Here is a 54,746-nt window from a genome sequence, read left to right as displayed (position 1 = left end):
CCTGGACTGGAGGGCATGCCGATGGCGAAGTAGATCTGCTTCAGGTGGCAATCCGGGAAGCCAAAGAAGAAACCGGATTAAGCACGGTGACAGCGATGTCTGACAATATTATTTCATTGGATATTTTGCCGGTTTTTGGTCATCTTAAAAATAATCAGCCTGTTTCAGCCCATTTGCATTTATCGGTGGCCTATTTACTTTCGGCTTCTGAGGATGAATCACTGGCCATCAAACCGGATGAAAACAGTGGGGTCCGGTGGATTGCCATCCCCGAACTGGCCAACTATGTCAGTGAACCCCATATGCAGGTAGTTTATGATAAAATTTTAAATAAGCGCTGATCATTACTATTTAGTTTGGAATAACTTTGATGAGCGTTAAAAATCAAGGAGGGTCTATGTCAATATCGAAAGCCATTGAATTTTCGGCCAAAGCCCATGAAGGTCATTTTCGCAAGGGCTCTCAGGTTCCCTATATTACGCACCCTTTTGAGGTCGCCAAAATACTTAGCGAAGCCGTCGATCCGGAAGAAAATGAAGGCCTGATTATGGCCGGTCTGCTCCACGATACGGTGGAAGACACCGACACCAGTCTGGTAACCATTCGTCGGGAATTTGGCGATGCTGTCGCCGATCTGGTCGCCTCCGACTCGGAAAATAAAAGCTTGCCCTGGGAAGCCCGCAAGCAGCATACCATCGATTTTTTAAAAAATGAAGCAACCCGGGAGATGCAGATGCTGGCCTGTGCTGATAAGCTGGCTAACTTAAGAAGTGTTAAAGCCGATTACGAAAGAATCGGCGAAGAGGTCTGGGATATTTTTGTCAGAGGCAAGGAAAAGCAGGCCTGGTATTACCAAGGCGTGCTGGATGCATTGGCACCGCTGGAAGGCTTAGCAATGTATGCTGAATTGAAAGCACTGATACAGGAGATCTTTGACTAAAAGAAGAAATCCTGTTAGAAACAAACAACGTGAAGAGGCAGAAGTACGGAGTGTTAATTCCTTGGATTGTGTAAGGAATTATCTGGCTTGACAAAACCACTATATACAAGTATAATTCTAAACAGTTTATTAATACGTACAAGGTTACCCAATTAAACAATTAAAAGTATAACTGTGATATGAAATCACTGGAAGTCATGAATGTTGTGTGAGCACATTTATGGCTTTTTTTGCGCAATGCAACTAATGTTTATGATCGGTAATCGGGTATAATTATTTTTTTCAGTCAATCGATAAGAAAATAACTATAACCAGCAGGTATTGCAGACCCTCAAATCAAGAAAATACGCAAAATTTATCAGACTCTAAAAATTCACAGATGACGTGACAATACCAACAAAAACGCAGCCATGAAGGTTTTAAATTCCCCAGCGGGATGAAATTTTCATGGTTTTTTTATATACAAATCAGTGATAAAAATATGAGAAACACAGGAGAAAAGATGAAGAAAAAAATTATATGTTTAGGATTGGTCTGTCTGATGTTTGCCATGATGCTAACTGGTTGTGCCAGCAATGGTGGAACCGATAAAAAAACAGCACGGGCCGCTGACGAGTTGGTATTGGCCATTGGTGGGGAACCGGATGACGGTTTTGACCCCACCACCGGTTGGGGTCGCTATGGCTCGCCATTGTTTCAGAGTACCCTGCTGACCCGGGACAACGATCTGAATATCGTGAACGATTTGGCCACCGGTTACATCATCAGCGACGATGGGTTGACATGGTCCTATCAGATCCGCAAGGATGTGAAGTTTTCTGATGGCACCCCATTAACTGCCGCCGATGTTGTATTCACCTACGAAACGACCGCCAAAAGCGGATCAGTGGTGGATTTAAGCGTGATGGTCAGTGCCAAAGCGATTGATGATTATACCGTGGAATTCAAGCTGAATAAACCCCAGTCAACCTTTCTTTATACAACCGCTGCCCTGGGGATTGTGCCAAAAGCCAGCTATAGCAGTGATTATGCCCAGAAACCAGTGGGTTCCGGTCCCTATAAATTTGTACAATGGGACAAGGGTCAACAGCTGATCGTTGAAGCCAACGCCAATTATTATGGGACTAAACCTGAATTTAAGAAGGTGACCTTCCTCTATCTCAGTGAAGAAGCGACTTTTGCCGCTGCTAAAGCTGGTGAAGTGGATATGGCGTCCATTGTTCCCTCACTGACCAGCCAGAAAGTGGATGGGATGACCCTAAAGACCGTCGATAGTGTTGACAATCGGGGGATTTCCCTGCCTTATGTCAAATCGGGTACTGCCACAGCCGAAGGTTATCCCATCGGCAATGATGTCACCTCAGACCTGGCCATTCGTAAAGCGATTAACTATGCCATTGATCGACAAAATCTGGTCGACGGGGTTTTGCTTGGCTATGGTTCTGAAGCCTACTCAGTCTGTGATGGATTACCCTGGGGCAATACTGAGACAGCAATTACCGATGGTGATAGTGAAGGGGCTAAAAAGATGCTGGCCGACGGCGGCTGGATTGACAGCGATGGCGATGGCATCGTTGAAAAAGATGGGGTTAAAGCCGAGTTTACCCTGATCTATCCATCATCCGATAAGGTCAGACAATCATTGGCTATCTCTGTTATTGATATGATTACCCCAATTGGGATCAAAGTTAATGTGGAAGGAAAAAGCTGGGACGAAATTTACAAGCTGATGTTTTCAAATGCAGTTCTATTTGGCTGGGGAAGCCACGACCCGATCGAGATGTACAATATTTACTATAGCGGCAACGCCGGTATTGAGACCAATGATCCCACCTTCTACAAAAATGATAAGGTCGATGCCTATATGAATCAGGCCCTGGCTACGACCGATGAAGCCGCTGCCAACGAACTCTGGAAAAAAGCCCAGTGGGATGGCCAAACGGGCTTCAGTACCTTGGGGGATGCTCCTTGGGCCTGGCTGGTAAATATCGATCATCTTTACCTAGTGGATGACAGTCTGGACATCGGCCAAAATCGCACCGAGCCTCACGGTCACGGTTGGCCAATTACGGCGAATATCACCGAATGGCATCGAAAATAAATATGAACTCAGCAAAATATGTAGCGGGCAAAGCCCTGCGAATGCTTTCTTTGCTGATTGCGCTGTGCATTGTGTCGTTTATCTTGGTCAAAAACTCGCCCATTGATCCGGTTCAGGCCTATATTGGTGCCGATATGATGCGGGTTTCGGAAGAACAGCGGGAACAGATTGCTGAAAACTGGGGGCTTGATAAGCCTCCAGTTGAACAATTTTTAAGCTGGGCTGAGGCCATTGTACAGGGTGATTTTGGTACCTCAATGATCTATCGGGCGCCGGTTCTTACGGTGATTGGCAATCGCTTTACGGCCTCACTGGCCCTGATGGGGGTAGCCTGGCTGTTATCGGGAATTTTTGGATTTTTGATGGGGATCATTGCCGGAATGAACAAGGGCAAACTGATTGATCGGGCGATCAAATGGTATTGCTTAACCCTGGCGGCAACCCCAACCTTCTGGTTGGGGTTAATTCTACTGATGATTTTTTCGGTCTGGCTGGGTTGGTTTCCCATCGGACTGGGGGTACCGGTAGGGGTTCTATCTGAAAACGTGACCCTTTCTGAAAAAATCTATCATCTGATTTTGCCAGCCCTGACCTTAAGCATTGTCGGTGTTGCCAACATTGCCCTGCACACCCGGCAAAAATTACTGGATGTATTGGAAAGTGATTATATTTTGTTTGCCAGAGCCAATGGCGAGTCGGGTCTGGGTCTGGTGTGGAAGCACGGTGTAAGGAATATTATGCTACCAGCGGTAACGTTGCAATTCGCTTCTTTCAGTGAATTGTTTGGGGGATCTGTGCTGGCGGAACAAGTTTTTTCCTACCCGGGTTTAGGTCAGGCAACGGTTCAGGCCGGACTTCGGGGGGACGTTCCACTATTACTGGGGATTGTCTTAATCAGTGCGATATTTGTATTCACCGGGAATCTGATTGGCGATATTATCTGCTCGGTAGTGGATCCCCGGATTAAGGAAGGAAGAGCATCCGTATGAATGTGTTAACTGAACCAGAAAATACCATACTCGAGGGTGCGCAAAGAAATGGGATTCGCAGTTATAAACTGAACCGACGACAAAAAACCCTGATTATCACCGGATTTTGTACGGCTTTGCTCATTGGGATCATGATTGCGGCTCAGTTAATGAGCAATGCGGGGATTGCGACCAATTTTACCCAACAAAACCTGGCGCCGTCCTGGGAGCATCCATTTGGAACCGACTGGCTGGGACGGGATATGTTTACCAGAACCATTAAGGGGCTTTCCATCAGTATTCAAATTGGTCTGCTGGCATCGAGTGTTAGTGTGGTCATTGCCCTGGTGCTGGGGATGGCCGCTGCCACCATGGGTGAAAAGGTTGACGCCGCCATTTCCTGGCTGGTCGATTTGTTTATGGGGGTTCCCCATCTGGTGGCCCTGATTCTGATTGCGGTGGTTCTCGGTGGTGGCGCCAAAGGCGTCATTATCGGGGTGGCGCTAACCCATTGGCCCAGTCTGACCCGGGTGATCCGGGCGGAGGTCATGCAGGTGCGTACTTCGCAATATGTGCTGGTTTCACGGCATATGGGGAAAGGTCGCTGGTGGATCGCCACCAAACATATTCTGCCGCATTTGCTGCCCCAGTTTTTTGTCGGTCTGATTCTGATTTTTCCCCATGCCATTTTGCATGAGGCATCGATTACCTTTCTGGGCTTTGGATTATCACCCCATCTGCCAGCCATCGGCGTGATTCTGTCTGAATCGATGGGGTATCTGGCGGCCGGGATGTGGTGGCTGGCGTTTTTTCCGGGTCTTTCGCTGTTAGTTATTGTCCGGGCCTTTGATGTCATCGGCGATAATCTGCATCTGTTGATGGATCCTCACAGTGCCCACGAATAGAAGGAGGGATGCGGTTAAATGAATACAAAGCAAACGAGTAAGTTTAGTCACTCAAATGCGAGTATAATGAATAGAAGCACAGAAAGTCTGGCTAATCCGGAGGAATTGCTGGTGGTAAAAAATCTGTCGGTTTCCTTTATTCAGTATGCAAAGGGCTTGAAACAGCTAAATCTGGAAGTTATTTGTGACCTTAATGTCAGTGTTAACAGCGGAGAAATTGTCGCTATTGTTGGTTCCAGTGGATCAGGAAAAAGTTTGTTGGCACATGCCATTTTAGGCATTCTCCCTACCAATGCCAAGGTTACCGGGACAATCCGCTATCAGGGTCAAGCTCTGACAACAGAACGCCAGAAAGTCTTTCGGGGCCAGGAAATCAGCCTGATTCCCCAGTCAGTCAATTACCTGGATCCACTGATGAAGGTTGGTGAACAGGTGCAAAATACCATCAGGACAAAAGATGCAAAACAGCTGCAGCAGCAGGTCTTTGAGCGCTATCATCTGTCAAAAGAAGCTGGTCTGCTCTATCCCTTTCAATTATCCGGGGGGATGGCCCGGCGGGTTTTGGTGGCGACGGCGGTCAGTGGCGGAGCCAAATTGATTATTGCCGATGAACCGACCCCGGGACTACATCCGGAAGTGGTGGCAGAAACCCTTGCGCACCTTAAAGAATTGGCCAATCAGGGTTGTGGGGTGATGATGATTACCCATGATATTGAGGCAGCCATGAAAATTGCGGACCGGATTGCAGTGTTTTATGCCGGTACAACCGTCGAAGTAGCCCCCATCGAAGATTTTAAAGAACGGGGCGAAGCCCTGCGGCATCCCTATACCAGAGCGTTGTGGATGGCCTTGCCGGAAAATGACTTCAAACCGATTCCCGGTTTTCAACCGACACCGACAGACTTGCCTCCGGGTTGCCTGTTTGAACCCCGCTGTCACTTAAGAACAGCGGAATGTCAATGTGGAAAACCGGAGATGCAGGATCTTCGGGGTGGACAAGTGAGGTGTATCCATGCGACTTGAAGCAAAAAATATCGGTTTTGGTTATCATCAAAACAGCTGGATTTTTAAACACATCAGTTTAGCTGTTGAATCCGGAGAAATTGTGGCCTTGACTGGTAATAGCGGCTGCGGCAAAACGACGCTGGCCAAGGTTTTAGCTGGTTACGAGAAGCCCAGAGAAGGACGGGTCGAATTAAACGGCAAGGCGAATACTTTTGCCGGTTATAATCCGGTTCAGATGATTTTTCAGCATCCTGAAAAATCAGTCAATCCACGCTGGCGCATCCGTGACACCGTCAACGAAGGCTGGCCAGTTGATCAGGAATTGTTGTACCGGTTGGGAATTGAAGAAGTCTGGATGAACCGCTGGCCCAATGAATTATCCGGCGGCGAGTTACAGCGGTTTTGTGTCGCCAGAGCACTGTCCCCGAATACACAGTTTATCATTGCCGATGAAATGACAACCATGCTTGATGCCATCACCCAGGCCCAAATCTGGGAAGTGGTGCTGGATCTGGTCAAGCAGCGGAACATGGGGATGATCATTGTCAGCCATGAAGAGAAACTGATTAAACGGATTTGTGATCGGGTCATTGATCTGGAAGCGGTACTAAATAATTGTGAGGGCGAGATAAAGAACCTTGATCTAAAGCCGGATGGTCTATTGGTTTCTCAGCTGGAATAAGCACTTAAATCGAAGTAATAAAAAAGACAAAAGCAGGCTGAATCACCAGTCTGTTTTTGTCTTTTTTTGCTTTGTAATCCTGTAATCGAAAACAAAAATTTAAACGCCATCTATTTAACAGACTGTTAACAATCTCTTTACCTCCTCAAAACCTTTTATGGTTTTTTATTTGATAAGATAGCTATGCAAACAACGATAATCAAGGAAATTTGAAGGAGAAAAAAATGTCAAAAAAATTAAAAAGAGTTTTAGTATCACTGTTAGTTGGTGCGACCGTACTGACCCTGGCAGGATGCGGTTCATCTGGATCAACAACGACCTCAACAACGAAAGAGGCGGTTTCCGGTGAAATCAACGGTGGCGGTTCCACTTCAGTACAGAAAATTATCGATGCAGCTGGTTCAGAATTTACAGCCTTAAACCCTGATGCTAAGTTCACCTATAGCGGAACGGGTTCGTCTGATGGGATTAAAGGCGCAACCGCTGGTACCTATTCCTTTGGCTGTGCTTCCCGGGAATTGAAAACCGAAGAAAAGGGTAATTTAACGGAACTAATCTTTGCTTATGATGGAATTGCCATCGTCTTAAACCCGGCTAATACGGTTACCAACCTGACCAAAGATCAGGTAGCTAAAATCTATATGGGCGAAATTACCAACTGGAGCGAAGTTGGCGGAGCCGATGGAACTATTGTTGTCGTATCCCGGGAAGATGGATCGGGAACCCGAGATGCAGTCGAAGAACTGGTTGGCTTTAAAGAAAAATTGAAAGCCGATGCCACCATCAAAGAAGGTAACGGAAATGTTCAGACTACGGTAGCTGGAAATACCAATGCCATTGGCTATGTTTCGTTAACCTTTGTTGATAAAACCGTTAAAGCCATTGATGTTGACGGCGTAAAAGCAACCGTTGATAATGTTAAAAACAAAACCTACCCCATTTCACGACCATTTTTGGCCATGTATGACGAGTCAAAAGTTGACGATGCAACCCTGGCATTCCTTGACTTCCTGATGAGTACCGAAGGACAGGCGATCGTAGAAGAACACGGTGGTATCGCAGTTTAATACCAAAAAACTGAGACTCCTGAGAAGGAGTCTCTCTTCATTAAAATAATCCCATGACATCAGGTGACCAGCATGGGTATGAAAAGGAGCGTTTATTTTGCAGGCAATTAAACGTAAGAAACGAAAAGAAACAATCATCGAAGGCTTTTTTTTAATCTGTGCTTTCGTAGCTGTAATCAGTGTACTGGCGATTACAGTTTTCGTGTTTTTTAACGGACTTAAACCATTTATTTCGAATAGTTATCCACTATGGGATTTTTTAACCGGCGTTGAATGGCGCCCGGGTTCAAATATGTACGGGATCTTTTACATGATTGTGGGATCCATTTATGCAACCTTCGGAGCGATACTAATTGGTGTACCCGTAGCAATTCTTACCGCCGTTTATATTTCGGAACTGGCTGGTTCCCGGCTGGGCAAGATGATCCGTTTTGCGGTAGAACTACTGGCAGGGATCCCATCGGTTTTATATGGGGTTTTTGGCTTGGGGATTATCGTTCCCTATGTGCTTAAAATTTCCCCCATGGCTCAGGGGGAATCGCTGCTGGCGACGATCCTGGTGCTGGCAATTATGATTTTACCGACCGTGGTCAGCATCTCAGAAACGTCCATCAGCGCTGTCCCGAAAGAATATCGGGAAGGCTCTTATGCCCTGGGGGCATCAAAAATCCAGACGATTTTTAAGGTCGTGTTGCCAGCTGCCCGATCGGGAATCATGACCGGGGTGATTCTGGGGATTGGCCGGGCCATCGGCGAAACCATGGCGGTGATGCTGGTTTGTGGAAATCCCATTGCGGGGATTCCCACCAGTCTGTTTGATCAGATCCGGCCGCTAACGACCAATATTGCCCTGGAAATGGGCTACGCCTCCGGGGTTCACCAGGAGCTGCTGTATTCAACTGGGGTGGTCTTATTTATTTTTATTATGATCATCAATCTGGCTGTCAATAAACTGGTTAAGGCAAAGGTAGGTAGTTAAATGGGAAGAACAGCAAAAGATAGTTTAGTCAAAGGGATTATTTATCTGGCCACTGGCATCACCTTAAGTGTCTTGCTCTCGATTGTCGGGTTTATTTTTGTAAAGGGAATTGGTCTGGTAAACTGGGATTTCTTGACCCGGGATTATAACGAAAAGGTCGTCTACGCTTTTGTGGAGTCTGGTGAGGTGCCATTGAGCATTGACGAAGAAAGCCTGAAAAGCAAGCAGCCTTATGATCAACGCTATGAAACACTGCAAGAAGGCCCCATCTATGTGGAAAACATCGGCGCTGCCATTGCCAGTGTTTCTTATAAAAATCACAGTACCGAGCGGGAACAGATTGTGATTAGTTACATTGAAAAAGACTCGCCGCTTAACGGGGCCATTGATTCAACCGGAAAGGCAATCACCATTGGCACCGATTATATTCTCCAGAGCATTAACGGCACTGATTTTGGCGACATGACGCTGGAAGAAGTGGCAGAAACGATCACTGCAGAATCGGGCGAATTGAAAATAAAAGTTGTTCAACCCGGCGGTGGGATCAAGTCGAATATCATCACCACGTTGTATATGGTCTTGCTGTCACTGATTGTGGCCTTACCATTGGGGATATTCGGGGCGATTTATCTGACCGAATATGCCAAGCCCGGACGACTGGTCAATGCCATCCGTTTCGCCGCTGAATGTCTGGCGGGGATTCCCTCGATTATTTTTGGTCTGTTTGGGATGGCCTTCTTTGTAGTCGCAATGAATTTTCAAATCTCACTGATCTCTGGTAGTCTGACCGTGGCCATTATCCTGCTGCCGGTTATCATCCGGAGTACCGAAGAAGCCTTAAAAACCGTGCCGATGGCCTTTCGGGAAGGTTCACTGGCCCTTGGTGCCACCAAGCTGCAAACCATCTTTAAGGTGGTGTTGCCCTGTGCGGTTCCTGGAATTGCTACTGCAGTACTGCTTAGTATCGGTCGGGTAGTTGGTGAGTCGGCGGCCTTATTATTAACTGCTGGAACCGTAGCACAAATACCCGGAACCCTCTTTTCACCGGGTAGTACCCTGACGGTACAGGCCTATTATGTGGCCAAAGAAGAAGGGAACATCGAACTCGCCTGTGCGATAGGGATTGTCATAATTGTCATTGTTATTGTACTGAACAGCTTGTCCCGGATCACTTCTGACAAGTTGGACGTCTTTAATAAAAAATGAGGAGTAATATGGACACAAATATAAAGTTTAATACTAAAAACCTGGATTTGTTTTATGGCGATTTTCAAGCCCTTAAATCAATCAATATGGAAATCCGCGAAAAGGAAGTGACGGCTTTCATCGGCCCTTCCGGCTGTGGTAAGTCGACTTTTTTGCGCTGTCTCAATCGGATGAATGATCTGATCGACTGCGTTAAAATAAAGGGCGAAATTCTCTTTGACGGCAAAGATATTAACGGGCCCATTGATGTCATCAATCTGCGAACCCGGGTGGGAATGGTGTTTCAAAAACCCAATCCCTTTCCGATGAGTATTTATGAAAATATCGCCTATGGTCCCAAATGCCAGGGAATGAAGGATAAAAACCAACTGGATGCCCTGGTAAAAGAAAGTCTGACAAAGGCAGCCCTTTGGGATGAAGTCAAGGATCGACTCAACAAATCGGCTCTGGGTTTATCCGGTGGTCAACAGCAACGGCTTTGTATTGCCCGGACCATTGCCATGAACCCGGAGGTGATTTTAATGGATGAGCCGACCTCGGCGCTCGACCCCATTGCCACGGCCAAGATTGAAGATCTGATGTCCAGTTTAAAGAAAGATTATACCATTATTATCGTCACCCATTCGATGCAGCAGGCCGGGCGAATCTCAGATAAAACTGCTTTCTTTCTGATGGGCGAGGTGATCGAATTCAATGAAACACCGATCATCTTCACAAACCCCCATGATAAACGGACTGAGGATTATATCACCGGACGTTTCGGTTGATAAGGAGAATGAAATGCGAATTGAATATAATGAAGAACTGCGAATGATCAAAGATGAAATCTTACGGATGTCTGCGATGACTGAAAAAATGCTGTCTGATTCGGTAGCTGCGCTAAAATCGCAGGATTGCGAACTGGCCCGATCGGTCATCGACCGGGATGATCTGGTGGATGCCAAAGAAATTGAACTGCAGCTGGTAGTCAGTCAGGTGATTGCGACCCAGGGGCCAGTAGCCACGGATCTGCGGCGGCTGGCATCGACCTATAAGATTATCACCAATCTGGAGCGAATTGCTGATTTAGCGGTGAATATTTCCAAGCGGGTGCTGGAACTGTCGGAAGTTGTGTATATGAAACGACTGGTTGATATTCCCCGGGCCTGTGAATTGGCCGAAAAGTTGTTAAAGCTGGCTATTGCGGCCTTTGTTCATGAAGACATTAGTCGCTTAAGAGAAGTGGTGGATATGGAAGACGAGATTGATGCTCTGAATATTCAGATTCATCATGAATGTTTGGCCTATATGATGGACAATTCAAAAAATATCCATCAGGGCTCGGTATTTATTTTCGTCGGTTCCTATCTGGAGCGGATTGGTGACCACGCTACCAATATTTTTGAAACAGTCTTTTATATCGTTACCGGTGACTACATTGATTTTAACGACCTGGATGAAGAGACGATTGAACAGACACTGGCTCTCCAAAAAAAGATCAAGGCCATGGAACTTGAAAAATCAGCGAAATAGCTATTAAAAACAAGCACAAAAAGTCGGATGAATAGAAAATCCGACTTTTTTTGCAATTTAATTTGTATACCGTTAAATTTTAAATAGTTGATAAGCAGGCATCGATTTGGGTAAGTAACTATTCAAACAAAAACAAAATATGTCTTAAACAAATGGGCAAGTCGAATAATTATGATGGCAATTTCTGCCAGTCCTGATTATAATGATCGTAGGCAGAGAATGATTATTAATTATTTTACGAAAGTCATTACCAGGTTGAATTTTTGCAAAAGGACTGGAAGCTACTATGAATACGAAAGAAACACAAAGCGCCACAACTGTTATCGGCGAAGATAAAGACAGCGAAGAGCGGTTAAGACGACTGGTCGATATTCTTAAGCATCCTTCAGAGTCCATTCAGGAATTTCTGGACTATGCACTCACCCAGGCCATCGAACTCACTGGTAGCCAGATCGGGTACATCTACCATTACCATGAAGACCGAGAAGAATTTATTTTAAATACCTGGTCTGAAGAGGTCATGGAAGCGTGTCATGTAGAAAAACTGGAAACCGTCTATCAATTGGATAAAACCGGGATTTGGGGGGAAGCCGTGCGCCAGAGACGGCCAATTGTCATAAACAATTATCAACAAAAAAATCCGCTCAAAAGAGGTTATCCCAAAGGACATGTCCCGCTTTACAATTTTTTGACCATTCCTGTTTTTAAGAATCAGGAAATTGTTGGGGTGGTGGGGTTAGCCAATAAAGCGACGGATTATGTCGAAAGAGACATATTGAACATCACCCTGTTAATGGAAAGTGTCTGGACGGTTACCGAGACGAAAAAAGCGGAACAGGCCTTAGCCCAAAGCAACGCCCGCTATGATAAGCTGGTACAGCGGATTCCTGTGGGGATCTATACCATGCGCAGAAAAAGTACCGGCGAAACCCGGTTTGAATACTGCAGTGAAAAGTTCTGCCAGATGCTGGGCTTAACGGTTGCTGAGGTATTGGCCGATACCGAGGCGGTTGATCGGGCCATTTTTCCGGATGATCGGAAATCGCTGAGAGCGGCAAAAAAAGGGGCGGCCAGCCGTGGACAGAGCTTTCGCTGGGAAGGGCGTAGCCAGATTGGGGGAGCGATCCGTTGGATTCGGTTTGAATCCGAGCCAACCCCGTTGAAAAATGGTGATTGTCTTTGGAATGGTGTCCTTCTTAATATTTCAGAGCAAAAACAGGCTGAAGAAGAATTAAAACGAACATCTACCCGGCTTACCCTGGCTACTCGGGCTGGGCGGGTCGGAATTTGGGATTGGGACATTTTATCCAATCAAATGCTTTTTGATGACTTAATGCTGGAGCTTTATGATCTACCAGAAAAAAACTATTGGGTTCCGGAACAAATCTGGAAACAGGTCATTCACCCCGACGATTTAGAACAGCTAATCGCAGCGTTAGAACAGGCTATCCGGGAAAAACAAGAATACAATTTTGAGTTCCGGGTGGTCTGGCAGGATGGTTCCATTCACACCATTCGTGCTTTAGCAACGGTACAGTACGACGAAGGTGGAAACGCTGTGCGGATGATTGGTACGAATTGGGACATCTCAGAAGAAAAAGAAGCCCACGCCCGAATAATCGAAACAAATCGACGGCTCCAGGATGAAATCATTGAACGACGATATATCGAAGAAGCCCTCAGAGCCAGCGAAGAAAAATTCAAGGCTATCATTGAGACATCTCCGGATGGGATTGCAATTTCATCCATGGATGGGGTGGTAGAGTTTGCAACCGAAAAATCGTATTCAATGTGGGGCCTTGACTCCATGGCAGAATGTGTTGGGAAAAATATTTTGGAATTTATTCACGAAAGCCATCAACAGAAAGCAATTTACTATATCACCGAAATGATCAAGGGAAATCTAACTGGAGCTGCTGAATATTTGATGGTACGAAAAGACGGCAGTCATTTTTATTGCGAGGTTAATGCTAATATTCTCCGGGACAATAACAACAATCCCATTGGTGTACTTTACATGGAACGGGACGTAACGGAGCGTAAACGGTTGGAAGAAGAGTTAAAAGAGTTGGCCATTAAAGATCAACTTACCGGTCTTTATAATCGTCGTAAGATTGATGAGGTGCTAAAGCAGCAAAAGTCTGCGGCAGATGATATGGTGCGGGATTTATCGGTGATTATGGTGGATATTGATTTCTTCAAAAAAGTGAACGATCAATTTGGTCATCAGGTTGGTGATCAGGTGTTAACAGAGATCACCGAGATTCTGGCCAAAGGAATCCGGAGAAATGATGTTTTAGGTCGATGGGGCGGCGAAGAGTTTATCATTATCTCTACTGACACGGATCTGTCTGGGGCCATGGTTCTGGCCGAAAAACTTCGGGTAATGATTGAATCGCATGTGTTTAGGCAGGTGGGAAAAAAGACCTGCTCTTTTGGAGTATCCCAATTGCGTAAAAACGAAACGATTGATGCCCTCTTAATCCGCTCGGATCAGGCCCTCTACCGGGCTAAGAGTCAGGGGCGAAATCGTGTGGCCGCTGAAAGTTAAGGATAGAAGGAGGAACTAAATGGAAACCATTCATGAAGCGAAAAATAAGTTCTATATGGGCGTCAATGAAGATGAACCTGTCGGTTTATTGAGTTATCACCTTGAAGGCCAACACTTGATTATTGAGCATGTCTATGTCACCAGAGAACTCCGAGGTCAGGAACTGGGGGTTAGGCTGGTGGCTAAGGCAGTGGCGTTCGCCCGGGAAAATAAACTTAAAATTAGCTCCTATTGTTCCTATGCCGAAAAGGTGCTCAGTGAAAACCCGGACAATGGTGATGTTTTTTCAGATGACACCGATTCATGTGATAATTAATATTCGATAACCGTTTCAAGTGAAAAACAGCAAGAATATCGAAACGATCAAAAAAGGCGGATTTATTATCTGTCTTTTTATTTTTATGCCCTTGTTTTTTGCAGGTTAAAACCGTATAATAAGCGAATCGTTGTAAAAAACGATAATAATTATGGCAAAATTATGAAAAGAAACGTTTGCAAATGATAAAATGTGGTATATTATTACAGCCAGTCTGTAAAGATGCCATCAACATTGGTTGGTAAATCTCAGCGCAGCTGAGTAGTATAAAAGGGAAAAGAAAGGGGAAACGATGAAATCGATCCGATTACGTCTTATCACGTTGTTTACCGCACTGATTCTGGTGGTTACCGGTATTCTGGGGGTTATTGTGGTTAATCAGTTCACCAGCGTTTTAGAGGAAGATGCGCATGAATAATTACAGAGTACGGCGGAGGTTCAGGCCCGCTATATCGAAGCGAGAATAAACAATCAGCTGAACTATATGGAAGGTTTGGCACAAAATTCACTGATTCTGGATCCGGCGGTGTCAAAAGAACAACGGGTAGCTTTTTTTGAAGGTGAAGCGGCTCGAGTCGGTTATGATGCCTTTGTTCTAGCAGATTTAAGCGGCAATGGGGTTACCCAGAGTGCTGCTGGCGATGCCGTTAATGTGGCTGATCGAAGTTATTTTAAAGGTGCTGCCGCCGGGGTGCCGACCGTCTCGGACATCACCATCAGTCGGGTTACCGGTGAACCGGTATTACTTTTTGCGACACCAGTTTATCAAAACGGAGCGATCGCCGCTGTCCTTTATGGAAGAAAAGAAGGGAAGACGCTCAGCAATATTGTTGGCGAAGTTACCTATGGTGAAACGGGTTTTGGTTCATTGATCAACAATGACGGGATTGCAGTCGGAAATGCCGATCTGGAGCTGGTTAAGCAGCAGTTTAATTTTGCCAAAGCAGACGAAGAAAATCCGGATTATGCGCAATTAGCTGAATTGGTGCGTAGTAAGATGACAACCCGGGAACCGGGATTTGGAGATTACAGTCTGGAAGGAAAGGACTTTTTAGTTGGCTATGCACCGGTTGAAGGGACGCCCTGGGTTTTGTCGGTAGCGATGGATCAGATTGAACTGGATGCCCAGGTGGCAGAGGTTCGCAATACGATCATCACAGTAATTGTGCTGGCAATTATCGTCGCTGCATTTGCGGTATTTCTCATCAGTGGAACCATTTCAAAACCGATTGTGGCGACAACAGAAGAGCTTAATCGGCTGGCAGGTTTTGATTTTCGCTATGACGAACATTCCAATGCTGGCAAATATATTAATCGCCAGGATGAAATTGGAACCATGCTAAAGGCCGTTGCAACTATGCAACAGAATGTTCAGGACAATCTGATTGATAAACTTGAACATATCGCACAGGGAAATCTGGATGATGAAATTATTATGGTTGGAGATCATGATCAGGTTGGCCCGGCATTGCAGGACACGCAGGAAGCCATCAAAACCCTGATTACCGATACCAATATGTTAGTTAGCGCTGCCGTAGAAGGTCGATTGGATGAGCGGGCGGATGAAACCAAATACGATGGGGATTACCAAAAGGTGATCGCTGGGGTCAATGCGACTCTCGATGCTGTTGTTGAACCAATCAAAGAAGCTTCGGTGGTACTTGAAGCCATGGCCCAGGGTAATCTTGACCAGGATATGCAGGGGAATTATCGGGGTGAGCATGCAGTCATTAAAATTTCAGTGAATAAAACCTTTGAGAGCATTAAAATGCTGGTAAGTGACACGAATTATTTAGTAGCCGCTGCCGTCGCTGGAGAACTGGACACCCGGGCTGATACAACCAAACATCGTGGCGAATATGCCAGAATTATTTCTGGGGTCAATGCGACGTTGGATGCAATGGCAGAGCCGATTCACGAGGCATCGGTGGTACTTGAAGCGATGGCTCAGGGTAATCTTGATCAGGGAATGGAAGGCAACTATAAAGGTGAATATGCCCGGATTAAAGAGTCTGTAAACCGTACCTTTGAAAGTATTAAAAAGCTGGTGGGAGACACCAATCGTCTGGTGGATTCGGCAGTGGCGGGCGATCTGAATGCCCGGGCTGACACCAATAAACACAGCGGTGAATATGCCCGGATTGTTGCCGGCATCAATGCTACCCTGGAAGCCACCGTGGCACCAATACAGGAAGCCAATCTGGTACTGGAAGAAGTAGCCAACGGCAGCTTGAAGTTACGGATGGTCGGAGACTATAAGGGTGAGCATTCAGCAATTAAAGATTCGTTAAACAGTACCCTGGACTTTTTACAGGGAATTGTTGATGAGGTGTCTGAGATTCTTGATCAGATGGCCAATTCAAATATGGTTGTTAGCATCATCGGCGATTATAAAGGCGATTTTGAACCGATTAAAACCGCCCTTAACCATATTATTGAAGCCTTTAATGGGATTTTAAAAGATATGAATGAAGCCGCCGATCAGGTATCTGCCGGTGCTTCACAGGTATCAGATGGCAGTCAGATGCTGGCCCAGGGTTCAACTGAACAGGCTGCTGCCATCCAGCAATTGAGCTCCTCCATTGATGAAATTGCTGATAAAACCAAAGATAACGCCAAACGGGCCAGCGAAGCCAACATGCTTTCAACGACAGCCCAGGAAAAAGCCCAAAAAGGGAATGATAGCATGCGTCAACTTCAGGCGTCTATGGATGAAATCAACCAGGCCTCGGGAAATATTTCAAAAATTATCAAGGTTATTGACGATATCGCTTTCCAGACCAATATCCTGTCACTGAATGCGGCCGTGGAAGCAGCCCGGGCTGGCCAACATGGCAAGGGCTTTGCGGTGGTGGCAGAAGAGGTTAGAAGCCTGGCCGCCCGAAGTGCTGAAGCAGCCAAGGAAACCACGGTTTTAATTGAAGGTTCGGTGAAAAAAACGGAGGGTGGTACTGCAATTGCCGATGAAACAGCCATCGCATTGGAAGAAATTGTCGAAGAAATTACCAAGGCTGCGCAATTGGTTCAGGAAATTGCGGAAGCCTCCAATGATCAAGCCACCAACATCACCCAGATAAATCTGGGGGTTGATCAAGTCTCCCAGGTTGTCCAGGGAAATACTGCAACAGCCGAGCAGTCAGCCGCTGCCAGTGAAGAATTATCGGGTCAATCCCAGTTACTAAAAGAAATGATATCACGGTTTAAACTTAAAAGATAAGACTAAAAAAAGACAAGGAAGCATTTTTCCTTGTCTTTTTATTGATAGAGGAGCATCGCTCCAGGATAAAAAGTGTTTTTGGGGCAGATAGGATATTATTCTTCTTTGGCCCAATCATCAAAACCCTGCATGACCTTATCATAGGTTTGTTGGGAGATCTCAGGGAGTTCGCCGCCAAAGGCTTCTTTGGCACTTTCAAAACCTTCTTTAAAAGCGTTTCTCAGGGTTTCGATCTTGCTTTTATCACCGCCGGAGAGGGCTTTAGCAAAATCAATAATTCGTTCGGATGTTTTGTTGACGCCAAAATAGCCGTCTTCAGAAATCGCTTCCTGAGCTGCTGCCTGGGTTTCAGAATCGACCGTGATTTGAACATCTTTTCCTTCTGCCAGATCTTTAAGAACCTGACTGACTTTTTTGCCCTGTTTTTCAATCATGGTCTCAACCATTTTTTTGAACGACTCCGTGTTACGGGCAAAATCCTGTTTGATTTCGTTGATCTTTTTACGGTCGACCGTGTAGGTTCCGATGTCTTGTGAAGTTGCTGTGCCAAGTTCAATGGAGTCGAGTTTCTGCACGACTGGCTGAACCTTATCTGCAGCTTCGGGTTCAACTTTAACGTCAGCATTTTGAGTAACGCCTTTGGTTTGAATCGCTTGATTCAAGGACTTGTTGGCATCAATTGCATTTGTATTCATAACAGCCTCCTTATTTAATATAATAGTAACGAGCTTCTCTAAACTATATCGACATAATTCGGTCAAAAATAACATTTATTTTAAATATCACAGGTAAAAAACGTCCTTTCAGATTACAAGGCTGAAAGGACATTTTTTATCCGATCTGTTTTATTGACGACAAAGTGCGTAATGATTTTTCGGGGTGTTGTGATGGCACTTCATTGGTTTCATGTTTTAGTTGTTCTGTTTCACAGGAAACCAGTTTAATTTGATCCGCTGCAATGTTTTGCAGGTAGGTCACAAAGTAATCATTAATAATTGCTGTTTCATCGGGTTCATCAGGAGTGATGGTCACAAAGCCCGATAAAAATGTCAACCATGGCCGGGTGCTTGCTTTAATGTCTTGAATCCACTTCATTTGATGAACCTCCTGTTTTCCGGTAATAGTTTTTTGTAAGGGAGACGTGTTGGTCGATGTGGTTTTCATCTGAGATTATTTGAATCGTATTGATTCGTGCTTACTATTAATATCGCCATAGTTTATAATAACTTTAGGATTTATGGTTAAAGATAAGCAGACTTTTGCCAGAGAATAAAAATTATCATTTGCGGCTATCATACGTTTAATCTGAGCGATTGATAGAACCTGCATTATCATTGTTTAAACAGTTTGACGGACAATAATCAATAAAAGCGCTTGATAAAATTAAAACACAGTGATATACTGAAAAACAATAAGTTAGAAAATACTAACTTATTGTTTTGGGCTTTGAGTTAGTCTTATCTAATAAAGAAAAATGCGGGAGTTAACAATGGTGAATACAAAAAAGGATCAGATCTTTACTGAAATATACATGGGGATCCACTGCATACTGGTGTTAGTGGTATTGGTTTATTATTTTTTTTCTCAGATGATGACAGAGATGATGACAATCATGCTGATTGCTTATGGAATCTATATTGGTTTTGAGCTTTACCTCCTTGCCATCGGGAAAATCCTGAAACTGGAAAATTTGTTAGGTGGTTATTTTCAAAGTATCATGGATGTGCTTTTTATTTCCATCTGCTGTATCTATCTGAATAGCTTTTTTTTCCTGGTTCTGCCGATTCTTTGCCTGTTTATCCTGACGGCCAGTCTGGCCAATGATCGCACCAAAAGTATCGTTCATGGGCTGTTTGCGACGCTTGGCTATCTGTTGGTGGGAATTTTGATGAATTATCTTTCTGGAGGCGTCATTTTCGTTCAGGGCGTGTTGCTGATGGGATTTAGTTTTTTTGTTGGTGAATTGAACCAGCTAATCAGTGATGTTTACAAGCGAAACCACTATGCAATGGAAGAAATCGAATATAAAAACCAATTATTGGAGTACCGGGCGACGACCGATTTTTTAACCGACTTGTCCAATCATCAAGCTTTCTATCAGTCATTGGAAGTGATTGCCGAAAAACATGCGCCAATAACGCTGATTCTTTTGGATATTGATGATTTTAAGACCGTCAATGATGTCTATGGCCATCTATCAGGGGACTATGTGATCCGGGAGGTTTCTCAGATAATAAAAAAACAGCTTCGCAGCTCAGATATTGGGGCACGATATGGCGGGGAAGAGTTTGCAATATTGTTACCGGGAACGGGGCAACCCTTTGGCCAGCGAATCGCCGAACGCATTTGTGAAACGGTTGCGAAATACCCTTTCGAATTTGACCATCAGACGATGCAAATAACCCTTTCTGCCGGGGTTTGTCATTCTACGGTGGCATTAAACCGGGGAGAACAGACGATGCTGGTGGATCAGGCCGACGAAGCTTTATATTGTTCAAAAAGAAACGGCAAGAATCGGGTTACCAGCGCCCAATTTAAATGAGAGCCAAACCAAGGAGAGGAGAGTTAGATGACTGAAAAAAAAGCATCCCAAGACATTTATGTTTTTTCCAGGTATTTAACTGAAGTGGATCAGCGCTATCGTTTAGCTGGTAATCAGGAGATATTTACTGGAAATTTTAGAAGTTATATCAAGCGACTGATTGCCAAACTAAAGGTGACATCTTTCAGAGATCTGGAAAAATACCGAAATCCCCGATGTGCCAGTAATTGTCTGCCGGGTCACTCAATCCGAACCGCCTTACTGGCCATGAGTCTGGGGCAGGAGCTGGGATTGAGGGAAGTGGAAATCACCGAAATTGGGGTGGGCGCTTTGCTTCATGACATTGGCAAACTTTTTCTACCACGGGAAATACTGGATAAGCCATGCAAACTCAGCGATCAGGAATTTGCAGTAATTAAAACCCATTCGGAAATTGGCTATCAGGTACTCAGTGGACAGAAATGGCTGCCCCAGGAGAGCATCGATATTGTTCATAATCATCATGAGCGATTGGATGGGAGCGGCTATCCCAGGCATCTGATTGGGGATGAGATCCATCTCTATCAGCGGATTGTCGGCGTGGCTGATGTATTTGATGCCATGACCAGTAAGCGCAATTACCGGGAGGCGTTGAGCTATGAATTGGCATTTCAGGAAATCATTAACGAATCACCCCAGCTACTGGATGGACGAATTGTGTTTTTGTTAGATGATCTCATTAAACGAAATAAGCCGACAGAAAGAGAATCATCCGAGCGATTAAAAAAGAGGAGAGAGATATGCCATTATCCATGTGTCGAATAGGTAGTACGGTTATTGTGAAAGCGTTAAGTCTGGATGAAGAACTGTCTAAAAGGCTTTACAGCATGGGGCTGATTCGGGGCGCTGTGCTTAAAGTCATTTCCACCGAGCATCAGGGCCCCATGACCATCGAGCTATTGGGGAGTCAGCTGGCGCTGGGTTATGAGATTGTTGCTAAAATTCAGGTTGAAACTGCAAAATATCGTTAAAGGGTTATTTTTAAGTAGACGACCATAAAGGCAAAAAATAAGGTGATCGAAAGACAGATTTCATTAAAACCGAGTTCAAAAGAACGGATAAAGGCTAAAGGATTTCTTTTTTTGAATAAGCTGCGGTAAATCAATAGTCCCAGCAAAATTGAGCCCACAAAAAGCAGCATTTTTTCACCATAGGATAACGGGTTTATCGTCAAACTAATATTAAAAAGGATGGCGATCAAGTCACTGCCAAAAATTCCGCCGAGAAAACACAGCATGCTTAAGGTTAATACGACGGCCTTCTCCAAAATATCGGAGTTGGCTGCTTCTTTTTTGTCGGAGTGGCCGAACAGAAGCTGACCGTATTTCATAAAAACGATGATGGTTCCCAGATTAATCAGAATCAGACCCGATTCGATCCAACTACCACTGGCGCCAGTAGCGATCAAAAATTTGGAGATACTGCCATTAAACAGCGGTGCCCCAATGATCCCTAAAATTGATAAGATCGTTGCTACGCCGACGGCGGGCATGTGTGAATAAACACCATGGATCTCGCTGATCTTTCGGGTTTTATACTCGGAGATGATCATCCCGGCGGTGAGAAATAGTGTTGATTTAAAAATAGCGTGATTCATCAGATGATAAAGGCCACCCCAGTAAGCCGCAGGATTATTCAGACTGATGCCGATCATAATAACCCCAATCTGTGATACCGTTGAATATGCCAACAGCAGTTTAATATCCGTTTGAGCCAGAGCCAGCATAAAACCGACGACAGCGGTGATAAAACCGAGGATCACAAACAGTTCTGAGGTATCAATCAGGGGAGCAAAGGTGGTCTGCAACCGGAGGAAAACGTAAATGCCGGTTTTAACATACAGGCCGGACAGGATAGCCGAAACAACTGACGGGGCGCTGGGGGTCCCGTGAGCTTTGGGCAGCCAACTAAAAAGCGGCATCAAGGCAGCTTTTAAACTAACGGCGGTGATCATAAAGGCATACGGCAGAATCAGGCTGGCGGGATTGTCAATCTGACTGAGTGCCGCTTCCAGAGCATAAAAATCAAGAACGCCGATTTTTTTATAAAGCATCCCCAGACCCATTAAGAAAAATGACATGGCGACCACATTGATCAAAAAATACATCATCCCATCGTATACAGAAACACTTGCCTGTTTATACATAATCAATATGGTAATAATCAGGGTGGCGGCTTCAATCAGAACAAATATGTTAAATACGTCATTGGAAAGAAAAATTCCAATAATCAGGCTTTCCAGACCAAGAAAAAGAAAGAAGAAAAGGTGGTCGGCATAATTTTTGTTGTGAACAAAAATGACCATTGCCAGGAATAAAAAACAGCTTAAAAAAACCATGGCAGTGGCCAGTAAATCTGCCCTTAAAGTGATGCCGATGGTATCCGGCCAGCTTCCGATGTTTTCCAGTAGCGGACCATTTTGACGTACCTCAACAAAGATCATGGTAACGGCAGCCAATAAGGCGGTTTGAAAGAGAACCATGATTTTTTTTGCGGCTTTAATGGGCATCAGTTTTACAGTGGTGCCAATAATGAGCGGGGATAAAATAAGCCAGTGCAGACTAATCATGGCGATTCCTTTTTTTCATGACTTTTTGCCAGTTGGTTGATCCAAAGCGATGATAGAGATGAATAAACAGCGTTAAACCCGCCGCTGTCACTCCGATGCCGATGACAATATCGGTAATCATCAAGGCCTGGGGAAGCGGGTCGGCGGCCAGTAACATCTGGTTTACATCGCCAATCGGTGGGACGCTCCCAGGAGCTGCATTGGTACTAACAAAGTATAATATGATCGCCACTTGCATGATGCTGATAGACATGATTGATTTGATGATATTTCTGCGGGCGATTAGTCCATAAACGCCCACAAAAAAAAGTACAATGCTGATGGTTTCGCCATTAAGTGCAATCATAAAATTCCTCCTTCATAAAAGGCAAATCTGAAAAAGATGATGGTAAAACCACTGCAAACTTTTAAACCAATTAAAAAATTCATTGCGATCAGATAGATCAGGTTCATTATTTCGGTATGGTTGGCGGTGGCTGAAAATAAAAAAAAGGTCGGATAAAGGATAATACAGACAAACAGAATTTTTTCAGCGGTTTTTAGTGTTCTTAACCGGATACACCGATTCGGATCGACCAGATACCGGGTGATAAATACAGCAGCCAGCACAGCCCCGCCCTGGAATCCCCCACCGGGGCTGGCATGACCGTTTAAAATAATGTAAAAACCAAACAATAAAATAAAGGGATACAAGAGTCCGGTCATCCGGGTGATAATTTCAGAATTGTCAGTCATCACTGCGCCTCCAGGATAAATTGACAACTGCGGATACACTGACAAGCAGAATTAGGGTTTCAAAGATACTGTCAAATACCCGGTAGTTTAAATAAATTGCGGCGACGGCATTTTGGGTATGGGTATCGGCGTTGAAATGGTCAAGATAAAAACGGGCAATTTCTGGAGCGGCAACCAGTGGGGCATCAAAATTGATAAAAAGAACCAGAGCGGCAAGGGTAGCGGCAAAAATCAGGGTTATAATTCTACGCTTCATTATCGTCTCCTTCGGTATAGCGAATCAAATGAATGTTCAGGTCGCCATGGTTTGTCAACAAATGATCTTCAAGGGCATCCAGCTGATAGTCATCGACACTGCCATAAATCCAGAATTTTTGGTCAGTTTGACAGATGGCCAGATCAAATTTATCCTGAGTCAGAATGGTCTTTATGGGTTTTTCAGAATAAATGATCTGAGGTTCCATTTCCCGTTTGACCAGAAACGATTCAAGACTGTTTAAGAACGGGGAATTATTCGTGAGATTGCGACGATTCGGATCGTTTGGATCACTACAAAAATAAATAGTGAAGATCTGATATTTTTTGAGTGCCACCAGATATAAAACGGTCGTGATGGTCGTACCGATAACCGCTTCAGCAATGGCCACATCCGGGGCACCGTAAAGCAGATAAAGAAAGGAACTGATCAGCGAGAAAACTCCCAGATAGACAACCGCCCGCCGTAATTTTTTGGTGTTCAGAGCGATGATGGCCAGAACAACCAGGGTGATCAGAAGGATGTTTGTCGTCATAGTCGGGTATCCTGATTGATGGTATAGCCACTTAAAAAAGCTGATCGGGCGATGGCATGGGTGGAAAGAGGATTGGTGATCATCACCAGTAGAGTAATCAGCATGATTTTCATAGCAGCATAGCTAAACCCCGACAAAATAATGAGACCGATCATGATGGTTAAAAAACCGACCGTTTCAATTTTGGCAGAAATAAGAATCCGGGAGTAAAAATCTTTAAAGCGAAACAGGCCAATTACCCCCAGTGCCATAAAAATAAGGGCAATGGTGACAAGCAGATAGGCCAGCAAGTCGATCATGACAGGTCTCCTTTCTTTTCAATGAATCGGGCAATCAGCACCGTACCGATAAACCCCAGCAGTGCATAAACCAGGGCCACATCCATTAAATAGGACTGATCCGTAATCAGTGCCAGGAGAACGATTGACATGATAATTTTTGCTGAAATAGTATTTAGTCCCAGCAGGCGGTCCCAAATCGTTGGCCCCAGAATAACCCGAAATAGTACCAGAACAATATAGATAGCAATAATCAATAAGGTTATTTCTAAAAATGTCATCGATCCAAACTCCTTAATATCATTTCATAGGGAGAACAGCTTTTTCCTTCGGCGATATCAGTAAAGCTCTTTTCATCGGCGAAAGCCAGAATTTTAAGCTGTCGCCCATTCTTGCCAAGAGTCACAGTGCCGGGTGTCAGAGTAATGGCATTGGCCAAAAGACAGATGCCCAGATCACTATGGATACAGGTTTCGTACTCGATGATCTTGACAGTATCCTCACTCTTAAGAATTTTTAAAATTGCGAAAAAGCCGGAGCGGTAAATCTGAAAAAATAAATAGATAGCGTAACGAAAAAGCACTTCGGGCTTAATTCCATAAGCCCTCTGATAGTCATTTTCCAGCAAGTAACGGTTGGTGAAAAATAAGGCGACTGACGAAAAAAACAGACCCACCAGAATCTGGGATAAAGCCAGACTTTCATTTAAAATAAGCCAAAAACCAGTAAAAATAAAAAGCAGAACAAGGTTATCAATCAGTTTTTTCATACAAACTCCTTAAACGTGGCGTTATGATCAGGGGAGTCATTTTTATTATAATCAAGCTAAGCACGCACTGTCAACCACATGCTTTTATCGGACATTCTAAAAATTAGAGTCGCCGGTATCGAATTAAGAACAGTTTTGAAGGATGAAAATGAGGCCTAGTTTGGATAAAACCAGGCCTCGAAATGGTGAGGACAAAACTATTAATACTTATCCATATCCAGATCATCAAGAATGATGCTTGGTTCTGGTGCCGGGGTGATAACCGGTTTTACCGGGGAAGCGGAAGTTGATCGTGCAGTTTTGCTGGAAGCACTCGTGGTTTTTAGCTTAAACGCTTCAACCATATGTTTTAGCATCTCAGCTTGACCAGAGAGCTCTTCACTGGCAGCGGCACTTTCTTCGGCAGTGGCGGAATTGGTCTGAACAACCTGTGAAACCTGCTCAATACCCTGGGTAATCTGGGCGATTTCAGAAGCCTGATCATTGGAGGCCCGGGCAATGGTGCCAACCAAGCCAGCAACTTTGTCAATCTGATTGAGAATTTCTTTCAGGCTTTCGGCGGTGTCATCAGCAATTTTTGTTCCGACACTAACCTTATCAATCGAGCCTTCAATTAAGCCCGTGGTCTCTTTGGCAGCTTCAGCACTTCGGGCAGCCAGGGTTCTAACTTCTTCAGCGACAACAGCAAACCCTTTACCATGCTGACCAGCCCGGGCTGCTTCCACGGCCGCATTCAAAGCCAGGATATTGGTCTGGAAAGCAATGTCATCAATTACCTTGATAATCTTCGAAATATTATTCGAGGAATCATTGATGTCACCCATCGCCCCGATCATCGTAGCCATCTGACTATTGCCTTTTTCGGCATTGGCGCGAACATTGACAGCCAGTTCGTTGGCTTCATTGGCATTCATGGCATTTCGCTTGGTTTCGCTGGCAACCTCTTCAATGGAGGCCGTCAGTTGTTGAATGGCGCTGGCCTGTTCGGTGGTACCTTGCGATAGGGCCTGTCCACCATCAGATATCTGTTTGGCCCCCATGTCAACCTGTCCGGCAGCCACGTTGATTTCGGTCATGGTGTTGCTTAGCGTACTGGTGATCTCATTCAGGGCTGTTTTAATGGCCTGGAAATCACCCAGATACTCGGTGGTAATCTGGTGATCCAGATTACCGCGACCAATTTCTTCCAGCGTAACCGTAATTTCATCCACATACCGTTTCAGGAAGGCAATAGTTTGATTCATGTTGTCTTTGATTAAGGTATAGTCGCCATTATAGTGGCCAACCATTCCGGTATTCAGGTTGCCCTGGGCCAGTTCTTTCAAGGTCGCCGATGCTTCCTGAACCGGTTCCACAACGGCATCCAGGGTAGCGTTGACACCGTCGACGATCCGGGCAAAATCGCCCTGGTGACGGCTGGCATCAGCCCGGGTATTCAAGCGGCCAGCAATACCGGCCTCAGCCAGCATGGTGGCATCACTGATCAGGTTATCCACTGAATTTTTTACTTCACCGAGAGTATTGCCAATTTCATGGAACTGCGCACTGACTTCAGTGGTGTATTCATCGGGCTCGCCAACATTCATATCGAAGTCCAGATCGCCTGCTGATAAACGGATCAGATTGTTGCCAAGTCGTGATACTTCAGTTTTGGTATAGTCGCTAACCCGGATAATCGGGGTTAGATCGGTGACGATTTCGACGAAGCCAATATTTTCACCTTTTTTGTTTTTGAGATAGGCGGTATCCTGTTTATTGCTTCGTCCGACCCATTCGAAATAGCTGTCATTTAAGCCCTGGTCGACCAGTCGCCGGATTCCACAGCCTTCGGTACGGCAAATATCGGCATTGGTATTGTAGCAGTCCATGCCACAGGCAGATGTACGATCCGTGATGACATTATTGGCGATCATCAGTTCTTCAAATGGCTTATTCATGAAGGTCCATTTCATATCATTATCGGTGACATGTAGCGGGAATGGAATGGCATCAACAATTGCTTCATACCAGACCATTTTATCGACAACGGTATCAAGAGTGGCGTTAACACCTTCCACTATTTCTTTAAAACCGCCCTTAAATGCATCGGCATCGCCACGGGTTTCCCATTGTCCGGCGATAGCTGCATTTGATAACATAGTAGCTTCACTGATTAGTCTCCGGATGGTTTCAATGGTCAGTTTAAGTGCTGGTGAAAGTTCATCCTGGGCATCCTTTGGTTCCACATCCGTACTGACATCACCATTGGAAATCTGGTTCATAGTGCCAATGACAACGGTTTGAATGTCATCGGAGAAGGTATCCATGGATTCGGCCATTTCGCCGATTTCATCTTTTCGTTTCATGTTCAGGCGCATCGTGAAATGTCCCAGACTCATTTCTTTGATCATCTGATTAGCCTGTTGCAGGGGTTTGCTGATCATTGAGCGAAGCACTAAACCCAAAGCAATCGCCACTGCGAAAGCGACAAGGGTGACAATAATCATGGTGGTCATGGCGGCATCGGCTGTGGCACTGTCCATTTCTGCAGTTCGCTGGGCTTCTTCCAGTTTCATCGGCACCAGTTCATTAATTAAATCCATTTGAGCTGATGCCGCAATTTCATAAGGACCAGTATCGGCAAGTAGGGCAAAGGCTTCAGCGTCCCGATTCTGGATAGCCAATTCTTTGACCTTTTCAAATTCCTGGGCTAAAACTTTTCGGGCTTCCACAAATTCGTCAAAGACAGCCTGCATTTCGGGGTCGACGATGGTTTCTGCAAAAGCCGCAGCGGCCTCGTCAATTTCGCCATTACGGATAATAACCTTGTCTGCATTGGACTGAATCAGCTCGGGACTGTTTTCGATGATCATGTCCCGGACGATCACCCGCATCCGTTGGTAGGAGGTGGAAATTTGACCAACCTCGGCAATTGGCAAGGTCATTTTTTCGTAGAGAAGTTTGTTGGAATTTTGCAGCGTCTGCATATTCATAATACCGACGAGACCAACAACCCCAGTGATAAGGGCCACAATCATAAAGCTCACAATCAGCTTGGTACCAATTTTTAGATTAAGAATCCATCGCATTTTTTATTCCCCCTTTATTTCGGATAAAATAATTCCTCTTTCGGGGTTTATTTACCCGAATCAGACAAACAGTAACAGCATAAGCGCATAAAATAATGAATTAAATTAAAAAGGCCATGGGAGAATAAAAAAAGCGTTTAAAAAAGGCTTATCGCACAAAAACCTCAGATTGTCAAGATCGGACAACCTGAGGCCTGGCCAGAGTCAGTGCTAAATTAAAGTTGGATTGTGTTTTAGCATGAGCAAAAAGTTTTTGGGATAATCAGATAAGGGGTATCAGTATTTATCCATTTCCATATCATCCAGCAGGATTTGCACTGGTGGCTCGGGAACCGGGGGCTCTGATTTTAAAGGAGCAGCAGCTTTAAAGGTGGTTTGGGTGGCAGTTTTAAGTTTAAAGGCACCCACCATTTCTTTGAGCATTTCGGCTTGTCCAGTCAGCTCTTCACTGGCGGCGGCACTTTCTTCGGCAGTAGCTGAGTTGGTCTGGACCACCTGGGAAACCTGCTCAATACCCTGGGTAATCTGGGCGATTTCTGAAGCCTGTTCGTTGGAGGCCTGGGCGATATCACCGACCAGACCGGTTACTTTTTCGATCTCATCTAGAATTTCCTTGAGACTGACGGCTGTGTCATCGGCAATTTTTGTTCCCATATTGACCTTTTCGATGGAGCCTTCGATCAGGCCGGTGGTTTCCTTGGCGGCTTCAGCGCTTCGGGCGGCCAGACTTCGGACTTCTTCAGCAACAACGGCAAAACCTTTACCGTGCTGACCGGCTCGGGCCGCTTCAACGGCGGCATTGAGCGCCAGAATATTGGTCTGGAAGGCGATGTCGTCGATCACCTTGATGATCTTGGAAATATCATTGGATGACATATTGATGTCACTCATGGCAGCAATCATTTTCGTCATTTGGGTGTTGCCGACTTCGGCACTGGTGCGAACCTCAATGGCCCGCTCGTTGGCTTCGTTAGCCCGAATGGCGTTTTTCTTGGTTTCTCCAGCGACTTCTTCGATGGAGGCGGTCAATTCCTGGATTGAACTGGCTTGTTCAGTGGTACCCTGGGCCAGCGCCTGACCACCGTCAGAAATCTGACGGGCGCCCACTTCAACCTGACCAGCTGCCACATCGATGTCGGTCATGGTGGTGCTGAGGTTGGTATTAATATCATTAAGCGACGTTTTAATCGCCTGGAAGTCGCCCAGATAATCGCTGGTGATTTCCTGGCTCAGGTTACCTCGGCCCATTTCTTCCAAGGTGCTGGTTATTTCGCCAACGTATTGGTTTAGGAAGTTGATGGTACGGTTTAATGCTTCTTTGATCTGAGCATGGTCACCCCGGTAGTCACCGCTCATTTGGGTATGGAGATTGCCCTGGGACAATTGGGTAAGCGTCGCCGAAGCTTCTTCAATGGGGGCAATCACTGCATCCAAAGTCTGATTAAATCCGGTAACGATTTTTCCAAAGTCGCCCGGGAAGCCGGAGACATCACCGCGATTGCTTAAATTACCTTCAATGGCAATGCTGGCCATTTTTTCAGTTTCATTGACCAGGTTAAGAATATTCTGAATCATCGCCACAAGGGCGGGAATCAGCGTATCGTTGTCACTACGTTTACCGATTTTTGATAATACTTCCAGATCACACATGTTCCCATTGGCGATATTGGTAGAGATTTCAACAATTCGGGTCAGTCGGGTGTGGACATCATTAATGGAATGGCCGATTTCAGCATAAATACCCAGATAATTCGTCGGCATGGTTTCAGAATAATCATTGAGACTCATTTTACCAAGAATCCGATTGCTTTCTTTAAGGGCTCCCAGGCCGTCAATACAGGCATTGATGCTATTTTTCAGGGTATTAAAATCGCCGTTATAGGTGGCGGTGATCTTTTCGGGGATCTGTCCCTTGCCGATGCGTTCCACATAATCAGCCGCCACATGAAGAGGTCCGACAACGGCGTCAAGGGTGTTATTGACACCAACAACAATATCTTTAAAACCGCCTTTGAAGGCTTCGGTATCGCCCCGGGTCGACAGTTCTCCAGCCACCCCGGCCTGAGATAGCATCGTCGCTTCATTAATCAGACCCCGAATCGATTCAATGGTCTTTTTAAGAGCTGGTTTGATTTCATCCTGAGCATCGAGCACTTCGATCTCAGCTGAAACGTTGCCATCAGAGATCTGGTTCATCACCTCAATGACATCGGTTTGAAGATTATCGGCAAAATTATCCATGGCCAGTGCCATCTCACCAATTTCATCTTTGGATTCCATGTTAAGGCGGGTGCTCAAGTGACCGAGGCCCATCTCTTTAATCATGTGGTTGACTTTTTTAATGGGGTCAGTAATCCGTTTAGAAATTAAATAACAGAAGATCAGACTGACGGCCAAAACCATTACAGAAATCAGGACACTGTTTAAAATAGCGCCTGGCAAAGCTGACAGGACTTCATCAGACTCGATGGTTTGGATCACGGTCCAATCCATACCATCAACTTTTGACGAGGCCATATAATATTCCTGATTACCCAGGGTATAGGTTGATGCAGTTGATTCCTGTTCCAGGGCCGCCCCAATGGCGGTGCTTAATTCCTGATAATTGGCATCGGTTTCCGCTAGGGTAATGGGATTCATCTGGTTGACCACATTATCCCGATCGGGATGAGAGATGGCAGTACCGGTGGAATCGACAATGTAGGTATAACCGGTCTCGCCAAACTTCATCGAATCGGTGATATCGTTGAGAAACCAGGCGTTGGCTACCGCAACCAGGACGCCGGTGATGGCGCCGTTTTCATAAATCGGTACCGAGTAGGCCATGATCAAAGCGCCATTGTCATCAGGATTGACGCTGATCACCGGGTTCATGGTGCCCCGTTCACCGGCGGCGGAAGCATGAAAATAATCCCGTTTGGTAATATCGACAATTTGCCCGCGATCACCGTAACTGTCAGACAGGTAGAGGTTGCCATTGAGATCGGAAACACCAATCCGCAGGAAGCGATCGGAGCTGCTGACATCATTTTTCAGGATCGCCATTTTTTCATTGATTGGCACGCTTGGGGAAAAAATTTTATCCCGGGAAGCAATCCCTTCAAGATAAATATAATTCTGTTCGTTTCGACTGCTGATGATATCCGCTGAATTTTGCGCCTGGGTTTCCAGCGATTGCTCAGCTTCGGACACCACTGCGTTCGTTAGGGCGTTTATCGAAACAAAGGTAAAGACGGCACAGACAAGCAGAATCAGTCCAGAAAAATAAACCATCAGTTTTGTTCGAATGCTTTTCATATATACCACTCCTTTTAAAATAATAATCTTAGGTAATTGCGATAGGCTTTGCCGTTTGTTTGCTGTTTTGTAGTATCGCAATTAGCTGCAGTAATCTTCCATGAATTCAATGATTTAAAAAAATCGATAGGAAATTAATTAATAGTGTAACCGTTTTTATCAGATTGATCAATGGTGAATTCGGCCAGATGCTATAATTTTTAAACAACCGGATTATAGTTAGTATACCCAGAAATGACGAGGACAATCGCAAATGGATAGTCGAATGAACAGGCCAAAAGCGGGTGGACAGATCATGAATGAGCTTTCGCAAATTAAGTGGTATTTATTTGCGCTTAATACAAAAAAGCAATAGACTTATTTTCCCTGATTTGTTAAGATAAACATACCTAAAAATGGTGGCGCAGTTGGAGCCAGGCGAAGGTCGGAAACAATTGAATCACCTCGGCATTTAATGCCACAAACAAAAAAACAGATAGCAGGAGGAAAAAATGGCAATTTTTGAACGTCTAAGTGACTTGTTAAAGGCGAATGTAAACGACATGCTGGATAAGGCTGAAGATCCAGAAAAAATGGTAAAGCAGATTATCATTGATATGGAAGCCCAGGTAAACAGTGCCACCCAGGCTTTGGGCGCAGCGATGGGCAGTGAAAAACAGGCTTTAAAACAACTGGAATCGGCTAAAGCAGCTTCAGCAGACTGGAGCGACAAAGCAAAAACCGCATTAAAGGCTGGTAATGAAGAACTGGCCAAAAAAGCGCTGGCTCAAAAAACCAGTGTCGATGCGGATCTGGTTCAATTTCAGGCAGCTTATGACTCGATGAGTATGCAAGTTGGTCAGTTAAAAGATCAGGTGCGTCAGTTAAAAGCCAAGCTCGAAGAAGCCCGGATGAAACAGAATATGCTGATCGCCCGTTCAAAAATGGCCGATGCGCAGAAAAGTGTCAGCACGTCTTTAAACAGCACCGATAGCACCAGTGCCTTCACCAAACTTGATAAAATGGAACAGAAGGTTAATGCCAAAGAAGCAGAAGCCCAGGCATTTACTGAAATGGCAGGCGAAAACACCAGTCTGGAAGATGAATTCGAAGCCCTGGAAAAAAATGCTGCCGTCGATGACGAATTGGCCAAACTAAAAGCTGAATTAGGAATCGAATAGAACCATGGCTTTTATAATTGGATTACTGATTATGATTGCAGGGATTTGCTATGCTGTTTTTGTTTTGAAAAAAAGCAAAACAAAAGCTCAGGAAATTCAGTTTCAACAGACGACCTGCATAAAAGATGTTTTGGATATTGTCGGGGACTTATCCAGTCTGGATGAGAATTACCGGCATTACAGTGAGGTGAAGGGGCACCTTCACAGTGTATCAGGCGATGTAGAGGCGCCATTTTCTCAGCGGCCGGTGGCTTATTATGAAAATGAAGTATTTTCCGTTCACGAAGAAACCCGGACCGAACGGGATGATAAGGGCAATACCCGAACCATTACCGATAAGGTAGAAACTTCTTTGTCCAGCGAAAAGAGTCCGGTGGAAGTTTATCTTTCAGACAGCAGCTCCGATGAAAAAGTTTATATCGATATGGCCAGCTTTGGTGCCGATGTGGATTTAATGCCCGGCTGCAACCGGATGGAATCGGCAGATTCCAGCTGGGTCAGGGATAATTTTAATTTCAGTTTTTCGAATCCCCGGGGCTCCCGTTTTTTGGGATATCGCTTTTTTGAAGAAATACTGCCAGAAAATCAGCCGATGTATATCCTGGGTGAAATTCATAAGCGGGGCAACCGGCTTTATGTGGGGCGATCGGTGACCACAAAAAAACCATCCCACGTAACGTATAAATCAGAAGAAGAATTACTGGATGATGTTAAGAATGAAAAATTTGTAGCTTTGGCAATTGCTGTCGGCAGTGTTATTGCCGGTATTGCCGTGATGTTTTTATTCTCTTAGATTAATACAAAGCGGTACAGCAGATTATAAAACAAAAGCCCCCGATAATGTACATTATCGGGGGCTTTTGTTAACGCCGAGCTTAATCTTGCTAAGCCTGAAGCTGCCAGTTTTTACAAACATCAGACCAGGCCACACTATTTGAATATTTCTCCAACTCGTCAATGGTCAATTCGATGGCACTGTTGCTACTGCCACAGGCGGGAAAGACGGTTTCGAATCGTTTTAGAGAATGATCGAGATAAACGTCCACACCATCATTGATGGCGAAGGGGCAGACGCCGCCGATACCGTGGCCGATGTAGCGATCAACTTCGTCTGGAGAAAGCATTTTAGCCTTGGTTTTAAAATGAGCTTTGAATTTAGCATTATCGATTTTTGCATCGCCTGCGGTCACGACCAGCACACATTTCTCCTCCAATTTAAACGATAAGGTTTTGGCGATCCGCTCTGGCGCACATCCTAACGCTTGAGCGGCCAGTTCCACGGTTGCCGAAGACGTCTCAAATTCCTGAATTCGAGTGTCCAAATTCCACTGACTAAAATAGTCTCGTACTTTTTCTATTGCCATTTTGCTTAGCTCCTTTTCTTGCTGAGGTTTTGGTTACAATCAATTTATTTTAACATATTTTAAAGAACAAATGACAGGTTGATCAATGAATAAATCGGAAAAACACAACAAAAAAAGCAGTGATCCCGAATGGATGCGCTGCTTTTTTTATATTAGGAATGAAAAGAAAAAGGGGAGATGTTTATCTCTTAAATGAATGATACCCCTTAAACCTTTAGTGAAACTTGGAATTCAGAAATTATTAAGAAATATCAAACATGCATAAAGGATAAAGATAACTATCGATTGATAAAAGCCCCCGTTACGGTTATAATTCCAGTAACAATAAAAATTCCTGAAAAGGGTTTTTCGGCAAACATTAAAAAATTGTCAGGAACGCTTATAATCGTGTTAGTCAGGTAAAAAATATGGAGAAAGCAATTGAGGTAACGTTGATGAGATTTAAAAAGGCGCTGGTCTTGCTGCTGGTTATGGTTTTAGTCGGTGGCTCCTGTCCCCTGGGGGTTCTTGCTGAAGGTCAGACCATGGTTATTCAAAGTTTGGATGAGGTCGCAAATCTTGATGCCAGTTCAGACATCACAGATCAAATTATTGTTATTTATAAAAACCAGTCCACCATTGGCAGTCTTGGCCTGACCACTCAGGATATTAAGGGTGGTGAGTCTTTAAATGCTCAGGTGGATCTTATCGAAGTGGCCGACTCGGCGGATGTCGATGCTCTGGTCGCCCAATTATCAGAAAACCCCAATGTGCTGGTAGCCGAAAAAAATTCGCATCTCCAAACTTCAGCACTACCGAATGATCCCGATTTGTCGAAGGCCTGGCAGTTCGAACGGGTTGGTGCCGATGAAACCTGGAACAAGGTCGATAATTCAGAAACCGTGGTGGTGGCGGTTATTGATACTGGTTTAAATACTCAGCATCCGGATCTTGCTGATAATGTGGTAACGGGTTATGATTATGTCGAAGGAACCACTGAGATGGTGGATTTATCGGGGCATGGCACCCTGGTTTCGGGTTGTGTGGCGGCAGTGGCAAATAATGGTATCGGCATGGCCGGAATCACCGGAACAGCCAATATCAAGGTAGCGCCCTATCGGGTCGGCGGCTTGTCGGATGGCGACAAGAATCTGGATGTCGGCTATATTTGCGCCGCCTTGTATGAAGCGGCGGCCCGAACGGATGTAAAAGTAATTAATATGAGCTTCGGCGGCTATATGGTTTCAGCAGCTTTGCGGACAGCCGTGGAAAATGCCGCCAACGCCGGAAAGGTGCTGGTTGCAGCGGCCGGAAATGAAGGCAGTAACGCCAATTACAGCGGCGAGCTGGCAGTACCGGCATCCTACAATAATGTTATTTCGGTGGGAGCTACCGATAATACCAACAACATTGCCTACTTTTCTCAACACAACAGTTTGGTTGATCTATGTGCCCCAGGTCAGAAGATTTATTCGACCACCCATGATGGTGCATATGAGGAATCCTCCGGAACATCTTTTGCCAGCCCCATCACCGCCGGTGCCTGTGCGGTTTTAATGGCCGCTGATCACACCATGACAAGTCAACAGGTGGAAACCCTGCTGAAGGAAACGGCCTTGGATTTTGGGGCCAAAGGCCGAGATGATTACTATGGTTATGGGATGATTCAGTTGGATGCTGCCCTGGCGCAGGTAACTCCGAGCAATCCATTGACGATTGATGCGTTTACGGTTGATAAACCAACCGGACAAACACTGGGAACGCAGCTGACGTTAACTGCGACTGCCAGCGGTGGTGAAGGGAATTATCAATATGGATTTTATTATGAATTAAATGGTCAAACCACTACCATCCAGGATTATAGTAGCACTGCCACGGCGGTCTTTACGCCAACTGCTGCGGGAATCTACACCTTGTCGGTCCAGGTGCTGGACGAAAAGGGTAATACCGTTAAAAAATCCATTGTCAATTATGTAATCAAAGAAAAGGCCGCACCAACCATTGAATACCGCACCCATGTCCAAAATGTCGGTTGGCAGAGCGTAGTAGCTGACGGTGCCGTCAGCGGAACCGAAGGGAAGTCACTGCGGCTGGAAGCCATCGAGATCAATACCATTACAAAAAACGATGATCTGGGGGTAAAGTATAAAACCCATGTCCAGAACCTTGGCTGGCAGAATTTTGTGGCTGATGGCGCTTTAAGCGGAACCGAAGGGCAATCGTTGCGGTTGGAAGCCATTGCCATCGAATTAAGCGGTAATGATGCTGATCTTTTTGATGTATACTACCAGGTACATGCCCAGAATGTTGGATGGATGGGGTGGGCCTGTAATGGCCAACCTGCCGGAACCGCCGGTTTTGGCTATCGACTGGAGGGCATTCGGATTGAGATTGTTCCTAAAGGCAGTGCGGCACCCGGTTCAACGGTTAACCCCTATATTGAAAAGTGACGAATAAAATTTTTGAGCCCGCTTAGGCTGGGCTCAGAAAGAAGACAAACCTGATTACAGGGAAGAAAAGCTGTAATCGGGTTTTATTATTGCTACAAAAGGTGTATTACTGATCGCAAAACGAAATAACTCTAAAAATTTATCGTTTTTCAGATGCGTTGTCAGGTAAGTTTGCATTTATTGAAGATTAGAATGGGTATAAAAACTAATACGAGAATTCTATTATCAGTGGTGGATAATAACGGAGGGCATAAATGAAACAGGGACACTATTCGCAGCGGGGTTGGCTGGTCTGTAAAAGAGCGTTAGCAATGATGATTCTTCTCGTTTTTTTTTTCGGGGGTGATTCTTTCAGGTGTTTACGCCACAGGTGGTGATGATGTGACTTCCCGGGAAAACATTTTGATTATTCATTCATACAATCAGGGATTTTCCTGGACTGATGCGCTTCATCAAGGCATTACCGAGAACCTTTCAGATACCAATTACACTATCTACACGGAGTATCTGGATGCCTATCGGGATACTCCCCTGGATCAAAACACCATTGAAAAAATTAAACATTACGCAACCAAAGACATCGCCGCCATTGTAGTTACCGATAATACGGCCTTTGAATTGATCTTATCATTAAAGGATGAATATTTTCCTGACGTTCCAGTTTTATTTGCTGGAGTAAACGGGGGGCTGCCGCTTGAGCTACCCTTTAATGACATTAAGGGTATCCTTCAGAATGTCGACTATGAAGCGTTTTTTGTGTGGTTGGGTACTGCCATGCCGCAAATAAAGGATCTATTGATTTGTGGAGCAGATACCACAACGACCCGGGGCACCTATGAACAAATGGTGGCGGCTTACGATAATCTGGCGGATGATCAGCGTAGCTTCAACTTACATCTCATAAAAATAGAGGATTATGACCAGCAATTGGAAGAAATAGCCGGTTATGACAAAGCATCCACAGCCCTATATACGGCAGGTTCATTCGGGGTGTTGAATCACGATCAGTACACCAATATGTTGTCGGCAAATTCGAACTTGCCAACTTTTTGCGGTGTCTCAACATCAATCACCAACCAGGTGATTGGTGGATTTGTGGTATCTCCCTATGAGCACGGGCGTATTATTGGTGAAGATATCCTGGCATTATCGGCAGGTCGTTCCATTGAATCTATACCGATTATAAAAGAACCGGTGCAACAGAAAATTTTTAATTATTATGGCATGAAGGCGTTTAATCTCCCCGAGGAGCGTCTGCCACCCAATAATATCATTATTAATAAACCGCAGAGCAATTACGTTTTGACCTTGAATCAGGTGATTCTGATCAGCTTTATCATGATCCTGATGGCTGTCATTATTTCTGCACTGCTGATCATCATGACTATTCGAAAAAAGTCCCACCTGGCTTTGGCAAACGCCAATGGAGAATTATATCGCCGAAAAATGGAACTGGAGCAAAAAAGTGAGAAGCTGCAGATCAGTCAGGACGAGTTGACCCGGAATGTCAGTTTATTGATGAATGCCAATCAAAAAATTTCATATCTGCTGGATTACAACCAGTTAACCGGTGTTCTCAATGAAATCCGGTTTAATACGCTGCTGGAAACAAATTTTTTAAAAGATCAGGACATTACCATTATCAATTTAACCATTACCAATCTCAATGAGTTGACATATAGTCACGGCAAGGAAATTTACGCCGCTATTCTCAGAAGCATTGCTGAATTTCTAGAAGGCATTACCAAAGAGCGGGATCTGATCGGTTTGTCCAGTAATAATGACTTTTTAATTGCTACGGAAGGTATTCACAAAGAAGAATCACAGTTAATTTGCCAGATGATCAATTTCTTTGATAAGCCCCTGGTGTTAGACCTGTTTACGGTCATTATAAAATACAAAATCGGCATCGCCTACTACCCGTTACAGACCGAGTCCTACTCAGAACTGCTACAAATGAGCCGACTGGCAATTACCCCGGTGATCAATAATGTTCTGATTAATGTTTCGCACTACGATCAATCAATTATGGATAAAATCCTTCATGAAAATGCCATTAAAAATGAAATTGAAACGGCACTGGAAGCCAGAGAATTTGTGCTTTATTATCAACCCAAATATGCCAATGATGGTACGACGATGTTGGGACTGGAGGCATTGATCCGTTGGCAGCAAAAGGATGGCTCACTTAAATCGCCGGGCTATTTCATTGAGATTGCCGAACAGTCCGGTCAAATTATCAACATCGGTTTTTATGTAATCGAGCGGGTTTGTCAGTCCATTGTCGAGTATAATCTGGTAAACAGAGAAATCCCGGTTGCCATCAATTTTTCCGGTCAGCATTTTGCCAGCCGGGATATACGGGAACAGTTTGAAATCATCAAGACCTTTGAACCCAAAGAATTTCAGGGGTATTATTTCAAGCGCCCGGTGCCTCTGACGGAATTATTTAAAATAAACGAGTGAACAAGCTAATAAGTTCAATTGGAAGCAAACAATTGAACTTTTTTTAAGCAAAAAATCAATCAGAAAAAAATGTTAAAAAGGCGTTTATGAAAAGGTACCGGATTTATTAAGTATATCTGTCCGGGAAGGGTATATAAAAAATATCATTATCGTCGATCGGGCGAATGGTCTTTTGGATTTGTCGGGTAAGTTTAGATTAGGAGCAGAGATGAAACTGATAGATAAAATCAAAGAAAAATTAGGTGGTTTGGTTGCGGCATTATCCCGCTATCCGGTGACGGTTGTTTTTCTGGTGGCAGCGGCGGTGGTTAACACCATGGCGATTGAGCAGGACGCCGACTATACCCGGTATTTATTGACCTGTTTAGTTGGTGCCTTTCTGGGGTTTACCCTCCAGGCGGTCTGGGAGCGTTTTTTTGATAAAATAAGTTACCGGCTGGCCGCAATGGGTTTAGGTCTGCTATTGACCCTGGGTTATTTTCTGATCGTCAGACAGGATACCAGTACCAGTATGGAAACCTGGATTCGCACATCGGTTGCACTTTTTGCCTTGTTGATGGCATATATCTGGGTTCCGGCAATTAAAAGCGAGATCAGCTTTAACCAAAGCTTTATGGCGACCTTTAAAGCCTTCTTTAATGCCTTGCTTTTTTCAGGAGTGCTGTTTGCAGGGATTACCCTGATTATCACCGCCATCGATTTACTGTTGTTTCGGGTTTCGGAAAATGCCTATCTGCATACCTTAAACATCGTTGGAATATTGTTTGCTCCTATTTATTTTCTGTCGTTGATCCCCATCTATCCAGGGGTTTCGGACAAAAACCGGTCACCGGAGCAATTGGAGTATAACCGGGAAAAGCTGGCACGATCCTGTCAGTGTCCGAGATTTTTGGAGGTGCTGATTTCTTATATCATAATCCCGCTTTTGACGGTTTACACGGTGATACTGGTTATTTATATTGCCAGAAATATTACCGGAGCCTTCTGGACTGATAATCGCCTGGAACCGATGCTGGTGGGTTTCGCCATTGCAGTCATATTGATTTATATTTTAGCTAGTAATCTGGAAAATATAATTGCAAAATGGTACCGCAAAATTTTTCCTAAAATCCTGGTTCCCATCGTTATCTTTCAGATTGTCGCCTCGGCGTTGCGGATTCAGGATACCGGAATCACTCATGGTCGGTACTATGTGATTATTTTTGGTGTCTTTGCAGCTATTTCCGGGATTCTGATGTGTTTTATGCCAGTTCGTAAAAATGGGATCATCGCTGCGCTATTGATCGGCTTCTCAGTATTTTCGATTATTCCGCCGGTGGATGCTTTTACGATCAGTCGTTCCAATCAAGTTGGGCGATTGACCCAAACGCTGGTTGACAATAGCATGATCCAAGACGATACCGTTTTCCCGAACGCTTCAATATCGGAAGCAGATAAAAAAATTATTTCTGACTCAGTCAACTATCTGGCGATGATGGAATACACCAGCGAAATTTCTTTTCTTGGCAAGGATTTTGATCTTTATCAGGATTTTTATGATACTTTCGGTTTTTATCGTTATGAGGAAGGCCCACATCGATACGAATCAATTTATCTCAATCTGAATCCACAGTCGCCGATTGATATTTCTGGGTATCAGACCTTTGTAGTGGCAAATTTCTACATGCAGGATGATAAAATGGATCCAACGATATGTAGTTTTGAGTCAAATGGAAAAAGCTATACGTTGGTTCGTGAAAAAACAGGTAGGATTGGGGAGTTGGTGCTGACAGAGACAGATGGTCAAGAACTGATGCGGATCAATATGCAAGAAGTGTTTGATCATTTTGATACATCCCAGGGTGGCAGTTACCAGGTTAGTAAAGATTATATGAATGCCGACGAAGCTATGTTTACAGTGGAAAATGATAAGGCGAAAATTTCGATGATAGCGATTTTTTTAGCCATCGAAAAATCAGAAGTTGAGACAACATATAATGCTGACTTTTATGTGCTGGTTCAGATAAAATAACGAATGGTAAAAAATTTTATTAAATAGTCAGTATTGCGTTTGGGGTGTCGTCTTTATTTTGCCAAGTAAATACCGTTTTTTATACTTGATCCGGGCGTATTTGCCGATTTTATTGATTATCAGGGGATTGACCACCCCACCGATGACGCCGACAATGGGCAATCCTTGAATAAATTTGGCGGTCAGCAGGGTATTGGATAAAAGATCCGAGGTCTCCTTCATCACCGCATCCAGATCAATGCTTATGTGGGCGTGGGTATCGATATCCTGACCTAAGCCCTCGACTTTCTGATCGTAGGCTTTGCGCAGATCTTCTTTGGTCATGGCGGCACAGATCAGATAAAGCAGGTAGGCTTTTTCTTCTTCCGTGGTGTATTGAAAACCATAGGACAGGGCGATTTCATTGATGGTTTTAACGATGACGCCAAGAAACAGGGGAATATCCGGCAGACCAATCCCCAACAAACCCAGAACACCGCCTTCAATGGCAGCAATGGATTCATTGATGGTTTTGGAGTGCTTTGACGATTTATCCAACTTAGTCAGATGTTTTCGATTCATATATTTTTCAATCGCATAATTATTTAAATCATATTCGATTTCAATTTTTTCTTTATTGACTATTTTTTCGATTAATGAACTGCCTTTTTCAAAGACCAGATGAAAGCCCATGTAAAAGGCAGTGTCCAGGGTTGACTGCAGCTTGGCTGGTATTTTATCCTGAATTTTATTGACCATCGGGGAAAAGTTTGATTTCATAAACGGACTGTCAGTCTGATTCAAAAACTTCTGTTCGTGTTTTTCCAGCATGGTCAGTTGTTTTGATAGGATCAGGTCTTTTTTCATTTTTGAAACTCCAATCAGTTGATTTAATAAACGCTATCTTATCCTATCATTCTATCAATTTTCTTTAATCAGAACTTAAACAAGCACTTAATATAATAAAAAAGTCAGCTGATTTTTCTGACCGGAAACTGGATTTCGGTTAGCCAGTCTTCGGCGGAATCCTTGTTCCAGATGCCATCGATATAGGACTCCCGGGGATTGTCAATAATTTCATAGCCATTATTCTCGGCCCATTTAAGCATTGCATTGTAGGCTTTGGGGAAGCCTTCATAGGGGCCTTTGTGAAGGACACAGGCGGCATGCTCGACCCGGTTGATGACCTTGAATGTCAGCATTTCCGAATCCGCCTTCTTTTCTGTAACGGCTTCGCAGATTTCCACATCCACATCGGTATCCCGGTATTCGCCATCATGATAGATATTAAAACAGTATTCTGGAACCGCACAGACACAGCCCAGCCGTTCCATTTCGGCCCCCATCGGCGGCATCACATCAAACAGGGCGTCATAGCTGGGGATCACCGTCCGCATCGATGCCACAATCACCTCGGGCAGGTCTTTTAAGATAATGTGGTAGTCGCAAGTGTCCCCATCTTTTTTGGCCAGATAGGATTCCACCTGGGCGAGACGCAGGGTATCGGCGGCGATTTTTTGGATGATTTCCAGCCGCTTTTTCTGAAGTAATTCTTTTTCCGGGACTCCGCCCTGGACTTGTTTGATTTCGTCCAGGGTAAAGCCCATATCCCGAAGGGCCAGAATTTGGTGAAGGACGGGGAGCTGGGCCGAGGTATAATAACGGTAGCCCGTCGCTTCTTCGATAAACGCCGGTGGTAGCAGGCCGATTTCGTCATAGTGGCGCAGCGCTTTGATGGTGACCCGGTTGATTTTTGAAAACAGTCCGATCTTATAATAGACGGTTTCAACGCGTTGACATTGATAGGTTTCGTTCATTTGTTTTCCTTTCTTATTCCCAACGGAAGAATCGGATGGATAAAATAATGCCCATGACCAGCGATCCAACTAACACCATCAGGGGAAGAAACAGGTTGGTTTCCAGTCCCAGACTGGTCGATTTCAGCAGGGCAATACCCTGGGTCAGGGGCAGAAAACTGGCCACGTTCTGGAGCGGTTGGGGAAAAATTTCAAAGGGAATCGTGGCTCCGGATAAAAACAGCATCGGGAAGTAGACAATACTGCAGACCATGTTGGCGGTTTTAACGGTGCGGCACAGGCTGGCAATGAGCAGTCCGAGACTGTACATCGACACCATCACCAGCAGATAAGACCCGAAAAATGCGAGCTTTCCGCCAATGAGTTCATATCCGAAGAAGGTTCGGGCGACGGCGTAAATCAGCAGCGCCGAAACAAGTGACAGCAGCATGTTGATGACGGCATGAACCCATAATAACATAGTTGGACTCACCGGTGTCACAAAAAAATGTTTGAGAATTTTCTTGTCCCGATAGTCGGCGATGGTCAGGGGGATGCCCATAAAAGCTGTGGCACAGATTCCCACCGTGACCAGCGCCCCAAACGAGCTTTGAATCAGGGTGTACCCGGCATCATTGGGAGCGGGGTTTTGTCCGACAATCAGACCGATGAGGATCATAATGCCCACCGGCATACAGACTCCGAAAAAAATGCTGTCGATACAGCGCAGCGATAATCGGCCTTCGATTTTCAGTAAGGTAAAAAATTTTTTCATATGGCGATTTCCTCCTTCATGACCCAGAGATAGGCTTCTTCCAGTCGTTGATATGGGCTTTTTAGAATCAGCTCCGGGACGGTATCGGTTACCAGGGCTTCGCCCCGGTTAATGATGCAGATCCGGTCACAGAGCACCTCCACCTCGTCCATGTAATGAGAGGTGAGAAACAACGTCAGTCCTTTTTCTTTAAGCGCCGTTAAAACCTGCCAGACCTCCCGCCGGGCCTCGGTGTCGAGCCCGGTTGTGAGCTCATCCAGAAAGAGTACCTCAGGTTGGGAGATCAGGGCCAGTAGTATCGACAGTTTTTGTTTTTCGCCGCCGGAGAGTTTGGCCACCGGTTGCTTGAGGTAGTGATCGAGCTTAAACTGCGCCAATAAGTCATGGTAATCAGCGGGTGACTGGTAAAGGGCGGCGATTTCTTCACAGACTTCACCCACCCGGATATTGCCCTGATAGCTGGAGGACTGCAGCTGCACCCCGACCCGCTCAAAAAGTTGCTTGCGTTCTTTTGTCGGGTCCATCCCCAGAACCTGAACCGAGCCGTTTTCAAATAACTTCAGTCCCAGGATACAGTCGATGGTGGTCGACTTTCCGGCGCCGTTGGGCCCTAAAAGACCAAACACCTCACCTTTTTTGACAGTGAGGTTTAAATTTTTTACCACAACCCGATTGCCATAGGATTTGTTTAAATTTTTCACTTCAATACAGTTTTTCATTGCTTCCTCCAATCATTTCTTGCTACAAGTTGAAGTATAAATGCTCCTCCACGGGGAGAGTCAAGGGTGATTTTTAAGTTTTTTTCAGTAGTAAGATTTAAAACGACTGGGTCAGTTTAGCTGTTTAGATTGCTTTTATTCGGGTAAATAAGCAAATAAAATAATTACACTTTATCTTGGGAGGATAAAAATGAATAAAGACACGTTTGAAGAAAAATGGGAACAGATCTAAGAGGATGTACAGGAAAAATGGGAGAAACTGACAACTGAAGATCTGGAAGCGGTAAAAGGCAATGCTAAAGTGTTGGTTGATAAACTTCAGGAAAAATATGGCATGACCAGGGAAGCTGCCGAAAAAGCCATTGAGGATTTAAAAGAAAAATTCAAAAAATAAACGTCGCATAAGGTTTAGGATAAAAAGATAAAAGCACCTCGGCATTGAGGTGCTTTTAAGTTAATTAGCGATTACTTTGAAATGCCCGGATAGTTGATCCGGGGGCTGGGGAGCCAGCTGGAACAACCATCACTTCGATTGCTTCCAGACGATAGCCATAGCCTTCGGTACCGGAGCTACCACCATTTTTGGCCCAGTCCAACCAACCGATATTTTCAGCATGAACCCGGTAATAAACATCGTAGCGGGAAGCATCAGCACCAGTTAAACGGACTTCAATGGCTTCCAGGCGTAGGCCCTGATTAGAGGTACCACTGATTTCACCATCATGTTTCCAATCCTGCCAGCCGATATTTTGGATGTGGGTGCGATACTCAATGCCCAGATCATAGCCTTTGTTATCTACTTGAATTTCAATGGCTTCCAGGCGTTTGGATTCTCCGGAAGTACCACTGGTTTGCCCATTCATTTTCCAGCGTTGCCAGCCATAATCCTGGACATGGGTTTGGTAGGAACAGGTAATACTTTTTTGTGCAGAAACACTTAAGGCTGTGGCAGAAGTGTTTCCCGCACCATCATAAGCATAAATGTGTACGGAATAGGTTCCCAGCTCGTTATTGTGCTGGTTGTATGAAACCCGATAAGATGCGGTGTTGCCGCTAATGCTGGCCCGGTGCCAGACCAGGTCATCCTGTCCGTTGGCATCAGTCCAGGTGGGGAAAAGGACGGATGCAATACCAGAATCCGCATCAGAAACCTGACAGGTTATAGTGAAGCCTTCATCGTTGAGCTCGGTTATCTGGGCATTGGCAATTGTCGGGGGGGTGGTATCACGGTCCGGTTCAGGTTCAAAGTCACCAAGATAAATATATCCCTGGAAGCCGCCAACAGAAACTGCATTTTCTGTACCAGCAGTAAAAGTGGTAGTATAAAAGTAAGAACCACTCCAAGACGACTCTGAAACAGTCACCTTATTTCCTTCAATTTTTTCGACAACCGCAACATGACCGCAGGAACTGCCGTCCCAGCAAAGAATGGCGCCGACTTTAGGGGTGGAGCCATAAGGGTAGGCACCGCTTCTGAGGTTGTAATCCCAAAACTCATTGGCGTTACCATTGCTTAAATTCGGTTTGCTGCCCAAAATTTCGTAGGCCCGGCCCCAGGCGTATGCGGTACAGTTTGGCATCCCATAGCCAGCCAGATAAAATATATTTTTGGAAAAGTAATAATCATTATCTGAAGCAGGTGCACTGAGTCGAGGTGAGAATACCGACGAACTATTTATGCCATCATTCAGGTAGGCTTCATCCGGCCAACCGGGATCGGCAGCCACATCACCGGGGAGCATTTCCCGGGTTTCAACAAATGGTTGGGCATCGATGGTCGTAACCACTGTTCCGCTATTATTGCTTTCTTCTGCCAACACAGCAACCGGGTAAATACCCAGAACTATCATTAGAACAAAACAAATAAAGACGCCACGATAAAACTTCATTTCCAGTATCCTCCCATATCTCTGTATTAATATAAATTTCGCATCGATAATGTATGTTTTAGAAATAATCGGCTTAATTTACAATAATTCCAATTAATTCGGTTACAATTCGTTACTTAAATTTTACACCCTAATTATAAATTTTGCAATGATTTACTATAAATTACAATAAAAAAACTCAAAAAATGCAAGAATCATAAAACTGTCACATAAAGTTCGATTGTATTTCACGATCAGACATTAAAATATTGACAAAAAACGTCTTTAAAGGAGTGTCAGATTAAAAATTTGTTAAATTTATGTTAAAAGCGTTCTATTTTGGGAACTTATGGTGTAGAATGAGTACGGCAAAAAAACAGTCGAGTATGACATTCAAAAAAGACTTTTGAATGTGTAGAGAGAAAAGGGGTATTCTTAAAAAAATGACAATCACTTTATCGGATTTTATCAGCAGCATTGCCGGCAATCCAGCTTTGCTCATCATTGTAGTTTTAACCCTTGGGGTAATTTTGGTAAATGGATGGACTGATGCGCCAAATGCCATCGCCACCTGCGTGTCCACCCGATCATTGGAGCCAAGAAAAGCAATTGTGATGGCGGCCGTCTTCAATTTCCTGGGGGTTTTCGTTATGACTGCCATCAATGCGACGGTAGCCCAAACGGTAGCCAATATGGTAAATTTCAGCGGTTCAGACGATGCGCTCATCGCTTTGTGTGCAGCCCTCTTTGCCATTGTGCTCTGGGCAACAGCTGCCTGGTATTTCGGGATTCCAACCAGTGAAAGCCATGCATTGATTGCAGGTATATCTGGTGCCGCCATTGCACTGCAAGGGGGAATTAGCGGAATTAATGGAGAAGCCTGGATTAAGGTCGTTTATGGGCTTGGGACATCGACACTGTTAGGGTTTGGGCTAGGTTTTCTGGTCGTAAAAATAGTGATGCTGATCTGTAAACAGATGTCTCGACAGCAGACAAATGTATTTTTTAAGAATGGTCAAATTGGCGCCGGAGCGGCCATGGCTTTTATGCATGGTGCTCAGGACGGACAAAAGTTCATGGGAATTTTTATGCTGGGGATATTTCTGGCACAGGGGAATGCTGACGCCACGAATTTTGTGATTCCAGTATGGATGATGATTCTATGTTCGTTGGTTATGGCCCTGGGAACCTCCATTGGGGGGATGAAAATTATCAAAACGGTTGGTATGGATATGGTTAAGTTGGAATCCTTTCAGGGTTTCAGTGCTGATCTTGCGGCAGCAATCTGTTTGTTGATTTCATCTGTTTTCGGATTACCTGTCAGTACCACCCATACCAAAACAACAGCAATCATGGGCGTTGGTGCCGCTAAACGGTTTTCCTCGGTGAATTGGTCAACAGTTGGAGAGATGCTTTTAGCCTGGGTATTGACTTTCCCGGGTTGTGGCCTGGTCGGATTTATCATGGCCTGGGTTTTTATGCAAATATTCTAAAACAACACTATCTTAAAAGGGAGACATTATGTCAAAAAAAGTTAAAACAAAAGGGTATAACTATTACAAGGAATTTATTGCTGTTTCTAATTTGATCGTGAAAGCATCCGAAATGCTCAATGAAACGCTTCAGGACTATGATCTTAAAAGCTTGGAGAAGAAGCTGGTCAAACTTCACGAAGTGGAACGAACCGCAGATAACCTCAAATATGAGATGATGGAATTTATGTACAGTGATTTTCTGCCCCCCATTGAGCGGGAAGATATTATCAATCTGGCCTGTGCGCTGGATACCATTATCGATCTGATTGAAGACATCCTCAAATATTTGGATATGTTCCAGATTGGAAAGATCACCCCGGAAATGTTTAAGTTTATGGAGCTGATTGTTAGAAGTGCGACGTGTCTGCATGAAGCAATCAAAGAACTGAAATCTTTTAAGAAACCAAAAGCCTTAAATGAGGCAATTATTGCCATCAATCGATTGGAAAACGAGGGCGACGACCTCTATGTTCACTCGGTAAGACAGTTATTTATAGATAAACGGGATCATATCGAAACCATTGCTCTCATTCGTATTTATGATTATTTTGAAGAAAGCTGTGATTCTTTCGAGGATGCGGCAGATATTATTTCCAGCATTATTCTAAAAAACTCCTAAATCAGGGAAAATATAAGCGCCTGGTTTTGAGTAGCCATTTTATATACACCACCGTTTTGTTTTTGCAAAGCGGAGGGTGTATTTTTTAACCTGTGAAGCCTATTTACAGGCTTGATGTGAACGTACGCAAAAACTATACAAACATTTACACTTTATCTATTTACATATTATAATAACGTGATATACTATATCTAAATCAAAGATCATCAATCATTTTCTAATTTTAGTGATTTCGATCATTGAAAAGTAAATAATCGCACAGCTCACCAATAAAATAAAAATTACCAGACTAAAGTAACCTATTAGCAAATGGTCAATTAATTCGTTTTAATGGCAGTGGGAAAAATTTGAATGAGAAAACAGATTGCTCCGAAATGAAGAGTGGTAATAACCTTAACAACTCTTAATAGAAATAGTCAAAGATCATTGGGGATCAGGAAATACCATTCGGTGAAGATGATGACGAAAAGATTTCTAAACGATTGTATTGGTTATTAATCCAATCTAAAGAGTAAGATGATTCCAAAAAGTTGGCGATATTTACAAAGATAAGTGATGAAGAAGATTTTTGATAAAATCAATAGGAGGAGTCCAAACGGATGACAACAGAGATTTTAGGCTAGGCCGGTTTTACAGATAAAAATGTAAAATCGGTCTTAGTCTTTTTTGGCTTAATACAAAGTAATGATGCTGATTATTGTAAAAAAGTTTTAAGGCCGGATCGTGGCCGGATTTAGGCGATAGGTGTTTATCGTTTTAATGACAATGCTGTTTTTTAAAAGCGAAACGGGGTATATTTAGTAACATCAGAGCACAAAATAATCGTAATTTATTGCCATGATAAAAAAAAAACGGAGGATATGATCATGAAATTACTGGTACCCATTGATGGTTCCAGGGCATCCATGAACGCCCTGAAAAAAGCCATGGAGATTGCCCGAAAATATGATTTTGCGATGAAGCTGGTGACAGTTGTGGAAGAAAACCATGTAACCAGTTATGGCAGAAACCAGAACTTCTGGCATCAGGTGGATGGTTCCATCATTTCAGCCGGTGGCGTCGAAATGGAGATTATGTCACAACTGGAAGAACGGGCCGCAGAGATGCTGGACACTATTGTGGCAGAATTTGATTTTTCCGGTATTGATCTGGAAAAATTAGTAGTGACCGGAGAACCTTCCATTGAAATTCTGGAAATCGCCAGGGAGGAAGCATTCGATCTGATTGTCATGGGTAACCGGGGGATGTCAAAAATTAAGCGCTTTTTTACCGGTTCAGTTACCCAGCGGGTGATTTCAGAAGCACCTTGCCCGGTATTATCGATTCATGAGGATCTTAAATAATGCTTAAAAAGGTGACAAACGGTTTCGGTACCTTAGCAGAGAGAATGGCTTTAAATCGGCTTTACAAATCATTTGTAATATTTATACAAACGTTTACAAAAAATCTATTTACTTATTTCAAAAAGGTGCTATAATACAATTAATCAAAGATCAACTGATCATTTAAAAGTAAATAAGATCCAAGTTGTCAATAATTATAAATGAGATAATCAGCATCAACGTAAAAAATCGAGACTGATTAAATCAAATAAATTAACGGCAAAGGAAAAATTTGTTTTAAATAATTTTTAAAACAAATTGTGCTTAAATTAAAACAAGAAGGTAACCTCACAACGAATTAAATGAACGATGAATGAAAAATATCCTTGAAAAAAGAAAAGTTCTCACGGTTTCTGAAAGCCATATCCGATATTAAATTGGAAACGAGAAAATGTTCTGAAGTCAAAAATATCAAGTAAAAAATTTAGTAAATAATAATCGGGTGAGTATCAAACAAATCGAATTTTAAAAGCAAGAGCATCCTAAAAATTGGAGAAATTTACTTGAAAAGTGAAAAAAGAAGATTTTTGATAAAAAATCATAGGAGGAATCCAAACGGATGACAACAGAGATTTTGGACTAGGCCGATTCTACAGGTAAAAGCGTAGAATCGGCATTAGTCTTTTTTTGTTGCTAAAAATAGGATGTGGTTGCCTTTTAAAAGTCGGATCAATCTGACGAAGAGATAGTGCTGGAATCACGATGCACATTGAATTTGATTGCGGCCATTTTTTTTGGCCGAATACAGACTGGCATCAGCTGCTTCGAACAAGTCAGTTTTACTCATTTTAGGGGTGAACGGGGTAAAACCGATGCTCATGGTGACAACCTCATCAGGCATGGTATCAAAAACCGCCGTTTCAAGATCGGTTCGTATTCGCTCAAGAATTTCAAGACAGGCTTCCGGTGATTTTTCAGTAAAAATAACGGCAAACTCTTCGCCGCCGTAGCGGGCAGCAAAATCATTGGCTTCCAGATTATCACGAATGATAGCAGCAGCAGTGGCAATAACCTTATCACCGTTGCCATGGCCCTGGCGGTCATTAATCCCTTTGAACCGGTCAAGATCCATCAATCCCAGTGAAAGATTAAAGGGTTGTTTGCGACATTGGGCCACCAACTCATCCAGATACTCGTGAAATGTTTTATGATTGTATAAGTTTGTAGCCAAATCCATCTTTGTGAGCTTTTCCATGTAAATGTTACGGTATAAAAGTTCTTTTTCTTTTTCAACCGAGATAACCATATCGGTATAGACAACTGAAAATCGTTTTGTCAATTCCCGGGAAAGAAAATAAGAGCTCACCAGAATGGCGGAAAATGTCGTAACTTCAATTACTGACATCATTGACAGCGGGGGGAACAACAACTTCATGCCAACAAATACAGCAAGGGACAGATAAAAAGAGAAGTCAATCAGTTTGAGATCCAGAAAAAAAATCGAGATAAGCACGGGCATCAAAAAAAGCGAGAGCATTACGTAAAAAACAGGATAATGAACCATGAACAGAATCATGACAATGGCCTGACATCCAACGATGATAAAGTAAGGGGTGACAGTTGTATTTAAGCGAATCAGCTTTTTTAAAACAATAAGAATTATAACTTCAAGTAAAAGCGGGAATAGAAAGCGTTCCAGGAAAAAAGATTGGGGAGCCAGACTGGAAAAAAACAGATTAAGCAGTGTCACTGACGATGAAACGCCAATGGCAATCCATAAATATGTAATGATGTGTGTGTACCAATTCTTGTTTAAATGCAAAATGCTGGCCTCCTTTATAGATATTAACACATCCTGGTCGGGTTAACCATAAAACGATTATGGATGCAACCTTTTTTCGGAATCTGGATGATATGGCTCATATTGTAACATTTAACCGGTTTGTTTTTCAAGGTGAATAAACACGATATGGGAAAAAAGAAAAAATAACGATAAAGCATCGTTATTTTAATTTTGAGATAACTATAATTGGATAAAATTCAGAAATAGTCGAATAAAACATAAAAAATTTTACCATTGTTAAAGAATACCAATAAGCGGACAATTGCAACGCAAGAACAATTGACGACTAATTGTCGCTTATTCGTCCATCATTTGTTCCTTCAAATACTTATACATCTGGCTGAAATCGTTGAGTTCATCCTCGGATGTTGCGCTGCGAAGGGCTTCGATTTCAACAATATTGGTCACAAAAATATCCACCAGTTTGGGTTCAAAAAATTTTCCTTTTTCTTCGAGGAGATAAGCTACAGCAGATTCCTGAAACCAGGCCTCTTTGTAGGAGCGGATACTGCTAAGCGCATCGTAGACATCCGCAATCGCTGTAATTCGTGCAAAGATATGGATGTCCAGCCCTGATTTACCGCTGGGATAGCCACCGCCGCCCCACTTTTCGTGATGTTCGAGAGCTACCAGAGAAGCATAACGGAGCATTTCCCGCTCGGAGCTTTTCAGAATTTCATAACCGATATTGGTGTGATACTTCATGATTTCAAACTCCTGCTCCGAAAGGCGGCCGGGTTTATGAAGGATATTTTCACCGATCCCGATTTTTCCGACATCATGCATGGGTGATACCGCAGAGAGAATCGTCACATCACGCTCGGAGAGTCCGTACTCCCTGGCCAGATAGGCAGAAACCCGGGCGACCCGTTTGACATGGTTAGCGGTTTCGAACGAGCGGGTTTCAATGACAGCGCCCAGTTTAGAAATCAAAACCTTCTGAGTATCCACAATTTCCTGGTTCAAATCAGCGATTTCGACCGTTTTCTGGTTAAGAATATTCTTTTCACGAATGGCATAGAGGAGGAGACCAATAATGGTGATCAGTACCCCGGTGATCACAGAGAATAAAATAATCAAGTTTTTGTTTTTTTCAAAATAGGAGACCGGTTTATTGATTACTGTAGCGCCTTCTGGAACATAACTCAGTTGATATGTTTTTAGAACATTATAATCAAACATATATTGATAATGTGAGCCATCCTCATAAACTAAGGGTGAAACGGATTGTCCGGCCCAGAGATCAAGCAGCGTGTTGGCGGCACTTTCGCCATATTTATAGGAAGAAGCAACGTAGCCACCAACCACTCCAGTACCAAGGTAGAAATCCCAGAGTGCATACACCGGGTTCTTGGCGTTTTTTAAAATGTACCGGGGAACTTCATCATAATGGTAGGTTATACCATTTCGATCCCGAGAATACAAGACATAGAAAAACAGATCGGTGTCACCGCTATTATCAACGATTGTTTTGAGTTCCTCCGGTGTTTTGTCAAAGTAGTGTTGACTTTCATATTCCGGGTATTTTTCGGCAAGCATGGACACGATGTCTGAGCGCATTTCGTTACTGGTGGTGGTTTCATCATAAATAAAATGCAGCGTTTTAATAGCTTTTGCTTGATTTTGTTCTAAAGCCAGCGCAACATTCTTTGACACATCCGGCCGTTCTTCGATAATGACCATACCGGGAATCCCCTGACTGTAAGGTCTCAGAGAATTGATGCCCGTACTGACAACATAAGTGGTATTGGGCCAGATTGTTTTGCCATACTGATTGTAAAACAGCAGGGCATCATCATCACAAAGGATAATACCATCCAGTGAAACCTGCTGATATTTTTGAGTCATTAGTTCAGCCAGGGCTTTAAAATTATCAGCATCTAGACTGCTTTTTGTATCCAGAAATTCATACCGGATGCGAACCTTTTCTCCTGAATCAAAAAGTACCGCTTCAATTCCTTCTTCCAAAACTCGAGTATGGTAATAATCCCGTTGATAGGACTGAACAATCAAAATCTCTTTAGTATAGATTCCCAGATCATTGGTCGTTGCGAAGACCGCTGGAGAAAGCAGATAACAAAAAAGACCAGTAAAGAATATGAACAATATGATGCGCAACTTTTTCATTGATTTAGCCTCCAGTTAACAGTCTTTGTAACATTTATACCAATAAATTTTGCTCTTAAACAAGCGGGTGCATCCATAGAAGACTAATTATTATAATTAGTAAAGGGATTTCTGGGTAAGTATAAAGCTAATCGGAGTAAAAGGCACTGAAGTTTAGATAAAAATATGCCAGGCTTGTTTTAGAGGTGTTAATCAGGTGGTGCTTCAAAAATACCTAAGTATTTTGGATGATTAGTCGATTACATAAACAGAGAAGCCATTGTCTTTAAAATCAGCACACAAAAAATTTGAGAAGGAGATGCCATGATTGACTTGCCAGGAACCACCAATGTATACAAGCGACTGCCCAAAGAATTGTTTTATAAATATTTAAATGACGACAGTGCGTCAAAAAAGATTTTCATCGATGAAATTCGTAGCATCATCTGGATCAATACCCTTTCACCTGAAACAATCGCACATCCAACGGGGCAAAATGTTACAGAAATCGCCATCGTCGAAATTATCCTAAACCGACAGGCGATCAGTTCCGCGATTCTTGAAATTATCAACCGGGAAATTGATCAATATGCGGTTTTCCTGGTTCGATACGAAGAGTGGGGTCAGCTCTGGTGCTGTGATCATCAGATGTTTAATCCCCAAACGGGTCTATTTAATTGCCAAAACTATCATCAGACGAATTGGATGAGCGCTGATGATTTGTCACTGAAGATTAATGGCATGAATCTGGATCAGATTTATGAGAACTTTTTTATGCAGATTGCTGGAAAAGCGTTTCCAGTCTGGAGCGATAAAAGTCAGAAAAAAAATGATGAACTGATTGAAAAAGTAGAACAAGCAGGAAAGTTCGAGCAATTGGAAAGGCTGGAAGCCACCATTAAAAATCTCGAAAGTCAGATGGGAAAAGAAATGCAGTTTGGCAAACAGGTTAAACTAGCGACAGATTTAAAAACGACACGAGAGGAATTACAAAAAATTAAACGGGGAATGTCGACCCATATTGAAATCCATCAACCGGAAATTGTGACGACTCAGGAGGAAAAACCTGAAGGAGTAAGCGCTTATTTTCCCAATGTATATATGAAGATGCGGGATAATAGAAGAAACCGCTTTGATTATTCGTTAATCTAAAAAATGATTATATCAACAAACCAATATAGAAAAAGCACCCGTCGAGGGTGTTTTTTTGTAAAGCA

The 54,746-nt window shown here is 43.8% G+C and carries 48 protein-coding genes and 1 pseudogene; 29 read left to right on the top strand and 20 right to left on the bottom strand.

The annotated features are described in order from the left end of the window. From BI182_RS14390 to BI182_RS14310, 17 genes and pseudogenes are all read left to right on the top strand, one after another. Positions 1–341 (top strand): NUDIX domain-containing protein (locus BI182_RS14390; protein ID WP_286808857.1); only part of this gene is annotated, 341 nt, incomplete at its 5' end. A 56-nt stretch (positions 342–397) separates the two neighbouring features. Further along, on the top strand, positions 398–940 hold the full coding sequence (locus tag BI182_RS14385; RefSeq protein WP_286808853.1) for an HD domain-containing protein: 543 nt from the start codon (positions 398–400) through the stop codon (positions 938–940). Positions 941–1,442: 502 nt separating this feature from the next. After that, positions 1,443–3,041, top strand: a complete 1,599-nt coding sequence (locus tag BI182_RS14380; RefSeq protein ID WP_286808851.1) for an ABC transporter substrate-binding protein — start codon at positions 1,443–1,445, stop codon at positions 3,039–3,041. 2 nt (positions 3,042–3,043) lie between these two features. After that, complete coding sequence (locus BI182_RS14375) at positions 3,044–4,030, top strand: ABC transporter permease (RefSeq protein WP_286808848.1); 987 nt, start codon at positions 3,044–3,046, stop codon at positions 4,028–4,030. A gap of 68 nt (positions 4,031–4,098) precedes the next feature. Continuing rightward, entirely contained in the window at positions 4,099–4,914 is an 816-nt protein-coding gene (locus BI182_RS14370; RefSeq protein ID WP_286808883.1) for an ABC transporter permease, read from the top strand. A 66-nt stretch (positions 4,915–4,980) separates the two neighbouring features. Continuing rightward, positions 4,981–5,937 (top strand): ABC transporter ATP-binding protein, encoded by a 957-nt coding sequence (locus BI182_RS14365; protein WP_286808846.1) that lies wholly within the window; start codon positions 4,981–4,983, stop codon positions 5,935–5,937. Continuing rightward, complete coding sequence (locus BI182_RS14360) at positions 5,927–6,601, top strand: ABC transporter ATP-binding protein (RefSeq protein WP_286808841.1); 675 nt, start codon at positions 5,927–5,929, stop codon at positions 6,599–6,601. Before BI182_RS14365 ends, BI182_RS14360 begins: the two co-directional genes overlap by 11 nt. Positions 6,602–6,825: 224 nt before the next feature. Next, positions 6,826–7,668, top strand: a complete 843-nt coding sequence (locus BI182_RS14355) for a phosphate ABC transporter substrate-binding protein (protein ID WP_070371248.1) — start codon at positions 6,826–6,828, stop codon at positions 7,666–7,668. 97 nt (positions 7,669–7,765) lie between these two features. After that, complete coding sequence (gene pstC, locus BI182_RS14350) at positions 7,766–8,647, top strand: phosphate ABC transporter permease subunit PstC (protein WP_148637686.1); 882 nt, start codon at positions 7,766–7,768, stop codon at positions 8,645–8,647. Continuing rightward, a complete protein-coding gene (gene pstA / locus BI182_RS17305; protein WP_353744778.1) occupies positions 8,648–9,853 on the top strand; it encodes a phosphate ABC transporter permease PstA in 1,206 nt (401 codons plus the stop codon). It begins immediately after the preceding gene. Positions 9,854–9,861: 8 nt separating this feature from the next. After that, entirely contained in the window at positions 9,862–10,620 is a 759-nt protein-coding gene (pstB, locus tag BI182_RS14340; RefSeq protein ID WP_070371251.1) for a phosphate ABC transporter ATP-binding protein PstB, read from the top strand. Positions 10,621–10,633: 13 nt separating this feature from the next. Next, positions 10,634–11,365, top strand: coding sequence for a phosphate signaling complex protein PhoU (gene phoU / locus BI182_RS14335; RefSeq protein WP_148637688.1), 732 nt, complete (start codon positions 10,634–10,636; stop codon positions 11,363–11,365). 286 nt (positions 11,366–11,651) lie between these two features. After that, on the top strand, positions 11,652–13,916 hold the full coding sequence (locus tag BI182_RS14330; RefSeq protein WP_148637689.1) for a diguanylate cyclase: 2,265 nt from the start codon (positions 11,652–11,654) through the stop codon (positions 13,914–13,916). 19 nt (positions 13,917–13,935) lie between these two features. Beyond that, positions 13,936–14,232 carry a GNAT family N-acetyltransferase gene (locus tag BI182_RS14325; RefSeq protein WP_148637690.1) on the top strand — a complete coding sequence of 99 codons (297 nt, stop codon included), beginning with the start codon at positions 13,936–13,938 and terminating at the stop codon, positions 14,230–14,232. Between the two features lie 292 nt (positions 14,233–14,524). Beyond that, entirely contained in the window at positions 14,525–14,650 is a 126-nt protein-coding gene (locus tag BI182_RS14320; protein ID WP_263993081.1) for a hypothetical protein, read from the top strand. 15 nt (positions 14,651–14,665) lie between these two features. Continuing rightward, positions 14,666–15,349, top strand: a pseudogene (locus tag BI182_RS14315) (cache domain-containing protein); the annotation flags it as partial. Beyond that, positions 15,335–17,449, top strand: coding sequence for a methyl-accepting chemotaxis protein (locus tag BI182_RS14310; RefSeq protein WP_286808881.1), 2,115 nt, complete (start codon positions 15,335–15,337; stop codon positions 17,447–17,449). The pseudogene BI182_RS14315 and the gene BI182_RS14310, both read left to right, overlap by 15 nt. Positions 17,450–17,544: 95 nt before the next feature. Here the strand turns inward: BI182_RS14310 and BI182_RS14305 are convergent, their stop codons facing one another. Both BI182_RS14305 and BI182_RS14300 read right to left on the bottom strand, forming a co-directional pair. After that, the gene (locus tag BI182_RS14305) at positions 17,545–18,144 is read right to left on the bottom strand and encodes a hypothetical protein (protein ID WP_286808829.1); all 600 of its coding nucleotides are present in this window, start codon (positions 18,142–18,144) and stop codon (positions 17,545–17,547) included. A gap of 136 nt (positions 18,145–18,280) precedes the next feature. Further along, complete coding sequence (locus tag BI182_RS14300) at positions 18,281–18,544, bottom strand: hypothetical protein (protein WP_070371257.1); 264 nt, start codon at positions 18,542–18,544, stop codon at positions 18,281–18,283. Between the two features lie 394 nt (positions 18,545–18,938). Here BI182_RS14300 and BI182_RS14295 point away from each other — a divergent pair, with 394 nt between their 5' ends. From BI182_RS14295 to BI182_RS14285, 3 genes are read left to right on the top strand one after another with little or no spacing between them, the layout of a single operon-like run. Then, complete coding sequence (locus BI182_RS14295; protein ID WP_286808822.1) at positions 18,939–19,991, top strand: GGDEF domain-containing protein; 1,053 nt, start codon at positions 18,939–18,941, stop codon at positions 19,989–19,991. A gap of 27 nt (positions 19,992–20,018) precedes the next feature. Next, positions 20,019–20,795: an HD-GYP domain-containing protein gene (locus BI182_RS14290; protein WP_286808820.1), complete on the top strand. Its 777-nt coding sequence runs from the start codon at positions 20,019–20,021 to the stop codon at positions 20,793–20,795. After that, a complete protein-coding gene (locus BI182_RS14285; protein ID WP_070371260.1) occupies positions 20,771–21,001 on the top strand; it encodes a FeoA family protein in 231 nt (76 codons plus the stop codon). Before BI182_RS14290 ends, BI182_RS14285 begins: the two co-directional genes overlap by 25 nt. Here the strand turns inward: BI182_RS14285 and BI182_RS14280 are convergent. From BI182_RS14280 to BI182_RS14235, 10 genes are all read right to left on the bottom strand, one after another. Further along, positions 20,998–22,599 (bottom strand): complex I subunit 5 family protein, encoded by a 1,602-nt coding sequence (locus BI182_RS14280; RefSeq protein ID WP_286808819.1) that lies wholly within the window; start codon positions 22,597–22,599, stop codon positions 20,998–21,000. The genes BI182_RS14285 and BI182_RS14280 overlap by 4 nt on opposite strands. Then, on the bottom strand, positions 22,592–22,945 hold the full coding sequence (locus BI182_RS14275) for a sodium:proton antiporter (RefSeq protein ID WP_286808817.1): 354 nt from the start codon (positions 22,943–22,945) through the stop codon (positions 22,592–22,594). Before BI182_RS14275 ends, BI182_RS14280 begins: the two co-directional genes overlap by 8 nt. Continuing rightward, positions 22,942–23,334, bottom strand: coding sequence for an MnhB domain-containing protein (locus BI182_RS14270; protein ID WP_250935284.1), 393 nt, complete (start codon positions 23,332–23,334; stop codon positions 22,942–22,944). Before BI182_RS14270 ends, BI182_RS14275 begins: the two co-directional genes overlap by 4 nt. Further along, positions 23,327–23,590, bottom strand: coding sequence for a Na(+)/H(+) antiporter subunit B (locus tag BI182_RS14265; protein WP_286808814.1), 264 nt, complete (start codon positions 23,588–23,590; stop codon positions 23,327–23,329). The genes BI182_RS14270 and BI182_RS14265 overlap by 8 nt, the downstream gene beginning before the upstream one ends. Beyond that, the gene (locus BI182_RS14260; protein WP_070371265.1) at positions 23,580–24,125 is read right to left on the bottom strand and encodes a Na(+)/H(+) antiporter subunit B; all 546 of its coding nucleotides are present in this window, start codon (positions 24,123–24,125) and stop codon (positions 23,580–23,582) included. Before BI182_RS14260 ends, BI182_RS14265 begins: the two co-directional genes overlap by 11 nt. Continuing rightward, entirely contained in the window at positions 24,122–24,424 is a 303-nt protein-coding gene (mnhG, locus tag BI182_RS14255) for a monovalent cation/H(+) antiporter subunit G (protein WP_070371266.1), read from the bottom strand. The genes BI182_RS14260 and mnhG overlap by 4 nt, the downstream gene beginning before the upstream one ends. After that, positions 24,421–24,684 (bottom strand): MrpF/PhaF family protein, encoded by a 264-nt coding sequence (locus BI182_RS14250; protein WP_286808810.1) that lies wholly within the window; start codon positions 24,682–24,684, stop codon positions 24,421–24,423. The genes mnhG and BI182_RS14250 overlap by 4 nt, the downstream gene beginning before the upstream one ends. Next, the gene (locus BI182_RS14245; RefSeq protein ID WP_286808808.1) at positions 24,681–25,172 is read right to left on the bottom strand and encodes a Na+/H+ antiporter subunit E; all 492 of its coding nucleotides are present in this window, start codon (positions 25,170–25,172) and stop codon (positions 24,681–24,683) included. Before BI182_RS14245 ends, BI182_RS14250 begins: the two co-directional genes overlap by 4 nt. Before the next feature lie 200 nt (positions 25,173–25,372). Then, entirely contained in the window at positions 25,373–28,240 is a 2,868-nt protein-coding gene (locus BI182_RS14240) for a methyl-accepting chemotaxis protein (protein WP_286808806.1), read from the bottom strand. Positions 28,241–28,516: 276 nt separating this feature from the next. Beyond that, positions 28,517–31,537 (bottom strand): methyl-accepting chemotaxis protein, encoded by a 3,021-nt coding sequence (locus tag BI182_RS14235; RefSeq protein ID WP_286808804.1) that lies wholly within the window; start codon positions 31,535–31,537, stop codon positions 28,517–28,519. Between the two features lie 491 nt (positions 31,538–32,028). Here BI182_RS14235 and BI182_RS14230 point away from each other — a divergent pair, with 491 nt between their 5' ends. Both BI182_RS14230 and BI182_RS14225 read left to right on the top strand, forming a co-directional pair. After that, a complete protein-coding gene (locus tag BI182_RS14230; protein ID WP_070371271.1) occupies positions 32,029–32,697 on the top strand; it encodes a PspA/IM30 family protein in 669 nt (222 codons plus the stop codon). A gap of 4 nt (positions 32,698–32,701) precedes the next feature. Beyond that, the gene (locus BI182_RS14225; RefSeq protein ID WP_286808802.1) at positions 32,702–33,490 is read left to right on the top strand and encodes a GIDE domain-containing protein; all 789 of its coding nucleotides are present in this window, start codon (positions 32,702–32,704) and stop codon (positions 33,488–33,490) included. 91 nt (positions 33,491–33,581) lie between these two features. Here BI182_RS14225 and BI182_RS14220 read toward each other — a convergent pair whose 3' ends face one another. Continuing rightward, a complete protein-coding gene (locus BI182_RS14220; protein ID WP_286808800.1) occupies positions 33,582–34,061 on the bottom strand; it encodes a YbaK/EbsC family protein in 480 nt (159 codons plus the stop codon). 407 nt (positions 34,062–34,468) lie between these two features. Here BI182_RS14220 and BI182_RS14215 point away from each other — a divergent pair, with 407 nt between their 5' ends. The 3 genes from BI182_RS14215 (at position 34,469) to BI182_RS14205 (ending at position 40,967) form a co-directional block, all read left to right on the top strand. Further along, on the top strand, positions 34,469–36,490 hold the full coding sequence (locus BI182_RS14215) for a S8 family serine peptidase (protein WP_286808799.1): 2,022 nt from the start codon (positions 34,469–34,471) through the stop codon (positions 36,488–36,490). A 381-nt stretch (positions 36,491–36,871) separates the two neighbouring features. Then, on the top strand, positions 36,872–38,956 hold the full coding sequence (locus BI182_RS14210; protein ID WP_286808797.1) for a bifunctional diguanylate cyclase/phosphodiesterase: 2,085 nt from the start codon (positions 36,872–36,874) through the stop codon (positions 38,954–38,956). 208 nt (positions 38,957–39,164) lie between these two features. Next, positions 39,165–40,967, top strand: coding sequence for a DUF4153 domain-containing protein (locus BI182_RS14205; protein ID WP_286808795.1), 1,803 nt, complete (start codon positions 39,165–39,167; stop codon positions 40,965–40,967). A gap of 27 nt (positions 40,968–40,994) precedes the next feature. Here BI182_RS14205 and BI182_RS14200 read toward each other — a convergent pair whose 3' ends face one another. The 5 genes from BI182_RS14200 to BI182_RS14180 all read right to left on the bottom strand — a co-directional run bounded on the left by BI182_RS14200 (position 40,995) and on the right by BI182_RS14180 (position 46,125). Then, positions 40,995–41,813 (bottom strand): EcsC family protein, encoded by an 819-nt coding sequence (locus tag BI182_RS14200; RefSeq protein WP_286808793.1) that lies wholly within the window; start codon positions 41,811–41,813, stop codon positions 40,995–40,997. Between the two features lie 104 nt (positions 41,814–41,917). Beyond that, positions 41,918–42,763 carry a MerR family transcriptional regulator gene (locus BI182_RS14195; RefSeq protein ID WP_286808791.1) on the bottom strand — a complete coding sequence of 282 codons (846 nt, stop codon included), beginning with the start codon at positions 42,761–42,763 and terminating at the stop codon, positions 41,918–41,920. 13 nt (positions 42,764–42,776) lie between these two features. Beyond that, complete coding sequence (locus BI182_RS14190) at positions 42,777–43,517, bottom strand: ABC transporter permease (protein ID WP_286808789.1); 741 nt, start codon at positions 43,515–43,517, stop codon at positions 42,777–42,779. Then, complete coding sequence (locus tag BI182_RS14185; protein WP_286808788.1) at positions 43,514–44,236, bottom strand: ABC transporter ATP-binding protein; 723 nt, start codon at positions 44,234–44,236, stop codon at positions 43,514–43,516. Before BI182_RS14185 ends, BI182_RS14190 begins: the two co-directional genes overlap by 4 nt. A gap of 458 nt (positions 44,237–44,694) precedes the next feature. Further along, positions 44,695–46,125 carry a GBS Bsp-like repeat-containing protein gene (locus BI182_RS14180; RefSeq protein ID WP_286808787.1) on the bottom strand — a complete coding sequence of 477 codons (1,431 nt, stop codon included), beginning with the start codon at positions 46,123–46,125 and terminating at the stop codon, positions 44,695–44,697. A gap of 422 nt (positions 46,126–46,547) precedes the next feature. Here BI182_RS14180 and BI182_RS14175 point away from each other — a divergent pair, with 422 nt between their 5' ends. The 3 genes from BI182_RS14175 (at position 46,548) to BI182_RS14165 (ending at position 49,601) form a co-directional block, all read left to right on the top strand. Beyond that, positions 46,548–47,597 (top strand): inorganic phosphate transporter, encoded by a 1,050-nt coding sequence (locus tag BI182_RS14175; RefSeq protein ID WP_070371283.1) that lies wholly within the window; start codon positions 46,548–46,550, stop codon positions 47,595–47,597. Between the two features lie 28 nt (positions 47,598–47,625). Continuing rightward, a complete protein-coding gene (locus BI182_RS14170) occupies positions 47,626–48,258 on the top strand; it encodes a DUF47 domain-containing protein (RefSeq protein WP_286808784.1) in 633 nt (210 codons plus the stop codon). A gap of 866 nt (positions 48,259–49,124) precedes the next feature. Next, positions 49,125–49,601, top strand: a complete 477-nt coding sequence (locus tag BI182_RS14165) for a universal stress protein (protein ID WP_070371285.1) — start codon at positions 49,125–49,127, stop codon at positions 49,599–49,601. Between the two features lie 736 nt (positions 49,602–50,337). Here the strand turns inward: BI182_RS14165 and BI182_RS14160 are convergent. Together BI182_RS14160 and BI182_RS14155 are read right to left on the bottom strand one after the other, a co-directional pair. Continuing rightward, positions 50,338–51,402: a GGDEF domain-containing protein gene (locus BI182_RS14160; protein ID WP_070371286.1), complete on the bottom strand. Its 1,065-nt coding sequence runs from the start codon at positions 51,400–51,402 to the stop codon at positions 50,338–50,340. 318 nt (positions 51,403–51,720) lie between these two features. After that, a complete protein-coding gene (locus BI182_RS14155; protein ID WP_286808783.1) occupies positions 51,721–53,550 on the bottom strand; it encodes an HD domain-containing phosphohydrolase in 1,830 nt (609 codons plus the stop codon). Between the two features lie 303 nt (positions 53,551–53,853). Here BI182_RS14155 and BI182_RS14150 point away from each other — a divergent pair, with 303 nt between their 5' ends. Beyond that, positions 53,854–54,681 carry a DUF4391 domain-containing protein gene (locus BI182_RS14150; RefSeq protein ID WP_286808782.1) on the top strand — a complete coding sequence of 276 codons (828 nt, stop codon included), beginning with the start codon at positions 53,854–53,856 and terminating at the stop codon, positions 54,679–54,681. The last annotated feature ends 65 nt before the right edge of the window (positions 54,682–54,746 follow it).

Source organism: Acetobacterium sp. MES1 (assembly GCF_002237635.1).
Classification (GTDB): domain Bacteria; phylum Bacillota; class Clostridia; order Eubacteriales; family Eubacteriaceae; genus Acetobacterium; species Acetobacterium wieringae.
The sequence above is the reverse complement of the archived record's forward strand: the minus strand, read 5'-3'. Positions and strand labels throughout refer to the sequence as shown.

Coding starts and splice junctions, on each gene's coding strand:
- BI182_RS14305 (WP_286808829.1), bottom strand. CDS start 18,144: ATGAATACAAATGCAATTGATGCCAACAAGTCCTTGAATCAAGCGATT.
- BI182_RS14285 (WP_070371260.1), top strand. CDS start 20,771: ATGCCATTATCCATGTGTCGAATAGGTAGTACGGTTATTGTGAAAGCG.
- BI182_RS14165 (WP_070371285.1), top strand. CDS start 49,125: ATGAAATTACTGGTACCCATTGATGGTTCCAGGGCATCCATGAACGCC.
- BI182_RS14250 (WP_286808810.1), bottom strand. CDS start 24,684: ATGACATTTTTAGAAATAACCTTATTGATTATTGCTATCTATATTGTT.
- BI182_RS14220 (WP_286808800.1), bottom strand. CDS start 34,061: ATGGCAATAGAAAAAGTACGAGACTATTTTAGTCAGTGGAATTTGGAC.
- BI182_RS14375 (WP_286808848.1), top strand. CDS start 3,044: ATGAACTCAGCAAAATATGTAGCGGGCAAAGCCCTGCGAATGCTTTCT.
- BI182_RS14235 (WP_286808804.1), bottom strand. CDS start 31,537: ATGAAAAGCATTCGAACAAAACTGATGGTTTATTTTTCTGGACTGATT.
- BI182_RS14365 (WP_286808846.1), top strand. CDS start 4,981: ATGAATAGAAGCACAGAAAGTCTGGCTAATCCGGAGGAATTGCTGGTG.
- BI182_RS14205 (WP_286808795.1), top strand. CDS start 39,165: ATGAAACTGATAGATAAAATCAAAGAAAAATTAGGTGGTTTGGTTGCG.
- BI182_RS14325 (WP_148637690.1), top strand. CDS start 13,936: ATGGAAACCATTCATGAAGCGAAAAATAAGTTCTATATGGGCGTCAAT.
- BI182_RS14385 (WP_286808853.1), top strand. CDS start 398: ATGTCAATATCGAAAGCCATTGAATTTTCGGCCAAAGCCCATGAAGGT.
- BI182_RS14195 (WP_286808791.1), bottom strand. CDS start 42,763: ATGAACGAAACCTATCAATGTCAACGCGTTGAAACCGTCTATTATAAG.
- BI182_RS14360 (WP_286808841.1), top strand. CDS start 5,927: ATGCGACTTGAAGCAAAAAATATCGGTTTTGGTTATCATCAAAACAGC.
- BI182_RS14380 (WP_286808851.1), top strand. CDS start 1,443: ATGAAGAAAAAAATTATATGTTTAGGATTGGTCTGTCTGATGTTTGCC.
- pstA (WP_353744778.1), top strand. CDS start 8,648: ATGGGAAGAACAGCAAAAGATAGTTTAGTCAAAGGGATTATTTATCTG.
- BI182_RS14185 (WP_286808788.1), bottom strand. CDS start 44,236: ATGAAAAACTGTATTGAAGTGAAAAATTTAAACAAATCCTATGGCAAT.
- BI182_RS14225 (WP_286808802.1), top strand. CDS start 32,702: ATGGCTTTTATAATTGGATTACTGATTATGATTGCAGGGATTTGCTAT.
- BI182_RS14240 (WP_286808806.1), bottom strand. CDS start 28,240: ATGCGATGGATTCTTAATCTAAAAATTGGTACCAAGCTGATTGTGAGC.
- BI182_RS14155 (WP_286808783.1), bottom strand. CDS start 53,550: ATGAAAAAGTTGCGCATCATATTGTTCATATTCTTTACTGGTCTTTTT.
- BI182_RS14320 (WP_263993081.1), top strand. CDS start 14,525: ATGAAATCGATCCGATTACGTCTTATCACGTTGTTTACCGCACTGATT.
- BI182_RS14150 (WP_286808782.1), top strand. CDS start 53,854: ATGATTGACTTGCCAGGAACCACCAATGTATACAAGCGACTGCCCAAA.
- BI182_RS14245 (WP_286808808.1), bottom strand. CDS start 25,172: ATGAAAAAACTGATTGATAACCTTGTTCTGCTTTTTATTTTTACTGGT.
- BI182_RS14170 (WP_286808784.1), top strand. CDS start 47,626: ATGTCAAAAAAAGTTAAAACAAAAGGGTATAACTATTACAAGGAATTT.
- BI182_RS14310 (WP_286808881.1), top strand. CDS start 15,335: ATGGATCAGATTGAACTGGATGCCCAGGTGGCAGAGGTTCGCAATACG.
- BI182_RS14300 (WP_070371257.1), bottom strand. CDS start 18,544: ATGAAGTGGATTCAAGACATTAAAGCAAGCACCCGGCCATGGTTGACA.
- BI182_RS14230 (WP_070371271.1), top strand. CDS start 32,029: ATGGCAATTTTTGAACGTCTAAGTGACTTGTTAAAGGCGAATGTAAAC.
- BI182_RS14190 (WP_286808789.1), bottom strand. CDS start 43,517: ATGAAAAAATTTTTTACCTTACTGAAAATCGAAGGCCGATTATCGCTG.
- BI182_RS14175 (WP_070371283.1), top strand. CDS start 46,548: ATGACAATCACTTTATCGGATTTTATCAGCAGCATTGCCGGCAATCCA.
- BI182_RS14200 (WP_286808793.1), bottom strand. CDS start 41,813: ATGAAAAAAGACCTGATCCTATCAAAACAACTGACCATGCTGGAAAAA.
- BI182_RS14280 (WP_286808819.1), bottom strand. CDS start 22,599: ATGATTAGTCTGCACTGGCTTATTTTATCCCCGCTCATTATTGGCACC.
- BI182_RS14290 (WP_286808820.1), top strand. CDS start 20,019: ATGACTGAAAAAAAAGCATCCCAAGACATTTATGTTTTTTCCAGGTAT.
- BI182_RS14215 (WP_286808799.1), top strand. CDS start 34,469: ATGGAGAAAGCAATTGAGGTAACGTTGATGAGATTTAAAAAGGCGCTG.
- BI182_RS14355 (WP_070371248.1), top strand. CDS start 6,826: ATGTCAAAAAAATTAAAAAGAGTTTTAGTATCACTGTTAGTTGGTGCG.
- BI182_RS14330 (WP_148637689.1), top strand. CDS start 11,652: ATGAATACGAAAGAAACACAAAGCGCCACAACTGTTATCGGCGAAGAT.
- BI182_RS14260 (WP_070371265.1), bottom strand. CDS start 24,125: ATGACGACAAACATCCTTCTGATCACCCTGGTTGTTCTGGCCATCATC.
- pstB (WP_070371251.1), top strand. CDS start 9,862: ATGGACACAAATATAAAGTTTAATACTAAAAACCTGGATTTGTTTTAT.
- BI182_RS14180 (WP_286808787.1), bottom strand. CDS start 46,125: ATGAAGTTTTATCGTGGCGTCTTTATTTGTTTTGTTCTAATGATAGTT.
- BI182_RS14275 (WP_286808817.1), bottom strand. CDS start 22,945: ATGATTGCACTTAATGGCGAAACCATCAGCATTGTACTTTTTTTTGTG.
- BI182_RS14270 (WP_250935284.1), bottom strand. CDS start 23,334: ATGACTGACAATTCTGAAATTATCACCCGGATGACCGGACTCTTGTAT.
- phoU (WP_148637688.1), top strand. CDS start 10,634: ATGCGAATTGAATATAATGAAGAACTGCGAATGATCAAAGATGAAATC.
- BI182_RS14265 (WP_286808814.1), bottom strand. CDS start 23,590: ATGAAGCGTAGAATTATAACCCTGATTTTTGCCGCTACCCTTGCCGCT.
- BI182_RS14295 (WP_286808822.1), top strand. CDS start 18,939: ATGGTGAATACAAAAAAGGATCAGATCTTTACTGAAATATACATGGGG.
- mnhG (WP_070371266.1), bottom strand. CDS start 24,424: ATGATCGACTTGCTGGCCTATCTGCTTGTCACCATTGCCCTTATTTTT.